Origin of the sequence: Paenibacillus oryzisoli, from assembly GCF_001653565.1 — a bacterium.
In the GTDB taxonomy this organism is placed as follows: domain Bacteria; phylum Bacillota; class Bacilli; order Paenibacillales; family NBRC-103111; genus Paenibacillus_E; species Paenibacillus_E oryzisoli.
Genome location: NZ_LYPB01000092.1, coordinates 288358 through 345016, shown reverse-complemented (window position 1 = coordinate 345016; position 56659 = coordinate 288358). Strand labels below are relative to the sequence as shown.

Below are 56659 nucleotides of genomic sequence, written 5' to 3'. Positions count from 1 at the left end.
TCGCGGCGCGACCTCTTGTCGAATATTTCTCACGATCTAGGAACTCCGCTGACATCCATCCAGGGATATGTAGAAGCGATTCTTGATGATGTCATTCAAGAACCAGAGGAGCAGAAGAAATATTTGAGAGTGGTCCATATGCGCATCGTGGGTATTCAACGCTTAATTACCGATTTGTATCAGCTAAGCCGGCTTGAAACGAAGCAGTTCCATTTCCAACTCGCGCCAACGTCGTGTGTGACGATGATTCATCAGCTTTTTGGGAAATACGAGCTAGATGCGCAAAATGCCGGGATTGACTATATGCTAAACATGGCACAAATAGATAGGCAAGATATGCTGACAGTTGATATGGATCGAATCGAACAGGTGTATGCCAATATCTTTTATAATGCTATTAAATTTTCAACAAGGGGTTGTTCTATCACGGTTCAAGCCCAGATCAGGGATCAGCCAAATGAACTCGTTATTCGGGTAACTGACACAGGCGTCGGTATCAGCGAAGAGGATCTGCCTCATATTTTCGAACGGTTCTATAAGGTGTCCAAATCGCGAAGCAACTCAGGCGGAAGTGGACTAGGGCTTGCAATAGCCAAGGAAATTGTGCAATATCATGGAGGGCAAATTTGGGCGGAAAGCCGCTTAGGTCAGGGCTGTAGCATTTCATTTTCACTCCCCATACATCGCATATAAGTAAGCCAAACCGTACATCTTACTAAGAGGTGTGCGTTTTTTTCATAGTTGCAACTGTCTATAACGAAGGTGTTTCCAATGCTATTGATTTCGACATGTGATATACTTCTGTAGATATTAGTCATCGAAGGAGTTTACACACATATGCAATCATTTATTCAATGGAATCCAACGCGATTATGGTTTGGCGAAGGTCAAATTAAGCAATTGCAACAAGAATTAAGTACTGCTGGGAAGCGTGTACTGCTAGTTTATGGTGGGGGTAGCATCCGAAAGAATGGTGTTTACGATGCTGTGATGGGACAGCTTCTAAATAGTCAAGCCGTTGTTGTCGAGATGTCCGGTGTTGAACCTAATCCTAGATTGACTACTGTGCATAAAGGGATTGAGATATGCCGTTCGAATCAAATTGATCTCATCCTGGCTGTTGGTGGGGGAAGTGTCATAGATTGTGCTAAAGCGATTTCTGTCGGTGTTTATTACGAAGGCGATGTTTGGGATATCATTACGAGAAAAGCGGAATCGAAGAAAGCTCTACAACTAGGAACGATACTAACACTTGCCGCGACGGGCTCGGAGATGAACAATATCTCGGTTATTACGAATTGGGATCGCAATGAGAAGCGAGGCTGGAGCAGCCCATTGGCCTATCCGGCTTTTTCTATTCTGGACCCAGCCTATACCACATCGGTTCCCTTGGATCAGACGGTCTATGGCATCGTGGATATGATGTCCCACGTACTTGAACAATATTTCCATCGAACCGAGCATGCCCCGATGATGGATCGTTTCATGGAAGGTGTTCTCCTGACCGTTATGGAAGCTGCTCCCAAGCTGCTCTCGAATATGCAAGATGTCGAGCATCGTGCGACGATCATGTATGCGGGAACGACAGCATTCAATGGCTTGCTTTCTTGTGGGACAGACGGGGGAGATTGGGCCACGCATCAGATTGAGCACGGTCTATCTGCTGTTTACGACATCCCTCACGGAGGCGGACTTGCCATAGTATTCCCGAACTGGATGAGCCATTGTGCGGAAGATGATCCATCACGGATGAAGAAGTTGGCCATGACCGTTTTCGGAATCGATGACACAGGAAAAACGGATCACGAAGTGGCGATTGAAGGCATTCAAGCTTTACGTCAATTCTGGGATTCACTTGGCGCGCCAAACAAGCTTGGCTATTATGGTATTGATGATCAGCGCATCGAGGAATTAGTGCACAAGTCTTTCATGAAATCAACCATTGGTCAATATAAAGTTATGACAAGAGACACCGTTCGAGATATCTTAATGAGGTCTTTGGCATGAAGTATTACGTATATGTATTAGCTGGAGCGTGCAGCTTCGGATTGTTATCAACTTTTGTGAAGAAGGCCTACGAGTCTGGTTTCCATGTAGGTGAGGTGGTGGGATCGCAAATCTTCTTTGGCCTTATTATGATGTGGATCATGGCTTTCGTTACAGCTAAATCTGCTAAACAAGGATCAACAGAAGCTCAATCATTCCGTGTATCCCCTCGTAATGCCCTCTTACTGATGTTAGTAGGAACTAGCTCAGGACTAACCGGTATATTTTATTATGCTGCCCTGCAATATGTTTCAGCATCATTTGCCATTCTATTATTATTTCAATTTACATGGATTGGTATCGTGATAGAAGCCATTATGGATCGTAAACGCCCTAGCCGAGATAAACTTATCGCACTTATTTTCTTATTTATCGGCATTATAATGGCAAGCGGTTATCTAAATGGCATGGGAGAAGCGCCATCGTGGCTTGGCATAGGGTTAGGATTGCTATCCGCATTGACATATGCGCTATTCATTGCCATGAGTGGTAAAGTCGCGAAGCAAATTGCCCCTATTACGCGAGGTGCTGTGATGCAAACAGGCTCCTTCATCATTGTCATGCTGATTTTCCCTCCTCATTTCTTGTGGAATGGGTCATTGCATGAATCCCTATTACCGTGGGCATTGCTGTTAGCCTTGTTCGGAGTCGTAATTCCCCCGTTGTTCTTTGCTATTGGTGTTCCGCGTATTGGCGGCGGAATGGCTACGATCATGAGCGCAGCAGAACTGCCAACTGCGGTTATTATGTCCTTCATCGTTCTCCACGAATCGGTGAGTGGCCTACAATGGTTAGGCGTACTCGTCACCATGTTAGGCATAGCCCTACCTGAGTTATTAAAACGAAGACAACGAGCTCGTCGTCTTCAAACCGAATGATAAAAGTGGATCCCTGAGTAAACTCGGGATCCACTTTTTTACGTTAAAAAAAGGCCAAGAGGCCTTTAACTTGAAAGCTATACAATGGCAAGCTGCTTCATTTCAAGCTTAACTGTTGTTAAGTGAGTAAGTTCAGGGAATGAGAAATGCTCAGCCAATCGGCGTAATCGCATGTAAATGGTTCGTAGTATAACGGAATCTAACTCGGTGATCATCGCTCGATTGGCAATATAGTCGGTCATCGTCATTTTGATGAGAAAGGGACTATTCCTTAAATCCGTAAGTTTCTTAGATTGAAGCGGGTCACCTAAGTTAGTCAGATATTTGGTTTGTTTCAAAGCGGATTGGTACCTTTCGACACAGGTTCTGGAAACCGATATGTACCTTTTGCCCCCCATGGCATCTGATACGGTAAGTATTTGTTTTTTCTCATCCAAAGAGTTGCTTTTCAAATAGACGATCTCGTGAGGAGCGATGCCCTCGATAAGCAGACGAATAATAATAGCATCTTGCGGATTGATACATTGTGTCTCGATGAATTGGATTTTCTCTAGAGTAAGAATACGAAATCAACATCCCTTCAAGTTTCAACTTAGTTTTCTGCAAAATTACATTTTGGTTTTCAGAAATAAGCAACTATACATGATATGAGATGTGCGGATTAAATATGCCTAGAACTTGGTTATGAGGTAACTATAGCTCAAAGTAGGGAATGGGACAATGAGGGAAAAGCCCTAAATAATGTTAGTCGAATTTCGACAAATAGGGCATTATTATTTCGGGCTTGATTTGGGGATCTATGATTTTTCGCAGAAATGAAAGCGGAATGGCAAGGGATGTTGATGTCACATTGCCGCAATAATAGTTTTAATTTCTTTCGTAAATTCTTTACAAGGTAGTGACAGATGGCGGCTTTTCAAGCGTAAGGTTCGGAAAGAAACTCCGAAATCCACGCCAGTAACTTCGAGTGCTACGATGCTTCCTGTCTCCAAATAAGGATCATTGCGCATGCCCGTTACCGTATAGAAACCAATCGCGATGCCTTCGGCAATAATCCGTTTTGCTGCTTCAGAATTCCCGAGCTTAAATAAGATTGTTGGTTCGCCGTGCTTTTTGAATATGTTATTCAGGTAATCAGAAGAAATCAATAGAGGTTCAAGAAGGAGTTCTTCAATGGAAATTTGAGTCCGCTGCGCTAGAGGGGATTTTTTACCCACGTAGGCCATAATTCGGCAATCCAGCAAATGTTCCGAGATCAGCTGTGTATGGGGACTTTGGAAATTTCTAGCGACCGCGATGAGTCCCAAATCCACTTGTCCACCGAGGACCTCTTGGACAATCTGTGGATAATTCATCTCCATCATAACGAGCTCTACATCAGCATGTTTAGCTTTGAAGTTAGCCAATGTTGGAGGTAGAATGCTTAAACAAAGGCTCGGTACGGAGGCAATGGCAAGTGATCCTGACAATTGATTGAATTGCAAACTTGCCGTTTCTCTAAGTTCCTCCACTTTGTTCATGATTTCAATAGCTTTGCTAATAATTAATTTGCCGTCTTCTGTAGGTACGGCTCCAATGCGTGAACGCTTGAAAAGCTTCACGCCAAGCTCTTCCTCTAAGCTGACAATCGCTTGAGAGATGTTCGGCTGGGATACGTGAAGCTTTTCGGCTGCTAGTGAAATGGATCCTGTTTGATTAATCTCAATAATATATATGAGTTGTTCAATTCGCATAGTTCACCTTTTCTGTATGCCAGTTATGAGGTAACTATATCGGAATCGATAGAGATGGACAATATGTGAGTAGTACTATTTTAGGAGACGCCATATTCGATTGGACTGAGACTCTGTTCCCGTTGTTGCCCGTTATAAACGAAACGTGACAGTAAAATGCTAATTTCATATAGGGCAAATAAAGGAATGGCTACCATGAGATGTGAGATTAAATCAGGTGGAGAAATTAAACTGGCTGTAATAATCAGAATCAGATAAGCATATCTGCGAACTTTGTTTAGTAATTGAGGATGTAACAGCTTTAACTTGGTTAGAAACATGACGATAATCGGGAGTTCGAAGGCTATAGATAACGGGAGAATAATGTTGAGCATAAAGCTAAAGTATTGAGCAACACCGTAGGTCTGAGTTAATCCAAGGCTTTCGGTAACACCTAATGTAAATTTGATGCACATCGGGAATACAACGAAGTAACCGAAAGATAAACCAAGTAAGAAGCAGAAGAATGTATACGGGATGTACCGCAGGGTGGCGACTTGCTCTTCTTTGGTTAGTCCTTTTTTGACGAAAGCCCAAATTTGGAAGAGGATGAACGGAAGTGTTAATGTGAGTGAAACTGCGAAAGCAATCAACATATAGATGCGAATGCTATCCATCGGTGAGAAAACATGCCATGTGATATCAGATGCAGACGAGCTTTGCTTTAGGTATCGTAAAATCTGCTGAGCGAAGACAAATCCAATTAGTAAGGTTAGAATGACGGCAATAAGGACGCGAATAATGCGTGTGCGCAGTTCGGTTAGATGTTCGACAAGTGACATCATTTCTTTGATTTGCATAAGAACCCTCCAGTCTAGTAGTGAAAAGGTGCTAAGAGCCTGCCAACATTCGTCGTAATTCTACCGTATGAAACCCGTCGGATAATTTTGTGTGAATATCAATAATGGCTTGAATATCTTCGAAAGAATATTTACGAACGCCCCCCTTGCTTCTGTCTGGGAAAATAAGTTTGCGGTCCTCGTAATATCGAATCTGCCTCTCGGTTAATCCTGTCAGTTCACTTACTACACCAATTTGAATTACTTTTTTCTTAGTCATCATCAGCTTGTCCCTCCAGTTTAATGTAAGGTTAACTAACTTGTAAGTGACATTAATTAATGAAACTCTATCATTATCTGGAAAATCCATCAAATATGTATTGGTTATCTTAGTATAATTATAATTTATGTCATGTTATCTTACGTAAACTAAAGACTATTCATTTTCTCCCTGTTAAGTTTAAGTAGCGGATAGCCAAACTTATTCACGAGGAGATGGAAGCATGGAGAAGACACCGATCCAAGAAGAACAAATTACACGTAGACAATTTCTAACAACAGTCGGCAAATTAGGAGGGTCAGCCGCGATATTCAGTGTGATGGGTACTTTAGGACTACTCTCCCCGGAAACGATGAAAGCCGCAGATTATACACCGCCATCAGGAAGGGATCTTACCTCGACGAATCGCAATGGTAAAAAAGTAATCATCCTTGGTGGTGGGATTGCTGGGATGACGGCGGCGTATGAGCTGGGAATGGCAGGCTATCAGTGCACAATACTAGAAGCCAGAGCACGTTCAGGCGGACGTGCATGGACAGTGCGTAGAGGGACGACCGTTACAGAAATTGGTGGCACGAAACAAGTGGCACGATTCGACAATGGCATGTATTTCAATGCAGGACCAATGCGAATTCCCCAATTTCATGTGACGCTGGATTATGCCCGGAAATTCGGAGTTGCTATAGAACCCTTTAACAATGTGAATGAGAGCGGGTACTACTATAATGAAAATGTAGGCGAGTTGTCAGGAGTGAAAATTCCTAAGCGGCAAGCAAAAGCCGATGTGCGCGGTTATGTCGCAGAAATGCTAGCTAAAGCTGTTAATCAGAAAGCGTTAGATCTCCCTTTGACAACAGAAGAAAAAACGAAGCTTGTTGCGTATTTGAAAAGCGAAGGGGATTTGAATGCGGATCTGTTCTATAAAGGTTCAAGCAGAGCTGGGTATGTGGAAGAGCCGGGCGGCAAATTTGATGCAGGTGTTCGCAAGGATCCATTTAGCTTGAAAGCGATTATTAATTCTGGTTTTGGTCAATTTCTCAGCAGTGAGTACGGCTATGATCAGCAGATGATGATGTTCCATCCTGTAGGTGGGATGGATATGATTGCGAAGGCATTCGAGAAACGAGTAGGCGACAAAATTCAATTCAATTCGGAAGTTCATGAAATTAAGCAATCTTCCGATGGCGTGAAAATTTTGTATAAGGATTTACTAAGCGGTGCCAATAAAGAAGTATCTGGAGATTTCTGCATCTGTACGATCCCACTTCCAGTCCTCAAGAACATTAAAGCCGACTTCTCTGCTGAGATGTCAACAGCTATTGCAAAGATTAGCTATGCGGCTGCCGGTAAAATTGGTCTCCAATTCAAGCGTCGTTTCTGGGAAGAAGACGAGATGATTTATGGTGGAAGCTCATTGACAAATATGGATATTGCGAACATCTATTACCCGCCGAATGATTATTTTTCGAAAAAAGGAATTCTATTAGGTTATTATTCGTTTGGGGGAAATGCGGATAAACTTGGTAATATGTCGCTTGCTGCTCGAGAAGAATATGCGCTGAGTCAAGGTGCGAAGATACATCCCCAGTATCACAAAGAGTTCGAAACCTCGTTCTCCGTGGATTGGAAAAAGGTTAAGTATAATCAAGGCGGCTGGGCTTCCTATACGGCAGACGATCGTAAAAACTACTATCCAACACTATGTAAACCTGATGGCCGTATTTATTTGGCTGGCGAGCACATCAGTTACATTACCGCTTGGCAGGCAGGGGCTATTGAGTCTGCTCGGAAAGTGGTTACCGAAATACATGAGCGTGTCATGAAAGAATAGAAGAGAAGGAGTGAATCATGATGACAATAACGAAAAAGTGGAAGACGATCGTAGCTGCTACCGTTGGTTCATGTCTGATTTGTGTAAGTGCTTATGCGGCGGGGACAGAAAAATCAAATAAATATAATGCTGAACCGATTAATGAGGTTGAATTTTATGGCAATCCGGCCTCTTCTATTGCTGCTGGCGTATCGGTCCCTGCGGGATCCGCATATTTGTTCACAAGCGGTACGGTACCACCTGTTATTAATAAAGAGGGCAAGACGGTCTATGAACGTTATGGGGATACGAAAACACAGGGGATTGGCATTCTAAAAGCCATTGAAACGCAATTAAAAGATAAAGGACTCACACTTGCAGATGTTGCCTATCTTCGTGTCTATGTGACGGCAGATGCAGCCAAAGAAGGCAAATTTGATTATCAAGGCTGGTTTGATGCTTATGCGCAATTTTTTGGAACAGAAGCTAATCCTGTGAAGCCTGCTCGTTCTACGGTTGGCATTGCAAGCCTTGTAAGCTCCGATTGGTTGATTGAAATTGAAGCCGTAGCTGTGTATCCAAAGCACCATAACCAAGACTAATGAAACGGAGATGATGTGCCTATGCTGCAAAATATTGGATTACCTGGACTCATGTTAATTTTAGTCGTTGTATTGGTCTTGTTTGGACCGTCTAAGTTGCCTGAACTTGGTCGAGCCGTAGGTCGTACCCTGCACGAATTTAAGAATTCGGCTAGAGAGCTCGTTGGTGAAGGGAAAGAAGCGCCAGAACATCTCGAAGCACCGGAAAAGCGCGTAGAGAAGGTTAACGTATAACATGTGAATGTGTACGAATAAGGTAGTAGAGGAGCCCTTCAGGGCTCCTTTTTGCCGTAGGAGTCAAGCAAAATATCGACATTCTGTCGTAAGTATGGGATTATGAGGAGAAGAGTTCGGTAACTATTACACAGGGAGTGAAAGGCATGTCGCGCAAGTGGGAAAGAATGGTAAGTAAAAATACGAAAAAGGCAAACTTGAGCCGTACCAAGCAAGGGAAAGCGCCAATTTCAACGGATCCAGATCGTCCGGTCGTCTTTAAAGGGAGAAGTATTATGTTGGCCGCGTTTTTCATTGTTGTCTCGCTCTTTTTGTTGTTTACCTTGACGAAAACCGAAGGGGACAAAATGTACTGGTATACAACGCTTAGCTATCTGGTGGTCGGAGTGCTCATTTATTTCGTGCGCAGACCGTATTTGCGAGTAACCAAGACGAATCTCTCGAAGCGAGGTCTGGCCCGAGAATTAGTGCTTGGTGCGGAAAATATTAAAGAGATTGTCCACGCACCTGGTCAAATTATCATTGAGCTTACGGGGAAGTCCCCCCGTTGGGTATATAACAAAACGTTGAACCGTTTTGATATCGCGGCGATGGCAGCTAAATTGAAGAAGTTTGCTGAAAACAATAAAATTTCATATGTAGATAAAACTGTATAGGTAAAAAGCCTCCAATTCCACTTTGTATGGGTTGGAGGCTTTTTTATGATGTGAAGATAGAATATCCGTTAGAACAATCCGGACTGTTGAATTACCGTATAGAATTGATTGAATTCCTCGATTGTCAGTTGTTGTTGTGCATCAGACAGGGCTATGGCTGGATTGGGATGGACTTCAACCATGATCCCATCTGCTCCTGCAGCCAATGCCGCTTTGGCACATGGTGCGAAGATGTCCTTGCGTCCTGTGGAATGAGTCACATCGACGAGGACCGGCAAGTGGCTTTCCTGCTTCAATATCGGAACTGCTGAGATGTCGAGTGTATTCCTTGTCGCCCGCTCATAGGTTCGAATGCCGCGTTCAATCAACATTACCTGCGTATTGCCACGCGAAAGGATATACTCGGCAGCGTGAAGGAACTCATCAATCGTGGCAGATAAACCGCGTTTCAACAGTATCGGAATACGCACTTCGCCAGCGGCCTTCAGTAATTCGAAGTTGTGCATGTTTCTTGCCCCAATTTGAATCACGTCGATATACTGACCCGCGATTTCGATATGAGCGGGATCGACGATTTCACTGATCGTCTGAAGTCCGAACTCGTCACCAACTTCTTTGAGAATTCGCAGTCCTTCTAGGCCTAAGCCTTGGAAATCATAAGGTGATGTTCGAGGCTTGAAGGCACCCCCGCGCATGACTGTTACGCCTCTACTTTGTAATGCAGCAGCCACGGTGCGCACTTGTTCAACACTTTCTACAGAGCAAGGTCCTGCAATCAGGATCGGTTTGCCCCCGCCAATCGTAGCAGGACCAAGATGAATGAGCGTATCATCCTGTTGTCGTTTACGACTAACAAGCAGTTGTTTGTTGTGAACGGTTTGTTGCAAGGTCAGCGATGCTTGGAATATTTGTTTGAACAGATGACGAATGGTATCGTCATCGAACGGGCCTGTATTCCTAGCAACCAAGGCGTCCAGCATTTGTTTTTCACGAAGTGGGTCGAATTTCGGTACGCCTTGCTTTTCCTTCTCTTGGCCGATCTCTTGGGTAATACGTGCTCGCTCGGAGAGCAGCTCCCGTAGATTCTCATTCACTTCATCAATTCGATTTCTAAGATCATCTAACTTCGAATTTTCCATCTATGGCTCACCCTTTTTTATTTCAAAGCATATCGACTTTCTAGCTTTGACATATATGCACTTAAACCAATTTATGTTGGAAGGCAGTCAATGTGCAGTATTTTAGAGTGGAAGGAATTCGGAAGATTAAACCTCACACCCAATGATAGGATCGAAGCGGCTTATATAGCGTTGATCTGACACCGAGGCGAGTAGTTTATTGCGTAAATAGATCAGTAGAGGGTTCTCGAGTTGTACCATCCGCCCCATTGATCGAGACATCCGCACAATTCGGTTTACCCGAGTCATTCGCTCTTTCTCATAGGCTGAAAGTCCAGTAGGAATATCGGTATTTCGGAGGCATCTTGCCAGTACGATGGCATCTTCAATCGCCTGCGCACCACCCTGCCCCAAATTGGGCAGCATCGGATGTGCAGCATCGCCAAGGAGTGTCATTCTGCCTGAACTCCAACGTGGCAATGGGGGGCGATCTACGATGTCATGTGCCAGAATCGTTGATGGGTCCGTTGCTTCAATAGCAGACACGACAGGATTATACCAACCCTGAAATTGACGCAACAACTCGGATTGTCTCTCTTCTGCCGAAGGTAGGCTTCCTTGCGGTGCATTAATGGCGGCAAACCAGAATACACGCCCGTTGCCGAGACTTGAGAGGCCGAATCGTCTTCCTGGTCCCAGTGCCTCGAAGCCTCCGCCTGTAGTTGCGTTGCGCAACTCCTCTTGTGTGCATACGCCCCTTAAAGCGATATATCCCGAATAACGGACGGGGCTATGCCCGAAAAGTCGTTCTCGTACAGCTGAGTGCAAACCATCGGCACCGATAATAAGATCAGCGTCCACTTGTGTACCATCTTTGAAAATCGCATTTACGACGCCATGATTCTGTTGCCCATCGATCCATTGTTGATTCGTATGAATAGGCGTTGTCGCTGCTACGGCTTGTGCGAGAATTGCTTGCAAGTCAGCTCTATGAATAACATAGCTTTGCGTTCCGTATAACTCCGCTTGTTTGGCAGCTGGGAGACTTGTAATCAATTTGCCATCCCAAGAGCGAATGTCAGCCTGAACAACAGGAGCTCCTGCTTTCCGGACTGCTCCGCCAACGCCAAGAACATCGAGTGCTTTCATGGCGTTAGCTGCGAGAACGATGCCAGCCCCAGCTTCCCGCAGTGACGATGCTTTGTCGTATACCGATACTATCCATCCTTGCTGGTGAAGTGCCAATGCTGTGCACAATCCACCGATCCCCGCTCCTACGACTATCGCTTTCCGTGTCGGTAATGCGTCCATGTGTATCCTCCAACTTCATTAGATCACCACTATCATGCATAGTTTCATCATAAACAATGTGAGGGCCGTTGACTATATTTGCATTCACATAGTCTAATTAACAGTTCCATATATTTGTAGTCATGTTTCTGCTAGATTCGGAATACTAGTTTAGGAGGGAGAAGAAGGGGGGAGTATGCATGCTCACGCTAAAATCTTGGACGGGCTTATTTCAACGAGGAGCGGCGAATACGGATATTTACCACACGGTTAAAGTGAGGGCGCCTCGCGATTATTTTAACCGAGCAGATGCTTTCTTGGAGGATATCGTCTATTCATCTCAAGAGGAGTTAAGCGGAATCAACAAAACTTTCCTAGTCAAACTATTATTTGATAATTTTATGGATCATGTGCGCAAGGGCAAAGATCTGTATGCATACATATTACAGCTTAGAAGCAAATTTGGAGCTATCGTTGCCAGTGCAAACACAAATGAGAGACCGAACGGGGGATCCCTGCCAGGCTTTCAATGGGGACTTTCCTTTCAGGAAGGGCATACGGATAGTCCGGCTTATTTAACGCTCAATGTCAGACTGCACCCTGCGGAGGCCAATCGGATGCGTGTATTTTTCGACGATATGAATTGGAAACATCATCAACCGCTTAATATGGAGATGAATGAGCTCTTGTCCCTGCTGTTTATTGAATTTATTACGGAACTTCGGAATGGATTAACGGAAGAGACGAAGGAAGAGATCGTAGCGGCTATTGTGCATAAATGGGGAGAGCAATAGTCCACTATCTCTAGCAACCAATTGACAGCAAGACATAATATTGATAGTTTTGAATTATTGATGGATTAGAATTTGATAGGAGATGTTGATAATGTTAAAAGGGATACCTTCAATCCTCTCGCCTGAACTTCTCAAAGTTTTGATGGAGATGGGGCATGGGGATGAAATTATTTTGGCAGATGGGAATTTTCCCGCAGCCAGTCATGCGAACAGATTATTACGCTGTGATGGTCATGGTGTACCAGAATTACTGAAAGCGATATTATCGTTGTACCCATTGGACACTTACAGTGATCAGCCTGTTGCCCTTATGGCCGTCGTTCCTGGTGATCCGGTTGCTACTCCGATCTGGGGCGAATATGAGGAGATCATTCGTGAACACGCGACACCAGCAATTGCGTATGTAGAACGGTTCGCTTTTTATGAGCGCGCGAAGAAAGCTTATGCGATTGTGGCAACGAGTGAAAAAGCGCTATATGCCAATATTATTTTGAAAAAAGGCGTAGTCATTGAATAAATGGAGTAAATGATATCCCTATAAAGGCTTAACAAAGAACCCAAAGTTTAAACACTTATCAAAGTGTTTAAACTTTGGGTTCTAGCGTAGATGGGTTTGCAGTTTTTGGTTTGTTCAACTGTCCAAGCTAGACTCCTCGATCCAATGGATTCGCTTCGTAATTAGGTCAGCAAGTTTCGTCTCTGCAGCTGATAATTCATTATGCAACTGCGAAACGACAGGACGAATTTTATTTATGGCTGATAGTGTTTGGCTCTGAGAATTAGTAATTCTTCCTTGAACAATCCAGTCTGAAATGAGGCCGTCAAACCAATAGTCCGCCATCTTTAAAGTGCCGCTGATATCAATCTCAATCTGAAAACTACCATTCAAGTCGTTGAGTTCATCCCTGAAATTCTGGATATGGTGATTCGCCTCATGAATAAACCGTTTGGCATCATCTACATGCGAATGCTTTGCATGGGTGCTAATCAAGCCTCCGCCGCCCCACAAGTCCCATTTCCCCCAATTTTCAGCTTTTTCCAAGCTATTGGATGTATCTGTCAGCGAATCGACTACAAGCTTGCCAGCCGTGAGCGCTTCTTGCAGCTCTTTGACCCTAAGCTTCTGTTCCTCAATGCTATCGTCTATTCGTTCAAGTTCTCTTGATAAGAGTGGAGCGTTTAGAAGTGCGGATTCTTTCACAGCCATTAGTTTCTTATAGTCTTCCGCAGCACGTTGATAGTTAGCGAGGTCATCACCTACTTGTATCAGATCATTTTGCGCATCCAGTAGCGTCTGTTTGGCAGTTTCTAATTGAAGTGTAGCAGTGAGGACTTGTTGTCGTTCCAATTCAAGTTGCTCCGTTTTGCTGCGAAGAATTGTATGAAATAGATTAATCAGTGATAAACGCGTCAATTGCTCTACATCGGCCTGCTCGGATTCCAGCTGCAACTCCAGCTGTCTTATGAGACGTTCCTGCTCATATACTCTAGACAGAAGATGTTCTCTTTTACGTTCTGCTTTGTGCAGACGAAACATTCGTTCTTTCGCTACCCTCAACTGAAGGTTTAGATTATCTGGCATCTTCATCCCTCGTTCCCAGCATTTGTTAGTGGTATGCTTTTTCATTACGTGTCGTATCGGTCGGGGGTTTCGGAAATTTCTTTATATACACGATGAAACTTCACTATGATATAATTCTTTCTTTGTACGATAGAGAGAGATAGATAGGAGAAATCATATGATCACCAAACAACTTTCACCACTTGTTCAAACACTGGATTTAAAACCGCACCCTGAGGGTGGTTGGTACAAAGAACTATGGAAAGCTTCGTTCGAGATTCCAAAAGAAGTACTTCATGCAGCATACACTGGCTCACGTTACGCAGCTTCATCCATCTATTTCCTGCTGCATCCAGATGAATTCTCAGAATGGCATACTGTGTTATCTGATGAGCTATGGTTATGGCACTCCGGCAGTCCGATCGAGCTTACATTAGGAGGAACAAGCGAGCAGCCTAAAGTGACACAGAAAATTATACTAGGTCCTGACGTGCTGAGCGGTCAGCATCCACAGGCTCTTGTCCCGTCTCATGTATGGCAGATGGCTCGACCGCTTGGCGATGAGCCTGTCCTGGTTTCCTGTGTAGTTGCACCAGGCTTCCATTATGATGATTTTAAATTAATTAAGAGATAAGATAAGAGATAAGAGATAAGAGATAAGAGGCAGATTTACTTTGCTAAGTATTAAGTAATTTGGTATGTTGAAGATAAGATCAATTTAAGCGTAAAGTATACGCCGCTAGCTCTTTATCCGAGCTGGCGGCGTTTTATTTTTTGGAGGTGGACAATGTGTTTGAGAAGGAATATAAAATCTTTTGGGAAGAGCAAGTTCGGAGTGCGAGCGGTCAGAGGCTCGAGATGCTGCAAAGAGACCTGACGGGAACGAAGAAACTTTTGGAAGGGGCAATATTGCCTGTTTTAGGGACATTTGAGGGTTTGGTGCTTGAATATGAAATGACGAGCTTGTCAGGCATGAAGATATATGGTGATGTGTTTCACGATAAGTTACGGACTGTTTTCGAGGAAGATAGTTTCGTTACGCATGCGGAGAAAATTACGAGAGACCGGTTCTCATTCGAGAGAGCACGAGCTAGGTCAGTTGGGATACTCGGTTACACCTACTTCCCTTATAGCCGAGATGAACTTGAGAAAAAGCCAAGTTTTTGCCAAAGAAACCTTTATGAATTAATCGGTCGTATGGGTAACCTCGAAGGTGTCGGTTTACTCCAGCTGCCAGTATATGAACGCGAAGTATTGAGGTGCTCTTTGCTAGCTAATAAGTCCTTTCGATTGACGGATGTGTGCCTGTGGCTGCAGTTAAAAAGAGAGACTTGCAGAAAAGTATTGCGAGAATTGGAAGCAAAAGGTTTGGTGTATTCAATTGGTAGCGGAAGTGTAAGGAGTCATAAATTTATGATCACTGAGAAAGCTATCTTACTTTTGCATCGTACCAATTGAGACAAGTCGATAATCGACTTCCACGAGCCGTCGGCAGCAGTTGCAGCTCTGTAAGTCGATAAAATCGACTTACACAAGCTGCCGGCCGCAGTTTGAGCTCTGTAAGTCGATAAAATCGACTTCCACGAGCTGCCTGCAGCAGTTGCAGCTCTGTAAGTCGATAAAATCGACTTACACGAGCCGTCGGCAGCAGTTGCAGCTCTGCAAGTCGATAAAATCGACTTACACGAGCCGCCGGCCACAGTTTGAGCTCTGCAAGTCGATAAAATCGACTTGCACGAGCCGTCGGCAGCAGTTGCAGCTCTGCAAGTCGATAAAATCGACTTCCACGAGCCGCCGGCAGCAGTTGCAGCTCCGCAAGTCGATAAAATCGACTTCCACGAGCCGCCGGCTGCAGTTTGAGCTCTGCAAGTCGATAAAATCGACTTCCACGAGCCACCAGCCGCAGTTTGAGCACTGCAAGTCGATAAAATCGACTTACACGCCAGAGTCACTAGAAGCTGCTTTAGCCTCTATATGTTTCCTCCCCATCGATCCACACATCCCACACAATAAACGTAATAAAACACATATTCACATCGATTGTTGTACAATAAAATGAAGTTATGGCAAGTAAATGAACGAGGTGGCAGCAGCATGGTTAATATTTTGGTTGTAGATGATGAGCCGATGATTTGCAAAGGTGTTGCGACGATTTTGAAACAGTCCAAGTTGGACATCAACGAGGTTTTCATCGCGTATAACGGGTTTGAGGCGCTGGATTTTATACATTTGGAGAAAATTGATCTGGTGTTTACTGATATTCAGATGGAGAAAATGAATGGCATTGAATTGATTGAGAACATTTTCTTGGAGGACCCTTCGATTCCGATTGTCATTTTGTCGGCGCATGGTGAATTTGAGTATGCCCAGAAAGCGATCCGTTTTGGAGCAAAAGAGTATTTGGTTAAACCGATTACGCCGCCGCATCTCATTTCGGTCGTGACCAAGTTGTTGAAGGAAAAAGAAGAGAAGGGTCAGCGCTTCGCAAATTGGGAAGGTTCGCGGTCCCTGCCTGGCCACATGACGCATGAGACGAATTATTATTTGAATGAATTGGTGACAGGAACGATCCATGAGTCCGAGGTCTCTACAATAAAAGAGACATTGAATAATAGCATGAATGGCACGTATTTCAGCATGCTGACGATTAAATTATCTTTAGAACGTGGCGGCATTCATGATCAGGCTATTTCGACGTTGAAAGATCGCAGTTTGTTGAAATACGCAGCCTTGAACATCATGGAGGAAACGGCAAGCCAGTGGAGTCATCTTATTTTTAATAATCATAATTCTACTTTCACTTTACTGCTGCAAATTACGGAAGAAGAAAGCCGTGGCTCGATGCGCGTGAATCAGCTGTTGATGGTAGCGCAAATGATTCATACCAATCTACTGAAATATTTAAATGTGAAGAGTCAAATCGGTATTAGTCGGATCCATGAGGGGATTATGCAGTGGCCGGTGATGTTCAAGGAAGCTCTTGAAAGCTTAACTTGCTGCGAAACGAACAAAGATCACTACATGTTCTATATCGAAGATAAAGATAGCATGAATGCCAATCCCGACGTGACCAATGCAGGTGGAGATGAGGCGAATAACCGTATCGTATATGAGGCGAAAGTGTATATCGAAGGGCATTTTTGCGATAAAGGGTTGAAGCTGCAAGACATAGCGGATGCGGTACATTTGAGCCCGAATTATTTGAGTTATTTGTTCAAAAAAGTGATGGGAACGAACATCTGGGACTACGTCACGAAGCTGCGGATGGAAGAAGGGAAGCGTCTGATCCTAACGACGGACAAGCGACGCTATGAGATTTCTGAAGAAATTGGTTATGAATCTCCGGAACATTTTAGCAAAATTTTCAAAAAACATTTCGGCATTAATATCTCAGAAGTGAAGCAAACAGGTGCGTAACATACGACACACTAAGCGTAATACGACACATCGCCCTAGCATGGAACTCCCCTTATAATCAAAAATGTAGCAACGATAAGTGAATTGCGATTCGAAAGGGGAAGCAAACATGAGAGCAAAGAAAGCGTCTACAATGAGTGCGATTGCGTTAACGGTATTGATAGCAGGGTGCAGTTCCGGTAATGGAACATCAAGCACAACAAGCCCTGCTCCAGCGGTAAAAGAATCGACACCAGCGGCTGCGACAGCAACACCTGCTCCTAAGAAAGTAACGATTACAGCTCAAAGTTTTAAAGCCGATCAAAAGGAAAAAAATGATCAACTGGATCAACGTATTGCTCGTTTCAAAACGAAATTCCCTACGGTAGATTTTAAAAAGGATGACTGGCAGTACAATCCACTTGAAATCGGGATCAAAATGGCTTCGAACAGTGCGCCAACGGAGTATACGACGTATGCAACAGAAGGGAAAGTGCTTGTAGATAAGAAGTGGGTAGCGGATATTACTGATTCCATGAGTTCATGGTCCCATGCCAAGGATATGAATGACCTGCTTTCCAAGCCTTTTGTTGTGAATGGGAAAACATACGGTGTGCCGATTGATGGTTACGTCATGACGATCACGTTGAATAAAAAGTTGTTCAAAGATAAAGGCGTAGACCTCCCGCCAATGGATTGGACATGGGACGATCTGCTTGCCGCAGCACGTAAAATCAATGATCCAGCCAAAGGGATCGCAGGCTTCATTCCTATGGGGAAAGGGCCGGAAGCGGGGTGGAACTGGACGAATTTCCTCTATGCTGCGGGTGGCGATGTACAGAAACTTGATAATGGTAAAGTGGTAGGCGTGTTCAATTCAGATGCTGGTTTGCAAGCGCTTGAATTCTACAAGAAACTGAAAGATGAGAATCTAATTCCACAGAACTGGGCGCTTGGCTATGGGGATGCTCTGAATGCTTTTGCTCAAGGGCGCGGTGCGATGGTTATGTGTGGAAGCGGTAATGCAGCGGATACAGCGATCAACGAAGGTGGCATTAGCAAGGATGATCTCGTCGTATATCCAATGCCTTCATTCACCAAAGGTGGTAAACATACGGGCGTATTGGGTGGGAACTATCGTGTCATCAATCCGAAAAGCGATAAAGACCAACAAGAAATGGCGTTTAAATGGATTACAGATGAGTACTTTACTGATGATTTCTTGAACTCCACGAAGAAAGAAATTGAAGATCGTAAAGGTAAGAACCGTGTGTACATTCCGCAACCTATCAACTACTGGAAAGATTCTTCTGATTTCGGCAAAAAGTATACAGATCTATTAACGAAGTACGATAACGTATTTAAATACGATCCGCAATTGCTAGCTCTATGGGATGGCAAGCCAGAAGCGCAATACGAAGCACAAAAATACTACACCGAAATGGCGAATGTCATTCAGAAAGTATTTACGACGAAAGATGTGGATTTGAAAAAAGCTCTCTCCGAAGCCGCGACCAAAGTACAAACGGAAACGTTTGACAAAGTGAAGGTCGAATAGGTAAGCCGAACTTACTTTTACCCGCGGCCGCTTCATCTAGAGTGGCTGTGGGTAGAGGTTTTCTCACTATAAGGAGTGTTTAGGATGGATGCAGAGCTAAGTTCACAACCAATCGTAATAAGCAAAGTAACGAAGAAGAAAATGAACTGGTATTTATGGGGAACGCTGTTTGTTTTACCGGAAATCATATTATTTATTATCTTTCTCTGGGTGCCCATTTTCAAAGGGATTTTCTATAGCTTCTACAACGTTGACTTCGTAGATGGCAATCATTTCACTGGCTTAGCAAATTATGTGAGTATTCTGAAGGATGATCTGCTTTGGATTTCAATTAAGAATACATTGATTTATATGCTTTTGGGAATCGTTCTTGGTTTCTGGATTCCGCCGCTTGTGGCGATCGCAGTCTCTGAGCTTCGTCGGTTTCAAGGAGCAGCCCGTATCATTAGCTATTTACCTAGTGCTGTGCCTGCCATTGTATTATATGGCATGTGGATGTGGTTCTTTGATGCGGTTGGTCCAATTAATAGCCTGTTACAAAAGTTTGGCATAGAGCAAGTATCGTTCTTCAGTCCGAAATTAGCGATGGCATCGATTGTTATCTTGGAGACGTGGCAAAGCTTTGGAGGGGCAACGTTGATCTATATTGCGGCTATCGTGGGGATTCCGAAGGATTTATACGAAGCGGCCGAAATTGATGGTGCCAGTGTGTGGCAGCGTGTGCGTTATATTATTTTGCCTAGCATCAAAACATTAATGGGATTATTGTTAGTGCTCCAATTGATCACAACGTCACAAGGCTTCCAAGCGCAATTATCAATGACGGACGGAGGTCCGAATAATGCAACATTGACGTACTTATTGTGGCTTAACCACACGGCGTTCCGTGATCTCGAGTTCGGCAAAGCCAGTGCAATGGGCAGTTTGATGTTCTTCGTACTCATTGGAATGACTATCCTTTACAATGTCATGCAGCGTAGGAGTGAGAAGGCATGAAGCAAGACGAACGAGGATTAATTTCCAGGCATGATTTCAAGAAAGGTTCTGTCAAAATCGGGTACACCCTCATGGTGTTACTGGTTGTGTCGATTGCGGTAACGACGATCTATCCGTTTCTGAATACTTTTTTCGGATCGTTGAAAACACGCGAGGAGTTTTTTACCTTTCCGCCTACTTTTTTTCCGAAGCATTGGATTTGGAAAAACTATGATGATGCATTCAATAGCTTCGATCTTCCGTTATTGACGTTTTTGAAAAATACCATTGTCATTTATATCGGTAATGTTGTGTGTTCTTTGTTGTTTATTGGGCTTGCTGCCTATGCCTTATCTCATTTGAAAGTCCCCTTCAAGCGATGGGTAACTTTTTTTTTCTTTTCTACACTGTTGATTCCACCCGCAACTTACATCGTACCTAACTTTTTGAATTTGAAAAGCTTGGGGATGATCAACACCTACTGGGCGTTCTGGCTGCCAGCTGCGGCGAATGCGTATTTCATGTTGCTGCTTAAGAATTTTTTCGATGGCATTCACAAGGAAGTCCTGGAAGCTGCGCGCATCGACGGGGCAAGTGAATTCAGATCTTTCATTCGGATTGCAGTTCCGCTGTCTACGCCGATTATTGGAACCTTACTGATGCTGTCGTTCTCGACCACTTGGAACGATTTCTACTGGCCGAACATCGTGATGACAGACAAGAGCATGTACCCGCTGGCTACAGGTATTTATCGATATGTGGTGTATTCCAACTCAGTTATCCCTTGGAGTGTACGTTTTGCGGTATTGACCATGGCGATGCTGCCTCCGGTACTTTTCTTCTTGATCTTCCAGAAGTTTATGATTCGTGGCTTATCAGTATCCAGTGTGAAAGGGTAGGGAGAAGCGTCCTTCAGAATGTGAATTCTGGAGGCGTTTTCTTTGCGTTTGAAGGAGTTTCTTTCGGGTATAGCGAACGTACTGATAGCTCAGCTAACCGCGGTGCTGCATATGGCCCCTGGATGGAAAGGTTTTTGAAAGGATGGTAAGAGGGATGCGCAAAATGCTGCAAAATATGAAGCTGATGAAAAAGTTGATCCTGCTGCTTATCGTCTTCGTCGTGATTCCGACACTGGTGTTGGATTTGGTTGTTGCCAAGAAACTTGAGTCCATTACGGAGGAGCAAGTAGGAACTGCACTGCTTCAATTAGTTCGGGGGAGTCATTTGACACTAGACCGGGAGAGCAGCGATTTTGAGGAAAAAACGGAGAAAATCATGATTTCGCAAGAAATCCAACAATTAGTAAGCGTCCCTTCATCATCGGAATATGAGCGATTTGAGATTTTCAAAGCGCTAGATAAATATTTAAACAACTATTCAACGAATGCTGTACGGTACTCACTCTTTTTCTCGGATAAGGATAAATTGTATTCTTTCGTCCCGAATTCAGACCTGTTGAATAACGGGGTATTCTATTCGACGGATATGACGGATCTTTCGTGGTATAAAGCGGTGGGCAATGCGAAAGGCAGAGGGATTATTCGGGTCATTGATAAATTCGGATACAATCCAAATAACACGCAAACAGTAGCTTACTTAAGGCAGTTAAACAGTATTTATAACGGTGAAACGGTTATTGGCTACTTGGTTGTATCAGGCATTGAGACGCCGTTGCAGATGGATTTCGTTCCTTTTGACAAGTATAAAGACGCGCAAATTCTGTTGTTAGATCCCGATAATACAGTTCTGGCGACGAATAGCGAAGCTTTCGGTATTGGCTCGAAGATTGGTGTGCCCGCAGGCAAGGAAGAAGGAGTCTATAAGCAAATTGAGAACGGCAATGAGATCATGTCAGTCATTCATACGAGTGAAATAACGGGGACAAAGCTGCTCATGCGTGTTCCAGTCCAGTCAATCATTATCGATCATATCAGTGTTCAACGATTAGTAGATTGGATTATGTTGATATATTTCTTCATTCTAATTTTGGCAAGTATGTATTTCATTCAATCGATTCTAAAGCCTATTTCTCGACTAGCTCGCATCACGAATTCGTATCACCCAGGTAAACCTTTGGCCATAACCATGCATGCAGAGAGTAAAAATGAGATTGTGCTGCTGAGCAATCATTTCATTCGTATGACTAACCGATTAAATCAGACCATATATGATCAATATGAGCTTGAACTCAAACATAAGGAAGTTGAATTGTCGATATTGCATACACAAATCAATCCACATCTTCTCTATAACACGCTGGAGTCCGTTTATTGGCACACGTTAATGGAAGGGGCAGCTGAATCGGCGGAAATGATTAAGGATTTGTCGCTGATAATGCGAATTGGACTTAGCAAGGGGAAACTGCTCATTCCAGTCATGGAAGAAATCAATCATGCAGAGGCTTACGTCAGGCTCCAACTGTTCCGCTATGAGTATGCATTTCAGGCATATTGGGAAATCGAGGAGGAGGCCAAACGCTATCTAATGCCGAAGGTGCTCCTGCAGCCCATTATTGAGAATGCGATCCTCCATGGCATCAAGAATATGAGTCATGAGGGGGAGCTCTGGATCAAAGTGAAGCATACCGAAGGTAAGCTGATTATTAGCGTAGAAGATAACGGCTATCGCCTACCGGATATCGGGATGCTGAATGCGATTTTGCAAGGCAAAGAGAGCAATAAGGGATTTGGTATTATTAATGTGCAAAAGCGAATCCAACTGCATTTCGGGGAAGGTTTCGGTTTGCAGTATGCGTTGCGGGAGGAACAGGGGGTAAGGGCTTGGATTGAGATTCCTGCGGTGTTGGATGAGACGGATTTGAAGTAGGCGTTTATGCCAATTAAGTATTCGTGCGGGGAAAATGGAAAGTATGGCGTTATATGATAAAAACGCAACCGTCTCCTGGGGACAGTTGCGTTTTTTTGCATCAACGTTCTTGACGCCGTAGCTCTACCGCGGCTTATCTTCTCATTACAAACCTGTCGCTAGTTAGTGTTAGCGTTATTTGTGTCATAGATGCGTTGATATGGTTTAGTCAATCCACATCTGTGGAAATGATCTATAAGTTTAATTTTGCGGAAAGGAAGACAAATCACCTTGTGAATCTGAACCTTCCATGACTTCAATATAATGATCAATGGAATCTAGAATCTGACTAAGCGGTGATTGAGTAAATACAATGTGATCCGCATGAATAGCGTTATAGGTACTGTTATCTTTATTGATTTTAAATCCTCTATAATTCTCGTAAATAGTTTTCATGTTCTTCGCTCCTTCGCTAGGATGTATATAATAAAATACCATCTTATGGATAAGTTTGGTAGAGGTGTAAAATAAGAGATTCTGTCAGTTTATGAATTTTTCAATGAATTTCATATTAATAAACTGTTTTTGAGAAGATAATAAGCTAGCAAAGATGGTTTTGCTATTCTGTTCTTTTTTATGTTACAGTTATATGGAGGTGATTTCAAGTGTTAAAATTAAGTATTTTGGATCAATCACAAATTGGAGAAGGTCGTAATGCCGCGCAGACGTTGGCTGAGACGACTGAACTTGCTCAAGAAGCAGATCGCATTGGCTACAGTCGCTTCTGGGTGTCGGAGCATCATGCTTCACAAGCCTTGGCGCATTCAAGTCCAGAGGTGCTGATTGCCCATTTGGCAGCCAAAACAGAGCGCATCCGTCTTGGCTCTGGTGGTATCATGATGCCGCATTACAGTGCGTATAAAGTTGCTGAGAACTTCCGATTACTCGAAGCGCTTCATCCTGGGCGCATTGATGTTGGGTTAGGTCGTGCACCAGGGGGCATGCCGATATCCACGCGAGCACTGCAAGAGGGTAAATATACAAGCGTAGACTCATATCCTGAGCAAATCGCTGATTTGACGGGTTATTTATATGATTCACTTCCAGCGGGGCATAGGTTCGCGTCGCTTCATGCCTCGCCAATCATTCCGACGGCACCGGAAATTTGGTTGCTCGGCTCTTCCTATGACAGCGCAAGAATTGCTGCTGATCAGGGGGCTGCTTTCGGCTTCGCACAATTTTTTGGGAATGCGGATTGTGAGCAGGCGCTGCGTATTTATCGTGAGCATTTCACACCGTCGATCTTGAATGAGAAACCGCACTCCTTAGCAGCGGTGTTGGTCATTTGTGCAGATACGGAAGAAGAAGCGAATCAACTTGCACTTAGCACAGATTTGTTTTTCTTGTCTTTAGGTCGCGGGATGCTGCTTCCATCATTCCCTTCAGTGAATACGGCACTCAATTATCCCTATACTGAGAATGACTATGCCATGATTCGTAATGGTCGCCACAGACGAATCGTTGGCACGCCGAAGCAAGTGAAGGAACAAATCTTGAAGTTAAATGAAGCGTACCAAGCAGATGAAATCATGGTTGTTTCGCCGATTCATAACATCGAAGCGCGATTGCATTCATATCGCTTGCTGGCGAAGGCGTTCGATCTATAAGAGGAGGGAGCGCCTGCAGCCAATCGGTGAGCTTACGTTGTAAACAGGCCATCCCTGCTGGGACGCCCGCAGTTGTCAAATAGTCCATCGCTGCAAGGTCGCGCCCCGCAATTGCCAAACTCCTCGCCACGATGGGCGACAATAACTGGAAAAAGTACAGCTATTTTTACCCAAATTGCTCGGAAATATGAATTAACTGGATTTTATGTTGCTAATTTCTTTGATTTGCTACCATTTCAACCAATCGATGAAGATTAGATGTAGGTTTTCCAGTTATTTTCATAAACCAGCGATTTTGCATGAAATTAGCTACATATTTTCCAGTTAGTTTGCAGAGTGAGTGGCAGGAGGAAGGTCTCACGCACAACTAACCAGCGACATTCCGAAAACCGCATTTGCGTTTTTGACTAACTGCCATTACACTTAAACAAAAAACGGTGGAGTGGTGGCATGAGCAAGAATCGCGTATGGAACAAGGGAAAACGGAATGGTGGAGGCGGGCCAGCGCCTGGTACGGGGTACAAAGAGAAGCTTGCAGCAGAGCAACCTTTCCAAGCAGAAGTGATTGATCTATCCAATCCGATTAATCAAGTGAAACGCATGAGCCGTGAGAACTGGGTAGAGCGCCCAACTCGACCTGCTCGCGCGCAACAGCCGAATAAGTAGTCATAACGAGCCTAAGAACCTCCTGCTGGGAGATTATGAAGGCTTTTTTTAATGTCATAATTCTCTTTAGCTAGTCAATAAAGCGACTTTTTCCGCCTTAAACGCCATATAAATGAAAAATGTGCCGAAGGTGAAGTTGTGATGTACCAAGCGGATAAGGTTCGACAAAGGAGGCCATGCATCATGCGATCCGTCTTGAAGCTAGAAATCGAGGAAGCGAAGGTGATGATTGCTGCTGGTATTGAAGCTGCTGAGGAAGCTCGAGCGGCAGAAACGATTTGTATCGTCGACGATGGCGGTTATTTAGTTGCTTTAGAGCGAATGAACGGGGCGCGCAACACGAGCCCTGAGCTAGCCATGGCGAAAGCTTTTACGGCAAGTGGGCATAGGCGTTCGACGCACCTGTTTAATCAGCCTGGAGGGCCAGCGACAATCCATGGAGAGGCCTTTGGCATTCATGCGATGATGCCGGGGAAATTTGCGATTTTCGTAGGTGGTTTTCCCATCGTGGTTAACGGTCAAGTCATTGGCGGGGTTGGTGTAAGCGGAGGAGCTGGTGAAGAGGATATCGCTGTTGGCGTCGCGACCTTGAAGGCGCTGCAGCGGCATTTAGGCGAAGGATTCGAAGTACTTACCGATGCGGATATCAAAAAGTAAGAAGGGCAGCATCCGCTCGCTAGGATACGTCTCAACTGCCTTATAAAGATAACCCCGACGCCTCTCATTAGAGAGAAATCGGGGTTATTTCTTAGTAGCTATTTCTATAAAAGGTTTCTAACATAAGTGAAGGCTTCTTCAATCGTGTGATCTTCAAGACGTTCTAATGAAATGTCCACACCAGGCTTATACGAGTGTAACTTTTTTAAGAAAGCTGCTGTCTCGAATATTCCATTACCGGATGGGATTTCATTCTTCTGACCATTGTTCACTTCGTAATCTTTCAAATGAGTCAACACAATTCGGTTGCCAAATGTTGCGAAGGCATGATCCAAGAAAGCTTCTTGATCCCGTGGTTCAACAACAGTCGGCGGAATTAAATTGACCGGATCGAAAACGACACCTATCGTGCTTGATGGTACTTCTTCCAGAATGCGAGCCATTTTCTCAGTGCTAGACAACGTGTGTGTGAAAACCGGCTCTAATCCGATATGAACACCCCAACGCTCCGCTTCTTCGGCTAATTCCTCAACGGTTTGCTTCAGGATGGACCATCCTTTGGCCTCATACCCGTTAGCATCATCCGCAAGATATGTCGTTAAATCGCCTGTTTCAGTTGCTACAATGGATGTTCCGAAATCACGAGCGTACCGCAAGTGTTCCTTAAATCTATCGATTTCATAACGGCGCTGATGCGGGTCGGGATGTATGGGATTGATATAACAACCAAGCACGCCAATCCGCACATCTGCGCGATGAAATTGCTCGCCAATATGGTTGGCGAGAGCTGGACTTAATTTCCCGAGACTTAAATCATAATCGCTAATCGCTTTACTGAGCGCTAATTGAACAAAGTCGATGCCTCGTCCGCTTAACTTCGCGGTCAATTCCTTCAAGGGCAGATGGCCGACGGTATGAGCGAGTGTCCCGATGCCCATCTATCGAGCCATCCAGCCGCCGTCCACGCAAAGCACGTGTCCGTTCATATAATCGGATGCGCTTGAAGACAAGAACACAACGGGACCTTTCAAATCTTCTGGTGAACCCCAACGACCCGCCGGAATACGCTCAGTAATTGAAGCTGTACGCTTCTCATCTTTGAGAATAGGCGCTGTGTTATTCGTCGTCATGTAACCTGGGGCAATGGCATTGATTTGAATGCCTTTCCCAGCCCACTCGTTCGCCAATGCTTTCGTCACCCCAGCAATCGCATGTTTACTTGCTGTATACCCTGGTACATTGATGCCACCTTGATAGGTCAACATGGAAGCAATATTCACAATTTTGCCGCTGCCGCGCTCGATCATATGGCGTCCGATCAGTTGGCACAGGAAGAATGCGGAGTTCAAGTTCAGGTCAATCACATCATGCCAATCTTGACGCGCATGGTCAACGGCTGGTGTACGGCGGATTATGCCCGCATTATTCACTAGGATATCGATGCTGCCGTAAATCCCAATCGCTCTAGCAACAACATCTTCAAGGATATCTTCATTGCTTAAATCAGCTGCGATAAGCTCAGCTTTGCCGCCTAAAGCGCGAATCGCTTCAACCGTTTGGACGCTCTCAGAAGAGGAAACCGCGATTACGTTCGCGCCAGCTTCTGCAAGTCCGATCGCCATGGCTTGGCCAAGGCCCCCTGATGCACCTGTAACGAATGCTGTTTTACCCGATAGATTAAAAAGTGTCATGACATACTCCTTTTCCCAAAAAAGAAATGTGTAGGTTTCATCTTGCAATTTGCACTTAAAGTGTTTCAATCCCAATGCCCGTGTCGCGGAACTGCTGTGCCGTTTCCTCACTCAACCCGCTATCGGTTAGAATCATGGATACCTCCGAAAGGGATGCGAATGTTCGTAATGCACACTGTCCGAATTTGAAATGATCGATAACCCCATATACGGTTGCACTGGAGCTGATCAAGGCACGTTTATACTCAACAAGATCATTCGTATAGATCGTAAAGCCATGGAGCAGATGCACACCAGTGGCAGAAATAAACGATTTCTGAATGTTAAGACCACGCACATAGTCCACAGCTTCAGGTCCGGCAAGCATGTTGCGCAGACGATATCCGCCGGGCACGACAAGCCGAATCTCATCTTTATGGACAAGTTCGGAGATGATATATAAATCGTTAGTGACAACAGTAAGCGGCTGATTATCCAGCCGCCTAGCAATTTCAAGTGTTGTTGAGCCGCCATCCAATGCGATGATATCGCGAGGTTGGATGTATCGGAGTGCGAGAGAGGCAATCTCCGATTTTTTGTCAGCATGCTTGATATTCGGTTCTTTCGCAGAGAGAATGCCTAACTGATCACTTTGAGCTAGCATAGCACCGCCATGAATGCGGATAAGCAGCCCCTTTTCTTCCAGCTTGGCCAAATCCTCGCGAATGGTTTTTCCTGTTACTTCAAGACGTTCACTCAACTCATTCACAGTAACTTCTTTCTGAGCGAGCAGAACTTCCATGATCGTTTCATATCTGCGTAAAGGATTCACCTTAGTTTCATCCGTTCTTCTAATGAGATTACCGATTATTTCAAATCTTGCATAGCAACTGCATCCATATCGTTGAACATTTGATTCTCGCCAGCCATACCCCAGATAAATGTGTAGTTGTTCGTACCTACACCGCTGTGAATGGACCAACTTGGTGAGATAACCGCTTGCTCATTGCGCATAACAACGTGACGTGTTTGTTGCGGCTCGCCCATCATGTGGAAGACAACCGCATCTTCTGGCATATCAAAGTAGAAGTAAACCTCAGAACGACGGTTGTGTGTATGCGATGGCATTGTATTCCACATGTTACCTGGTTTTAATAGTGTCATACCCATAACGAGTTGACAGCTTTGAACGCCGTCCAAGTGGATGTATTTATAAATTGTACGCTCATTAGACGTATTGATGCTGCCCAGGTGAGCAGGTGTCGCTTCGCTGATTGCAACTTTAACAGTTGGGTACGTCGTGTGAGCTGGTGTGGAGTTGAAGTAGAATTTGGCTGGATTGGCTGCATCATCGCTTGCGAAAGAAATTTCTTTGGAACCTAGACCGATGTAAATACAATCTTTGGAATCCATTGTATATGCTGTACCATCGACAGTAATTGTCCCTCTAGCACCAACATTGATAATACCAATCTCGCGGCGCTCTAAGAAATAGTCAGCAGCCATTTCTTTGGTGTCAGCTTCTAATTGAAGCGTTTGTGTTGTTGGCAGAACGCCGCCAATGATGAAACGATCAACGTGGGAGTATACTAATGTCACTTGGTTTTCAGTAAATAGAGATTGAATTTGAAATTCTGCTTGCAGGCGTTCAGTATCAAATTGCTTAACTTCATTCGGGTGGGATGCATAGCGAATATCCATGGGTTAATCTCTCCTTAGAGTTGGTTTATTTATGTTGATATACGTTCATATAGGTTTAATTTACTCCATAAGGGAAATGAAAGCAAGATGAACTTACGAAGAGTTTCAAAAAAAGCCAATGTGGTGAATAAAGACTAAACGAATTGCACAAAACAATCAAACGAGTGGACATTTGGGAAAGAAGGTGTGTTCCAATGGATAAAAGTCACTATTTCGATCGTGTATGCAATGATACAATTCCAACTCAGCCTGATGAGGAAGATACGACTCCAACGGATATGATTAGTGAAGCTGTGGCAGAAATCGTGGATAATTTGCGACATTCATTCTCGAACGATGACGACAACGAAGGAATAGAGTGAGAATTCAATTCCATCTGATTGAAGATAAATCCCTTCCTCGCGAAGGGATTTTATTTTCGTGTACAGGGGAGTACAATGACAGTAAGAACGGATACAAAGGAGTTACCGATGCCACAATCGACACGATTATTTCCCGCTTTGTTGCCGGAGCATCCCTGTCATCCACAGGTGGTCGCTTATTATTTTAAACAATGGCAAGGTTTTCATATGCCCTTTCATCGTCATGATGCGACAGAAATTATGTATACGATTCAAGGGTTCTGTGAAGTAGAGATACAGCTTTCCTCAACACGAACTGAGCGGGTTAGGTTAAAAAAAGGGGAGTTCATACTCCTCAATGCAAATGTTTCGCATCGTCTTATTGTTGAAGATGAGGAGCCGTGTCGCATGCTCAATGTGGAATTTCGCTTAACGCCGCATCAAGGCGTGATGCCCTCCTTGCAACTACTTGCCGCGGACGAGAAGCAGCTGAACTCTTTATTGGAGGTTCAGAGCCCTTATTTGGTGCTGCGGGATCCTGATGAAGTTTATCATGTGATGAAAAGTTTGGTGCTCGAGCTAGATAAACAGGCTGACAAGAGCGAGAGCATGATTCAACTCTTAATTGCGCAACTGTTGATCCGAATCGCGCGATTAAGTCGTGAATCTGCCAATAGCAGTGTGGTACAAAGCGAATGGTATGTGAAGAAAAGCATGGATTATATGCACCAGAATTATGATCGTGAGATTCAAGTGAAAGAAATAGCGGGGGCTGTGAACTTACATCCAGGCTACTTACAACGGGTATTCAAAACGGTAACAGGACAAACCCTAATGACATACTTAACGGAAATCAGAATGGAAAAAGCACAAATGTTGTTGCTCGAAACAGACATTCCGATCGCAGATATTTCGGATTATATTGGCGTGGGCAGCCGGCAGTATTTTCATATGCTGTTCAAAGCGCATACGAACTTAACGCCTACGGAGTATCGTAAGTCAATAAACACACACAAACATATGTATCCCGAAGGAAGTTAGAATTTTTGACATTTGGAGAACAATCAAGTTAGGAATTTGATAACGGTTTCTCTCTATTGCTTGATACAATGTGAGCGTAGACGAAGTGATAGAGAGGGCGATAAATATGGCATTTAAGGTAGCGTTTATTGGCGCAGGGAGTATTGGATTTACACGTGGACTACTTCGAGATTTATTAGCTGTACCCGAATTTCATAATATTCAAGTGGCTTTTACAGACATTAATTCGCACAATTTAGAGATGGTAACAGAGCTGTGTCAACGTGATATCCATGAGAATGGCTTATCGATTGAGATCCAAGCCACAACGGATCGCAGGGAAGCACTAGAAGGGGCCAAATATGTGCTTTGTACAATACGAGTAGGTGGTCTAGAGGCTTTTGCAACAGATGTGGATATTCCCTTGAAATATGGTGTCGATCAATGCGTAGGGGACACATTATGTGCAGGTGGCATCATGTACGGTCAACGCGGCATTTCTGAAATGCTTCGCATTTGCCAAGATATTCGCGAAGTCGCTGCGCCAGATGTTACGTTGTTAAATTACGCCAACCCAATGGCCATGCTAACATGGGCCTGTAACAAATATGGCGGTGTTCGTACAATTGGTCTTTGCCACGGCGTCCAGCATGGCCATCATCAAATTGCAAACGTGTATGGCTTGGATAAGAAAGACGTGGACATTATCTGTGCAGGCATTAACCATCAAACCTGGTATATCCAAGCTTCCCATGAAGGGAAGGATTTGACGGCAGGCCTGTTAGAAGCATTTGAAAATCATGCCGAGTATGCACGAACAGAGAAGGTTCGCATTGATATGCTGCGCCGCTTTGGCTACTACAGTACGGAGTCCAATGGCCATCTGAGCGAATATGTTCCTTGGTATCGGAAAAGGGCAAGCGAAATTGGAGATTGGATTGATATGGGGTCTTGGATTAACGGTGAAACAGGTGGATACTTGCGAGTGTGCACAGAGGGTCGACGTTGGTTCGAAACGGATTTCCCGAATTGGATGAAGGATCCGGCATTCGTTTATGCGAGCGAGAAGCGAAGTGAAGAACACGGTTCCTACATTATCGAGGGCCTAGAAACAGGACGCGTCTACCGTGGTCATTTTAACTTGGTCAATAGGGGCGTGATTTCGAATTTACCCGATGATGCGATTATTGAAGCACCAGGCTATGTCGATCGCAACGGCATTTCCATGCCGCATGTTGGTGAACTGCCACTAGGACCAGCGGCGGTGTGTAATGTCTCCATTTCTGTTCAGCGCTTAGCCGTAGAGGCAGCAGTTCATGGAGATGATAAGCTGTTGCGTCAAGCTTTTATGATGGATCCGCTCGTAGGAGCTGTCTGCAATCCAAAGGAAATTTGGCAAATGGTTGACGAGATGTTAGTAGCACAAGAGGCATGGTTGCCGCAATATAGTGCCGCGATAGCTGAAGCCAAACAACGTCTTGCAGCGGGCAACCTCATTCCGACGCGTGAGTATGAAGGAGCTGCTCGTGTGAAGGTGAAAACGGTCGCTGATATGCAACAAGATCGTGAAGCAGCGAATAAGAACGCAGGTGAAGCAGACAAAGGAAAGGATCGTGCGTCGACAACAGCCTAATGTTCGTTTGTTTTCAAGTATGTTCATTTGGGTGCTTTTCGAGTATAATTGCTAGGTAAGTGAAGGGCTGCTTGCGGTCCTTCTTTTTTTATTTTGGATGGAAGCGTTGTATAACGAAAGGGGAAAGTCAGATGTCTAATATTGGCGTATGGGAAGCTGCAGAACCAGGCGTGACTCGCTGCATTTTGAAAGCAGAGGTAGGTTTAATGATGATGGAGGTTCACTTTGAACCTGGGGCCATTGGATATCAGCATAGCCATGTTCATGAACAAATGTCATATTGCTTAAAAGGTAAAATTGAATTCACAATCGATGGCGTTGTTACGGTTATTGAGCAAGGTCAAACGATTTATATACCAAGTGGGGCGAAGCATGGGGTTACCGCATTGGAGGACTCCGCACTTCTAGATGTATTTACACCGATTCGAGAAGATTTGGTAAAAAGATAACCATTTGCAGAGAGGGCTGAACGATATGCAAAATAGCGGTAAATTTGCTTGGACATGGACGATTCGCGAAGAAGATCTTGAGGAATATGTGAAGATGCACTTAGCTCCTTGGCCAGAAATTATGGAAGAACATAGTAAAGCGGGATTCCGAGATTACTCCATCTTTCAGAATGGCGCGCAATTTTTCTATGTATTCCTGTGTGATGATGTAGAAGCTGCGTTCGCTTATCTTGCAGAGAGTGATGCATGTAATCGCTGGAATGCCATAACGTCCAAAATGGTTGTAGGTTCCTTCGATTTCCGTGAAGCCGTACCGATTACGCCGATGCGTGAAGTTTTCTATCTCAAATAAAATGATAATTTGAGCAAGGATGTCTAGAGATGACTCTAGCATCCTTGTTTCATTTTCCGACTATTTACCAGAGCTGGAATACGGTGGTTTTGGGGGAATAGAAAGTTACTTGAAGTGCTACTAGGATTGGGATAGTATGAATAGCAGAGCAATTTTCGTTGAAAGGGACGTGAGAAATGAATAACCTCAACTTAACGTTATTATTGAAAGCATCACGATTTCGGGTTATTCCAGTCATGGTTATTCCCGTTGTTTTGGGCGGATTAGGATCTATCGTGTGGAATGATACATTTCATCCTTTTCTTTTTATTCTAACCTTCATTGGATCTATCGCTGCGCACTTATTCTCGAATATGATCAATGACTTATGGGATTTTCGCAATGGTATTGATACGGCAGCTATAGAAACAGCCTCAACGATTTCGACGAATTCAGGTTTCCTGGCCAATGGCACGATACCTGAGCGAACGTTTAGTTTTTTAACATGGTCATTTTTTGCTATAGCACTTATTTGTGGTCTGATCTTAAGTATTAGCAGCGGTTGGCTCGTTCTTGTATTCGGTGGTTTAGGTGCTTTGATTGCCTATTTCTACGTGGCTCCGCCTATCAAATTTGGTTATCGCGGCAAGGGATATAGCGAGATTGCGATCTTGCTTTCATTTGGTGTTCTACCAACACTAGGCAGTTATTACGTGCAGACCATGCAAGTAGATTATCGGCCCATTATGCTTTCTTTGCCAATCGGCTTATTGACTACCTTAATTTTATTTAATCATCATTTCCTTCACTGGAAAGCAGATCAAAGTGCGGGCAAGCGAACGTTAGTCGTTGTCTGGGGCGAGAAGCGAGCACTCGTATTCTCCAAATTTTTATTTGCATTGTCATATCTGAGTTTGATTTTGTGCGTAGGGATGGATGTGTTCCCTTACTATACCCTTCTAGCACTAGTGACAGCCGTGCCATTTTACAGGGTATATCGTAGTTTGAAGTCAGAGAATCCTTCTCCTGCCTATCTGCCTTTAATGGGTGCATCGCTCCAAGCAACAACTAGGGGCGGCTTAATCATGATGTTGGCATTGGTCGTACAAGCTATTATTCAATAAACTAATCACAACAAAGTGAGGTCATACGAGATGAGCAAACAATGGACAATTGGTGATTTTCACACGATCTTATCGGAAGGTGAAGTTTGGAAAATAGGTGGATTCCCGATGCCGGATGGCTCCTTCTGGGAATTCAGAGAACCGAATGCGACGATTATTGTTCGTAACGGCATTCTGTATGCACGTGCGACGCTTAGCCGCAAAAATGACTATGTTCAGTTTCTAGATAACGCGAAGCATATGTATTATTCTGCTCAAGAGGTGGAAGTGCCCGAAGAAGGAGAAATTTCCTTCGAGCTACAGATCCGTGCACGCACGCAGAACACAGAGCCCAATGATTTGTATGATGGCTTCGTTTCCTTGAATTTGCTTGATTTTACAACAGGTGCAGCGCTGGATTTCTTTGCGGGCAATGATAAATATGCGAGTGTATATGCGGTGCTTCCGTTCCCTGGTGTACAAGTGCCAGAGACGGACAAAACGCGATTCTTCTGTATTTTCAAAGAGGAAACAGATTTCCAACCACGTGAGTTCAATACGTACAAAATTACGTATCAGCGCGGGAATGACGAAGTCATTTTCTATGTGAATGGTGTGGAAGTGCGGCGTGAAAAGAATGTACCGATCAAATTCAATCGTTTTACAGTTGCCTTAGGCATGATGACCGAGAAGGATTTAACACCGCAAGGCAGTGTTTCCTTACATGGGCAGACAATTATCGGTGAGTGGTCGCCTGTAACGGTTACAGTAACGGAATAAGAGGATGAATACTGAAGAGTCCGAACTTCATTAATGAAGTCGGGCTCTTTTTTGCACGCTCCTGCCTATGGGTGAATACACTGGAGTACTCGGCGATTAGGCTTCTTAGGAGGTACAGGTATGCGGAAATACACAGTCAAACAGGATCCTCGCGATTTTCGTGATTTCACATACAGGAGTGTCAATTATATTCGGGAATCGCAATTGCCAAAGAGAATCGATTTGCGAAGCAAACTCTCTCCGATCGTCAATCAAGGATCTCTGGGTTCATGTACTTCCAATGCTATTGTAAGTGGACTGCGAGAGTTCTGGCTGCGCGCGGAGGAAGAGAACCCAACACGTTTATCACGTCTATTCCATTACTGGCATGAACGTGAGCTTGAGAACACGATTGACCAGGACGCAGGGGCTACAATCCGTGATGGGCTCAAAGTACTTCATAAAACAGGTGTATGCCCAGAGGAAGTATGGCCTTATGAGATTGCAAATTTTCGTAATACACCGAATTATGAAGCGGAGACACTTGCTAGATATTATCGTATTGACGGTTATCATCGCATCCATGATTTAGCCGGAATAAAGGCTTCGCTCGCGGATGGATCGCCTGTGGTATTTGGTATATGGCTCTACGCCTCATTCGAGAATAAGACAGCATCAACAACGGGTAAGATTCCTTACCCCAATCGGAAGAAAGAAAGACTTCTTGGCGGTCATGCGCTGCTTGCTGTTGGGTATAGGGATGGTAAGGACAAAGGAAAAGGTGTCATTATAGCTCGTAACTCATGGGGAACGGCGTGGGGAGATGCAGGTTATTGCTACATTCCTTATTCTTTTTTCAGAAATAAATCACTGACTTTTGATTACTGGACTGGCAAATAAATATGTTTGATTAGAGGAGGCCTTTTGCAATGATGACTGTGGAAGATGCGAACAAGATAATAGCTTTCTTGTCTGCTGCCTATTTCGCGACCTCAGATCCGGAAGCACAGAAGGAATTTAATCGACTAGCGAATGAAGTGAGAAAAGCATCAGGACAACCGCCGCAATGAGTATAAACGGTGCAAAATTAATGAAGCGAGGGACGGCACTCATGCCAAAAGACCGACTGAGATTGCTTATTCTCATATTATTCGTATTGCTTATCCTATTTCTTAGTTTATTCATATGACAAAGAGTAAACAGCCGCTGCGTAGGCTTCGCAGCGGCTGTTTGGCGTTCAAAAACCTTTGTATTGTGGCTCTTCATTCTCTAGTTGCTGAACCCGACCCGCAACTTGATCAACGATTTGCTGCGTGGATTGGGCGGCGGCCTCATACAATTGCTTAGCCTCTTGATTTTGTGTGCTTAGGGCGAAAGTTTCAAGACTGGCTTGGGCACTTTTTAAAGATGCTAAGGTTGTTTTTACGTCTGATGCTACTGTCATATCGTAAACACTCCTCTTTCTTAATCATGGATTTAGGGCAGATGTCTTGCACCTGCTTTGGTTTGCGATTGTTAATATACCCGTGATTGAAGAGACTCATGTTAACAAATAAATCCAATTTAGCGCAATAATAGTTAGGGTCCAAATGGCACATAATGTAGATATTGAAAGTTGAAGAAGGGGGAGGAATGGTGTGCCGGACTGGATACTTATTGCGATACGAGCCTTAAGTACCTTAATGTTTCTGTTCGTATTAACACGGATTCTAGGTAAAAAACAAATTTCTCAGCTCACTTTCTTTGAATATGTCATTGGCATAACGCTTGGAGATCTAGCTGGGAACATCTCAACCGATGTCGAAGCTAATTATGTACATGGTGTAATTGCAATATTGGTATGGGTGCTTGTTCCTTTCGTGTTGGAAATCTTCACCTTAAAGAGCAAGACGCTACGCTTATGGTTTGAAGGCAATGGACGAGTTCTCATTAAGGATGGGAAGATCCTAGAAGGTAATTTAAAAAAAGAACGCTACACAGGTGATGAATTACTCGAACAGTTGCGTACGAAAGGGGTATTTCGGGTGGCGGATGTGGAATTCGCGATGCTGGAGTCCAGTGGTGATTTGAGTATTCTGCTGAAGACAGAGAATCAACCGTTAACCCCTAAGCATATAGGCCTAAAGAAGGTAATTGAGAAACCCACGCAAGCGGTTATTATGGACGGAGTAATTCAAAATGAGCCCTTAGCTGCGGCAGGAAAAGGCCGAGGTTGGCTGCAAATGGAGCTTGAAAAATTGGGAGTAGCGAAAGAAAATGTTTTTCTTGGACAAGTAGATACAGATGGTCAATTAACTGTTGATCTTTTTGATGACAAATTAGTTATACCTGCATCTACTGAACGACCTGCCGTACTAGCATGTTTGAAGAAATGTGAGGCAGATCTCGAGTTATACTCCTTAACGACGCAAAATGCTAAGGCTAAGCAGTTGTATGAAACATGTTCCATTCAGTTAACACAAGTTATTCAGCAAGTACATACGATTCTCAGAGCTTAGGTTTTGAGGGAATAGGAGATAGTCATGCCTAACAACAAGAAGAAAAACTTAACGATGACCCAACAGGAGTACCAGAAACTAGCTAAGGAACAGGAACCTAAACGACCTGTACTCAAAAATTGCGTCAGAGCCTTTCTGGTAGGTGGGACCATCTGCTTAATCGGTGAATGCTTTATGCATATGTTCATAAATTGGTTCGGATTTACAGAGAAGACTGCCGGCAATCCGACTGTGGCTGTCATGATCATTATCTCGGTTATTTTAACAAGCTTTGGCATCTACGACAAAATTGCACAGTGGGCAGGCGGCGGAACTTCCGTCCCTGTAACAGGTTTTGCGAATTCACTATGTTCTGCGGCGATTGAACACCGTGCGGAAGGTCTTGTGTTAGGGGTTGGCGGTAACATGTTTAAATTAGCGGGTTCTGTTATCGTATTCGGAACTGTGGCGGCCTTTTTTGTAGGGATCGCACATCTGATCTTCACGGGGGGCTGACGAGATGCTGAAGGGGCACCAAAGCTGGTTATTTGAGAATCGGCCTGTCATTCTTTCGACAGGCACTGTTGTGGGACCTGATGAAGCGAAGGGACCGCTTAATGAAGATTTCGATATTGTCCACGGTGATTTAACACTTGGTCAAAAAACGTGGGAGAAGGCTGAAAAAGCGCTTCTAGAAGAAGCGGCTCAGCTTGCACTGAAGAAGGCCGGTCTTACCGACGGCCAAATCCAATTCTATGTTGGCGGGGATCTGATGAATCAGATCATCTCCAACACGTTCGCTGCGCGGACATTGAATATCCCTTACCTAGGGATATTCGGTGCATGCTCCACGTCGATGGAAGGGCTGGCGCTAGCCGCTCAACTCATCGACTCTGGCGCAGCCAATCATGTCATGGCTGGCACGTGCAGCCATAACTGCACGGCGGAGAAGCAGTTCCGTTATCCCACGGAATATGGGTCGCAGAAGCCGCCGACGGCGCAGTATACAGTCACCGGAGCTGGTGTCGCCGTACTCGGGAAGAGCGGAGACGGTCCGGTCGTCACCGCGGCCACGATCGGACGTATCGTGGATATGGGGATCACGGACCCCTTTAATATGGGCGCTGCGATGGCGCCTGCCGCTGTCGACACGATCCAAACACATTGCCGTGAATTGAATCGCGAACCCTCCTATTACGATCTCATCGTGACAGGCGATCTTGCTGCAGTTGGAACGAGCATTGCGCGCGAACTCTTCCATAAGCATCAATTCCCAATCGAACAGACCACCTATAGTGATTGTGGATTAATGATCTTTGATCGAGAAACGCAAACGGTACAAGCAGGAGGAAGTGGTTGCGGATGCTCTGCTACAGTTACCTATGGACATTTATTAAAACGCATGGCAAAGGGAGAACTGAAACGAATTCTCGTTGTTGCTACTGGGGCCTTGCTTTCACCGATTTCTTTTCAACAAGGTGAGAGTATTCCTTGTATCGCACATGCTGTTTCCATAGAGTCTGGAGGATTATACCTATGAGCTTTTTTTGGGCATTTGTTGTTGGAGGAGCCATCTGTGTACTGGGGCAATTAATGATGGACGTTGGTAAATTAACACCCGCCCATACGATGAGTACGTTGGTTGTGCTAGGGGCCATCGCCGATGGCTGCAATTTATATGAACCACTGATAGCCTTTGCTGGTGCTGGTGCGACGGTACCGATCACGAGCTTCGGAAATGCGCTTGTTCATGGGGCGCTGGAAGAGTTGCATAAAGATGGCTATATAGGCATTATTACAGGCATTTTCAAAGTGACCAGTGCGGGTATATCCGCCGCGATCATTTTCTCCTTTTTAGCTGCCTTGTTTGTGAAACCTAAGGGTTGAAATGAAGGGTACGGAAGGCTAAATATTTGGTGAACACAGGCGCCGCGAGGCGTCTTTTTCTTTTGCATAGAGGAGTAGTTGTCTAAGGCACATTTACGTGGTTAATTTTAACAAATAACTTTAGAGGATTTACAAGTATACGGAAGAAAAACTTTCCTGTAAACTAGATTTACGTACATTTTGTTTGTTTTCTGAGCGAAACAGAAGATGAATCAGGTTCGTACAAATAAGCATAGTTTACGATACAAGTTATCAGCGGAAATTCTGTATTGCTTACGAAACAAGTTTTGCAAGCAAAACTCTAAGGAGGATCAACACATGGAAACTGCCACTCAGCGTCATGTAGAAGTACTAGCTAGGCTGAAATCAAATTTGGAATCATGTATTCTTGGCAAAAGTGCCGAAATTGAATTGTTGCTTACTGCGATGTTGGCAGGTGGTCATGTTTTGCTTGAGGATGTCCCAGGGACAGGTAAAACCGTACTCATTAAAGCGCTGGCGAAATCGATCAACGGGCAATTTCGCCGTATCCAGTGTAACCCGGACTTATTGCCAACGGATATAACTGGCGTATCTATATATCACCCCAAAGAAGAGAAATTTCTTTTCCGATCGGGACCGATCATGACCAATATTTTACTCGTAGATGAGATTAACCGTGCCACAACCAAGACACAATCTGCTCTTCTTGAAGCGATGGAAGAACGACATATTACGGTTGATGGTGATTTGCATGAACTTCCATCCCCGTTCCTCATGCTGGCAACGCAGAATCCGATTGATTTTGAGGGAACGTATACATTGCCAGAGGCACAATTAGATCGTTTTATGATTAAGTTGAGCTTAGGTTACCCAAGTGAAGCCGCCGAGAAAATGATGATAGCTTCCCAAAGTAAAGTACATCCGATGGAAGCGCTTCATGCTATTATGGATACGAAGCAAGTTCTTGACATTCAAGAGCAGGTTCGCCAAATACATCTGGATGAAGCAGTAGCGGATTATTTAGTTACCATTTCGAGAAAAACACGGGAACATCACGCGGTTTTCCTCGGTGCGAGTCCACGGGCTACACTATCGTTGGTATTAGCGTCCAAAGCGTATGCCTTTCTACATGGTCGTGATTATGTCATCCCAGATGATATTAAATATTTAGCTCCCTTTGTACTGGGTCATCGTATGATCCTTCAAATGGAAGCGCGTATGGATGGTGTCAGTATTGCCTCTGTGCTCGCGACGATTTTTGAAGGAGTACGGGTTCCGGTAAGATTGGAGAAGTGAGCCTATGAAACGACCGGTATTCAAACGATTCGGGGAATTTCCTCGGCTTCCGGCACCATTTTGGCTACTTATGACCTGCTTGGTGGCTAGCTTGTTATTCATGTTATTTCAAGGTGGCAAGCTAGCTTCCATGTTGTTCATTACAATGACTTTTTTGGCGATCTATTTGCTTTCTGGGAATTGGAGCGGCATTAGACGTGTGCAAGGGACTCGGAAGTTTACCAATACCAGCGTTGAAGCTAAGTTGGAGGCAGGGCAATCTTTGCAGATTGGTCTCGGTGTTCAATTACCAGGCTATTGGCCAGTTCCCTATGTCATGATTAAAGACCAGCTAATCCGTCAGAACGGGGACGAATCTATTTTCGAAGGCTCGATCGTGCCAGACTGGAAACGTCGGGGTGAATTCACGTATAGCACGCCGCCACTGCGGAGAGGGTACTATCGTTTCGGAGAAACGGAATGCTTGACCGAAGACATATTTGGCTTCTTTCAGCACAAGGGTCGATTAGATCTGCAACAACCGATAACTGTGTATCCACAAACGGTTGCAATTCGTGAATGGGCGCAATTTCATCAAATGCTCAAAGGCATGCAGCATCACTCAACGGCGACGAGCGCACATCGGGAAACGACGCAAATTAATGGCGTTCGTGAATATATTTATGGCGATCGACTTTCGCGTATTCACTGGAATGCGACTGCGAAGACAGGAACTTGGAAATCGAAAGAGTTCGAGCGAGAATCGCTGCCGAAAACCATCATTTTGTTGGATCGAACTGCTCGAGCATACCGCGATGCTGCAGAATTTGAATTAGCTGTTTCAGTTGCGGCTTCCTTATTCCGATACGGAACTGGACGTGAAATGGCACTTGGTTTATTGTCGATCGGCAAGGAATTTACTTATTTTGAACCGAAGCACAGTCAGCATCATTACAAGGAAATTGTTAAACATCTCGTTGGTGTTGATGCGGATGGGCATCAGACCCTTGGCCAGATAATGAAGGAACGCTCAAAGGATTGGCCCGCAGGAAGTTTAATTGTACTCATTTCACCGCAAAAAGGGAGTGCAATGCTGCAGATGTTCCAGCAAATGGCGCTTCTTCAAATGAAGCCATGTCATATTTGGGTTCATACGCAAGAAGATCAAGCTTTCCGTCCCCAAGGTGTGGATCGTATTTCCGCTCATGAGGATTATATCAAGGCGATTCGCTCGCAAGGCTATATGGGGTATGAAGTCTGTCAATTAACGGACTTGCCCAACCTTTTGGGAGGGGCGAAACGGTATGCCTAATACATGGTGGAGCAGAATTCTACTCAAGGATTGGGCGATGCGTGTTTCTGCGATATTCGTGGGGATATTCCTTTACCAATTTCTGATTTGGATAATGAAAGAAGATGGCTTGTGGCTTCCAGAAACGGTTTCTTTCGTTACTTGGACCATCGTCCTTACAACAGCGACTTACTGTATTCCCAAAATAAAAGACGGATGGCGAGCGTTTCTCCAATTCGTTCTTATTATTTGGTTCCATGGCTTGAGTATGGGTTATCACTGGGTAGCTGTACAGATTACAACATGGAAAGAAGCACTTCGTTTCATCGGACAGAATGCGGGGCAGCTTGAACCTTATATTTGGTTTAGCTTGGGAGCATGGATCATTTATTTATTCGCCATGTGGTCCATTCAATCGAGATTTCGCATTGTGGTCCTTATCTTTGTTAGCATTTTGTTTTTTGCAGTTCGTGATTCCTTCAGTATGATTTTTCTATGGCCACAAGTAGCGATGATAATGCTTTGTGGATTCTTGCTCTTAATTGTGAGGCATTTCTCCCAACTTAAGAAGAAAGCGCCAGACGTTTGGGAAACGATTTCCGATTATCCGTCATCATTCACCGTTCCTATTCTTATTCTAATCGGTGTGATTACTTTAGCAGGCATATTCGCTCCGACCGTCAATCCTATACTGACAGATCCTTATACAGCTTGGAAAGTGAGTCGTGGAGAATCCGTGCCTTTGCTCGGCAAAGGTGTTAGCATTGCCACATCAACCGCAGATGCCTCATCCGGCTATAGTCGAGATGACAGCCGCCTCGGTGGCGGGTTCCGGTTTGATTACACCCCGGTGATGACTGTTGAATCCACCAAACGGACCTACTTTCGAGGGGAAACCCGATCCATGTATAACGGTAAAGGGTGGGAGCTTGGCCCAACGGAGAAGAGGCTGCCTGCATACCGCGTGAATTTAAATCCCTTGCCGTTAGATCCACGATTTGATGTGTCGCAATTGAAGACGCAAGAAGTTACACAAAGTGTCGTGATGGATCGAGATGAGACATTCCCGGTTTTATTCGGGGGTTATGCGATTCAGAAGATCGTAGAAATTAATCAAGGTGAGAATCCATTCCAACGTATCATATGGACACCGCGACAGTCGGAACTTCGATTTACGGGACGAACGAATTATCCCAAGGACTATTCGATCGTTGTCCAAGAGCCGATTCTAGAGGAAGATTTATTACGCCAAACGCAGCAAGATTTCACAAATAAGCCGGAATGGGCTGAATATTTACAAGTACCCGTGGATTTACCAGAGCGAGTGAAGCAATTAGCACTGGATATTACGAAATCTGCGACCAATCCGTATGATAAAGCTAAGCTGATCGAGAAGTATTTATCCGAACATTATCCTTATACGAATACGCCGGATGAAACGAAAGGGAAGAGCAAAGATTTCGTGGATCGTTTCTTATTCGAAGTGAAGCAAGGATATTGTGACTATTACTCGACAGCAATGGCCGTACTCACTAGGTCGCTTGGCTTACCTACGCGATGGGTGAAAGGCTATTCTTCAGGCGCTTCTTCTATCGCTGATGACATCCGCGATCAGGGGATATTAAGTCAATTAGGAGCAACGATTGATCTTGATGGTGCTGGTACTTACACGGTCCGCAACTCAGATGCACATTCTTGGGTAGAAGTTTATTTTGAAGGTTTTGGCTGGATTTCTTTTGAGCCAACCTCAGGGTTTGCATTGCCGAATGTCTTCCCTGAAGCAGCACCTGTTGTCGAAGATGTACCGACAGATACAGAAACGACCACTGTGCCTGAAGAAACGACGGAAGCCGCAAGTTTTACTTGGCTCTGGCTTACACTAAGTGGCGTTGTTGTTGCAGCACTTCTTAGTGTCGCTGTATTCTTCATCCTTAGAAGCGAAGCATGGCATAATTGGCGTGCACGCAGGAAGCAGCTGCAAGTTGTGAATTTTAATCAGAAAATTATCGTTGAATTTGAAAAAATGCTCCGTGCTTGTCGTCGTAGAGGGTACACCCGATATGAGTTTGAAACAGTACGTGAAGCAACAACAAGATGGTCAACACAGAGTAAATGGATGAAGAAAGAATTGGATGCATTAATTGAACTGTTTGAACGTGCCAAATACAGTCAACTTGCCCTGTCTGAAGTCGAATATCAACAGGCGAACCAGTTGATTGTTCGTGTCAGAGAACAAATTAAATGATGAACCGAAGCCACTCTCTTATTAATGAGGGTGGCTTCCATATGAGAGGAGATTTATTACATGGCCTTTATTGATTGTCATTTTCATTCAGAATCCCTTGGTGTTGCAGCATCCATGCATGTTATCTTACCTCAAGTTGCCAAAAGTCAAATCGGACTCGCTTCACATGCTTATGGTATGAAACATCCTACTTTACTTTTACTGCATGGTTTATCGGATGACCATACCATTTGGATGCGTAGAACATCCATTGAACGCTATGCTTCCCAGCATGGTATTGCGGTGGTTATGCCAGCTGTGAACCGCAGCTTTTATGCCGATATGGCGGCAGGCCCGAAATATTGGGAGTTCATTAGCGAAGAATTACCTGTGTTAGCAAGATACTTTTTTCCCTTAGCCGATGAGCGTGAGCTGAATTACGTAGCAGGTCTCTCCATGGGTGGATATGGTGCGATGAAGTTGGCGCTTTCACATCCTAATCGGTATGCAGCGGGAGCGAGCTTATCCGGTGCTGTAGATATCGTTGAACGTGCAGCAGCATTTCCGAACGATTTTAAATTGATTTATGGCGATGTGACGACGATCCGCAATAGCCCTAACGATTTGTTCTATCTCGCCAATCAACTTGTTGCTAGTGAACAAGAACGACCTAAGCTCTATCAGTGCTGTGGCACTGAGGATTTTCTGTATGAAGATAACCTTCGATTCCGGGACCATTGCCTTGCTCAAGGGTTGGAGACTACCTATGAAGAAGAGTCGGCCACACATGAATGGGGATATTGGGATCACAAAATTCAGCGTGTATTAAACTGGTTGCCATTGCCTACAAGAGAATAGAGAGAAAATATGTTCTTTTCTTTTTGCAACAAACGAGGCTCTGTGATATAGTTTCACGTATATGTCAAGGAAGCAGTTGGAGGGAAGTTGTTTGCTGAAAAAGCTTGTACCCAGACAGTCTGTTCATACAATTTATGATATTGATGCCAATCACCTGTGGGGATTCGGTATTCGCGGAATTATAACGGATCTTGATAATACACTTGTCGGTGCACGTGATCCACATGCGACACCTGAGTTAATAGTATGGCTGAATCATCTGCAACAGATCGGATTCAAAGTTGTTATTGTGTCGAACAACCACCATAACAGGGTTTCGACCTTTGCAAAGCCACTGGGCATTCCGTTTATTCACCGTGCCAAAAAACCGACGAATGCTTCCTTCCATAAAGCGATGAAGTTGCTTGGAACGAATGCGCGACAGACGACCGTTATCGGTGATCAAATGCTGACCGATGTACTTGGCGGCAATCGAATGGGGCTATATACGATCCTCGTTCAACCCATCTCAAGAAAAGATGAAGGCTTCTTCACGAAAGTGAACCGCCAAATTGAGAAATGGGCTCTAGCAAGGATGAAGAAATAGGGAGGTTTCATGCGTACAGAAACAATAGGAAATTGTGCGGGTTGCGGCATTGGGCTGCAAACAGAAGATAAAACAAAACTGGGCTATATTCCAGAGGCTGCCTTGCAGAAGGAGCCTTTGATTTGCCAGCGTTGTTACCGAATTAAGCATTATAATGAGTCTTCAAGTATTACCTTGGAGCAAGACGACTTCCTGAAATTATTAGGACATGTTGGACAAACGAAGGCGTTAGTCGTGAAAATCGTGGATATTTTTGATTTTGAAGGCAGTATGATTAGCTCGCTTGCCCGATTTATCGGAAACAATCCTGTCTTACTCGTTGTGAACAAGATCGATTTGTTGCCGAAGGTGACGAATGCGAACAAAATCATTAACTGGGTACAGCGTCGCGTGAAGGAAGAGAATCTCAAAGTTGTGGATATCGTGCTGTGCAGCGCGAAGAAAAACATCGGTTTTGATCGTGTTATTTCGGCTGTACAAGAATATCGTGGCAACATGGACGTATATGTGGTTGGTGCAACGAACGTAGGGAAATCGACCCTTATCAATCGTCTGATCAGTGATTATAGTGATCTGGAAGCCGAATTGACAACATCGCAATATCCGGGAACTACACTCGATTTAGTTAAAATCCCACTGGATGACGGGAAGTTCATTATCGATACACCTGGGATTGTGTACAAGCATCGTCTGACGGAAATCGTGAAGAAGCGTGATTTATCACCGCTAATGCCGGATAAACCGCTTAAACCGATGGTATTTCAATTGAATGAGGCACAAACGTTATTTTTCGGTGCGCTAGTTCGTTTTGATTTTATTCAAGGTGAGCACCAATCCTTCACGATATACACGTCGAATGCGATTCAGATTCATCGTACGAAACTCGAGAAAGCGGATCAGTTATATGAAGATCATAAGGGTGTCATGTTGACGCCTCCGGCGCAAGCGGATCTTGAAGAACTGCCGAAGTTGGTCAAACATCCGTTGCACATTCCGAAGGGGAAACAGATGGATGTGCTGATTTCAGGGTTAGGCTGGATTAAAGTGAATAGTCTAGCTGGCGCGAGTCTTGCTGTTCATGCACCGAAAGGTATTAAAGTCATTACACGGGAGTCGTTGATTTAGGAGGCAAACGGGGAGATCATGGAGAAACTAGTGACGCCGATTGATAGTCATACAGTTTTATATGGGGTTTTCGGGGATCCGATTAGGCATTCTCGTTCACCGATTATGTTGAATCGTGCTTTTCAGGAAGCGGGCATCAACGGGGTGTACGCAGCATTTCACGTGAAGCCAGAAGCGCTTGGTGAAGCAGTTCGGGGAATCAGAGCACTAGGTTATCGCGGAGTGAATGTGACCATTCCACATAAAGTTGATGTCATGAACTACCTTGATGAGATTGATGAAGGAGCTATGATCGTTGGCGCTGTCAATACCATTGTGAACGAGAATGGTAAGCTCAAAGGCTTTAATACGGATGGGATCGGATATGTTCGTTCTTTGAAAGAAGAGACAGGCATCGAGCTCAAAGGTAAGCGAGTTCTAGTTCTTGGGGCAGGTGGCGCGGCGAGAGGTGTAGCTTATGCACTTGCGAAAGAAGGTGCGAGCTGCATTTATATCGCCAATCGTACCAAAGAGCGTGCAGTCGAATTGGCAGCAACAATTAGCGCTTTCACCGAAACCGTTGGTTTAGGGATGGACGAGTTGGAGAACGTTGCGGACAATGTTGAATTCGTGTTGAATACGACGTCGGCAGGCATGCATCCAAACGTAGATGAACTCCCTTTACCACTACATCTGCTTCGACCGCATCATCTTGTTAGTGATCTTATATATAACCCGCGGATCACGAGATTTCTTCGTGAAGCGGAAGCAATTGGCGCGCGTATTCATGGCGGGCTTGGCATGTTTATTTATCAAGGCGCGTATGCCTTCGAGTATTGGACGGGAACCCCTGCGCCGGTTGCGGCGATGAGACAGGTGGTAGAACAGTCATTAACTGAATAAGAATGAATAGAGGGACATCCATGTTAACAGGCAAACAGAAAAGACATTTGCGCTCTTTGGCGCACCATGTAGATCCAATTTTTCAAGTAGGAAAAGGTGGCGTGAATGAGCATTTGATTCGTCACATCAATGAAGCCATTGAAGTACGTGAATTGATCAAAATTACGGTACTCAACAACAGTGGAGAAGATCGTCAAGAGGTCGGAGCTGAATTATCCGAGAAGTCTGGCGCAGAGCTTGTTCAGGTAATTGGGAAAATCGTAGTGCTGTACAAAGAATCGCGTGACAATAAGAAGATTGAACTGCCGCGCTAATGAGGTGGACGTATGCTTGTCGGAATTATGGGAGGCACGTTCGATCCCATTCATACCGGTCATTTGATTGCAGCTGAACGTGCGAGGGTGGAAGGGGGCTTGGACGAGGTATGGCTTATGCCAGCCAATGTCCCGCCGCATAAACCTAATGCCCCGAAGGGAACGAGCCAGCAGCGTTGGGAGATGGTTTGCCTTGCTGCAGAAGGCAATCCTTTTTTTCGTCCTGTCGATATCGAAATTAACAAAGGCGGCGTATCCTATAGTATCGATACGATCGAGCTGTTAAAGTCGCAATATCCGGACATCGCGTTCTCTTATATTATTGGCGCGGATATGGTTCAGTATTTGCCGCAGTGGCATCGTATTGATGACATCGTGCGGCATATTCATTTTATTGGATTAGCTAGACCTGGTTATGAACTGGACCTGGGGCAACTTCCCGAACATATACGAAACCGAGTGAAGCTTGTTCCGATGCCCCTCGTTGAAATTTCATCGACAGCTATTCGGGCGCTAAGACAGAAGAGGGACCCTGTCAGATATCTGGTACCAGACAAGGTTGGGCATTTCATGGAGGTGAATAGCTTATATGAATCGTGAGGACCTGATGGCAGCTGTGAAGGAGCAAATGCCTGAGCGGCGTTGGCAGCATACCCTTGGTGTGATGGCAACGAGCGTTATGTTGGCAGAGCGATTTGGCGGGGATGCGGTCAAAGCGGATATGGCAGCGATTTTGCACGACTACTGCAAGTATTGGCCAATCCATGAGCAAGCTAAGATTATACGTGAGAACGATTTGCCACAAGATTTGTTAGCTTTTGATAAAGAGCTATGGCATTCGCACGCAGGTGCTTTCATTGCAAAGTCGCAATTCGGAATCGATGATGAAGAAATATTAGATGCGATTCGGTATCATACGTCAGGTCGGGAAGGGATGACCTTACTCGACAAAATTGTTTGTTTAGCGGATTATATGGAGCCAGGACGTGATTTCCCAGGAGTCGAACATATTCGAGAACTAGCGAAGACGAGTCTTGAACGGGCATTAGTTGCCGGTTTTGACTCCACGATCAACTTCTTGATTTCCAAAGGAAAGCGCATTTATCCACTAACAATTGGGACTCGGAATGATTTATTAGAACAGATACAACAGACAACTTAATGACATGGAGGATGATTGCATGAGTAAAAACCCAGAAGAAATACTAGCATTCGTTGCCCAGGCAGCGGAAGACAAGAAAGCAGCAGATATTGTTACCCTGAATTTGAAAGGCGTATCTTTAATCGCTGATTATTTCGTGATTTGTCACGGAAATTCGGAAACACAAGTTCAAGCGATTGCGGGCGAGGCTCGTAAAAAAGCACATGAACATGGCGTTCATATTAGAGGCTATGAAGGTATCGATACGGCAAGATGGGTGCTGCTTGATTTAGGAGATGTAGTTCTCCACGTTTTCCATCGTGATGACCGTGAATACTATAACATCGAAAGACTTTGGTCTGATGCTAAAGTTGTGGAGCGCGTATGAGAATGGAAGCAGGATCCCTTGTTACCCTTGAGGTAGCAAGGGAAGTTCCACCAAACGGCTTTTTCCTAAGCGATGGTACGCAAGATTTTCTACTGCCATATGCGGAAATCGTAGGGAATCGCATTAGTCCTGGAGACCAAGTGGAAGTGTTCTTATTCCATGATACATTGGATCGCATGATGGCGACGATGAGGAAACCTCTGTTGACCATGGGTCACGTGGGGCTTCTAGAAGTCGTTGATATTCATCCGCGGTTCGGTTATTTCCTAGAGATGGGGCTAGGGCGCCATTTATTATTACCGTACCGACATGTACCTGAATTAGACGAGCTACGACCTCAAGTCGGGGACAAAGTATTCGCAACGCTCGCGCATGATCGCCAGGGCCGATTAATCGCGAAGCTAGCGCTTGAAGAAGACTTGGCTCCTCTATGTGTTCGAGCTCCATCCAGTTGGACCAACAAATGGGTGAAAGCACGCGTGTATCGTCCACTGCAGATGGGGACTTTCGTCATTTGTGATGCTGGCGTACTTGGGTATGGCATCATCGGGCTCATTATCCCACAAGAGCGGACACGCTTACTTCGCGTAGGTGAGCAGGTGGATGTGAGGATTGCATTCGTTCGTGAAGAAGATGGACGAGTTAACCTATCCATGAGACTTCCCAAGGAAAAAGGTCGCGACGAAGATGCAGATCGCATTCTAGAAGTGCTGCGTGAACGACCAGGAAATGCGATGCCATTTTCGGATAAAACACAAGCTGATATTATTAAAGATAAATTCGGGCTAAGTAAGGCCGCCTTTAAACGTGCACTAGGCAAACTTATGAAAGATGGGCTTGTCTATCAAGAAGCGGACTGGACCTATCTGAAGCAAGAGGAGACGCAAGGCTGAGATGAGTTACGAAAAATTCGCCTACACGTACGATCGCTTGATGAACAGCATGCCGTATGAAGACTGGCTTCGATTCGTGAAGGAAAGTTTCGAACGGTTTGGCGTTAAGCCAGCAACGCTTGTTGATTTAGGCTGTGGGACTGGCAATTTGTCAATTCCATTGGCTGCTGAAGGCATTCAGGTGACTGGTATTGATCTGTCAGAAGACATGTTGGCTGTCGCTGAGCAGAAGTACAGCGAACAACCTAGCCAGCTTCGCGGCGGCGGAATTCGTTGGATTCAGCAGGATATACGCGAGTGGGAGCTCGGCGAGGAAGTTGATGTTGCGATCTCTTTCTGTGACAGCCTTAATTATTTGCTGGAGGAAGAGGACATCGTGGACGCTTTCCGTCAAACATGGGCGGGACTTAAGCCCGGTGGATTATTCCTATTTGATGTACATCCGCCTCAGCAATTGTTCGCCTATGCAGAGTCGCAGCCTTTTTTTCTCAATGAAGACGATGTCGCTTACATTTGGACAAGTGAGTTAGATGAGGAACGCGTTCAGATTGAACATGACTTAACCATCTTTGTCAAAGACAGTGGAACAAGCGAAACTTTCCGTCGCATTGATGAGCAGCATGAACAAAGAGCATATGGCTTGCAGTGGCTGGAACAGATGCTGATCGATGTAGGATTCCGTGAAGTACATCAAGCAGCAGACTTTACGTGGGAGCAACCAACTGCGAAGACCGAACGAGCTTTCTTTATTGCAAAAAAATAATACCGACGGGTACGTCATCGGCTTGACAGTGCGGCATTATTTTACATATAATCAAAGCTAATCAGTTATAAGGAAAGCTTGGATGAGGAATAGTACCTTGTACAGCATCTTTCAGAGAGTCGGAGCTAGGGTGTGAGCCGACAGATGTACGTCTTGAGAACTCGCCTCGGAGCTAGAAGGTGAACCGCCTGATCCCGGATCAGATGCGCTAGCTGGATCGTCTCACCCGCGTTAAGGGGCAGAGTGAACACAGGTGAAGAACGCCTTGTGTTAACTAGGGTGGTACCACGGGAATTATACCTCTCGTCCCTAGCGATATCCGCTAGCGATGTGAGGTTTTTTTGTGCGTATAGGCATACATGAGCAGAGAGTAATTTAAGGAGGCATATAAGCTATGACACAGGAATTGAAAGAAACGAAAGAACAACAGGGCTATAATCCGCAAGCGATTGAACCGAAATGGCAAGCGTACTGGGATGAGAAGAAAACATTTAAGGTGTTGGAAAATTCGGATAAGCCGAAATTCTATGCGCTGGATATGTTTCCATACCCGTCAGGTGCAGGCTTGCATGTAGGACATCCAGAAGGTTACACAGCGACAGATATCGTTTCCCGTTTCAAACGGATGAGAGGCTTTAACGTCCTGCACCCAATGGGGTGGGATGCGTTCGGTCTTCCTGCAGAGCAATACGCCCTTGACACAGGGAATGACCCTCGTGAATTTACGAAGAAAAACATCGATACGTTCCGTCGTCAAATCAAATCACTTGGTTTCTCTTACGACTGGGATCGTGAAATCAGTACAACGGATCCCGAGTACTACAAATGGACACAATGGATTTTCATCCAATTGTACAATAAAGGGCTTGCTTACGTTGATGAAGTGCCTGTTAACTGGTGTCCAGCTCTTGGAACGGTACTTGCGAATGAGGAAGTCATTGACGGATTAAGCGAACGTGGCAACCATCCGGTTATTCGAAAACCGATGCGTCAGTGGATTTTGAAAATTACGGAATATGCAGAGCGTTTGCTTGAGGATCTGGAGGAGCTTGATTGGTCCGAAAGTATTAAGGATATGCAGCGCAACTGGATTGGGAAATCCACAGGAGCTGAAGTTCAATTTGCGATCGAAGGTCATTCGGACAAAAGCTTAACCGTGTTCACCACACGCCCAGATACGCTTTTCGGAGCGACGTACTGCGTGTTGGCACCTGAGCATGAGCTTGTAGCTCAGATTACAACAGAAGCGCAAGCCTCTGCGATTAAAGAATATCAAGAGAAAGCTTCACGCAAAAGCGACTTGGAGCGTACAGATTTGGCGAAAGACAAATCAGGTGTGTTCACAGGGGCTTATGCAATCAATCCCGTTAATGACACGAAAGTGCCAATTTGGATCGCGGATTATGTTCTTGGCGGTTACGGCACAGGAGCCATTATGGCGGTTCCAGGTCACGATCAGCGCGACTGGGAGTTTGCGAAGCAATTTGAATTGCCAATTATCGAAGTTGTTCAAGGCGGAGATGTGGAGAAGGAAGCTTATGCAGGTGATGGTAAGCACGTGAATTCCGGTCCAATTGATGGATTGAACATTGAGCAAGGCATCAGCCATATGATCGCTTGGTTGGAAGAGCATGGCAAGGGCCGCGGCAAAGTAACGTATCGTTTGAGAGACTGGCTGTTCAGCCGTCAACGTTACTGGGGCGAGCCGATTCCAATTCTACACCTTGAAGATGGCACAATGAAGCCAGTTCCAGTGGATCAACTACCGCTATTGCTTCCGCAAGTTGATGAAATCAAACCGTCAGGTACAGGTGAATCACCGCTTGCTAACGTTTCTGAATGGGTAAATACGATTGATCCAGAGACAGGTATGAAAGCTCGTCGTGAGACGAATACGATGCCTCAATGGGCAGGAAGCTGCTGGTATTACCTGCGTTTCATCGATCCGAAGAATGATCAAGCATTCTGCTCGGATGAGTTACAAAAACAATGGTTGCCGGTTGATCTATACATTGGTGGAGCGGAGCACGCAGTTCTTCACTTGCTTTACGCACGTTTCTGGCATAAAGTGCTGTATGATCTAGGTTTTGTGCATACCAAAGAGCCGTTCCATAAACTTGTTAACCAAGGGATGATTCTTGGCGAAAACATGGAGAAGATGAGTAAATCACGCGGCAATGTTGTGAATCCAGATGATATCGTGAATGATCAAGGTGCGGATACGCTTCGTATTTATGAAATGTTCATGGGGCCACTAGAAGCTACTAAACCGTGGAACACAACAGGTGTAGACGGCATTAACCGTTTCTTGAATCGTGTATGGCGTCTGTTCGTTGATGACAACGGTCAGCTTCATTCCAAAATTAGCGGGGATGAGACGCTAGGCAGTGATGCATTTAAGCGTACATGGCACCGTTCAATCAAGAAAATTACGGAAGATTTCGAGGCGCTTCGTTTCAATACAGCGATTAGCCAAATGATGATTTTTGTCAATGAAGCTTACAAAACAGAACGTTTGCCGCTAGAGGCGATGAAAAACTTTGTACAGGTGCTTTCACCACTTGCTCCTCATTTAGCTGAAGAGCTTTGGGAGAAATTGGGTGGGGTGGAATCCATCACGTACGAACCATGGCCAGCTTATGATGAAGCATGGACGGTAGATAATGAAGTTGAAATCGTTGTGCAAATCAATGGCAAAATCGTTGACCGCGTTATGATCTCCAAAGATACAGATGAAGCTGCAATGGAGAAAATGGCTTGGGAGCTCGACAAAGTCAAAGAAGCGACCGCCGGAAAGGCCGTTCGCAAGTTGATTGTTGTTAAAGGTAAATTAGTCAATATCGTCGTAGGTTAAGAACGGAAAGATTCATGCATTGGGAAGGCTACTGCTTTTGTTTTATGGTAAGGAGCTGCTCAGCCTTCTCAATGTCTTCTTCATATTTAGCATGTGTAGCAGTAATTACTTGAGAGAACACCCCGCAAAGTTCCTTTTCCAAGATACGCAAGCCTTCTGCCGTAATGCCTCCAGGAACGGATACCCGCTTTTGTAAACTGATCGGATTGAAGCCTCCGGTAGTAAGTAACTTTCCTGTACCTAATGTCATTTCACTTGCCAGTAAAGTAGCCTCTTCAGCAGAAATACCTGTTTCCTCCACAGCCGCGTCAATGAATGCTTGAATAAAGCTAGCTAGAAAAGCAGGACCACAACTAGATAAATCGGATGAAATTCTCGTATAACTCTCGGATACTCGAATTGGTGTAGAGATATGCGTGAAAATATTTTCAAGCCATTCTTTATCTTCAGGCTGCATGCGATTCCCATGAATACATAACGTAGCACCACTTAAAACGTAATTCGTAATGCTCGGTATGATTTTACTTATTTTGGCTGGTAACAGACCTTCCAAATGCTTAATCAGTATCGGACTCGTGATGGATATTATAAATTGAGAGGAAAGCACGTCCTCTTTGATTTCATCAATAACCTTTTTGAACTCGGATGGTTTCACACAAAGAAAAATCAAATCACTTCCACGTACGACTTCACGATTCGATTCGGCCACCTGAAGACCAGGATAGTTCTCCGCAAGTAGTTCAACTTTACGCAATGTTCGATTGCTAGCAATAATTTGCTCGGGATTGAATGCCCCGGAATGAATGAATGCTTCAATCAGTATACTTCCCATACTCCCAGTACCGATGAATCCAGCTTTCATCAAGTAATCCCTCCCGATAAAATCAGTCTTTATACGAAAATCAACCTATAATCGCGGTTACTCAGCCATGAAAGCCAAGCCTAGAGGTGTACGCACTCTCATACATTGTGTGACTAGTCGTGTAGTCATTGGGATGCTTTTTCATGTATATGGTTGCCTAAACACAATTATGCTAAGAAAGAAGGTAGTATGTGGATTTATTTGGAAATAGAGTAAAGAGAATTGGGCTGATTCTTGGCGGTGTCGCGCTATTTGTTTGGGTTGTGTGGCCATTTCTTCGCGGAGGGCAGCCCACGATTCGAACAGCATTCTCGCCAATGAATACGCAGATGGAAGAATTGCTTTTGCAAGGAGAGAATGAGAAAAAAGCCGCTGAAGGGAAAGCAGTACCTGTCGGCACTGATAAACCAAAAGTCACACCAAAAGCGAGTGCAACTGCCATACCTAAGTCTGAAGTTGTATCCACTTCCATAGGTTCACGATCTGAAGAATCAAACTCCGTAGGAACAGATGCGCAGGACACACCTTCGCCCTCAGAACCTCAACCCATCTTGTCTGCCAGTCCTGTACCTTCGCCAACACCTGTCCCTACATGGAATGAATCTCAGAAGGGGCTTCTAGATTTAAATACCGCTACTTTGGAGCAGTTAGATAAACTTCCTGGGATCGGTGAAAGTAAAGCGAGAGCCATTCTCGAGTACCGTATGAAGAAAGGGCGTTTCAAGCGAGTCGAGGAACTTATGGACGTGAAAGGAATCGGAGAGAAAATGTTTGCGAAGATAAAGGGCCAAGTATTTGTGGTGCCACGCTAGCTCGTCTTTTCATTTCTAGCAAAATATGAGAAAATACTAGAAATAGTTTGGACATCGAAAATGAGTAAAGAAATGTCATCAGGAGGGAGTCAATCATCATGAGCATCCGGAAAGATTGGGATACCTATTTCCTCGATATTGCCTACATGGCCTCCACGCGCTCGCGGTGTAACCGCAGACATGTTGGGGCGGTACTTGTTCAAGGGAAAAAGTTGCTCGGAACGGCCTATAATGGCGCACCGATGGGCGTAGCAGATTGCACGGAAGCGGGATGCATGCTCGTGGAAGAAATCGAACTGAAGGTCGTTGCTGATGTAGAAGAAGTCGTAAGGAAGCACCGTTGTATTCGCACCATACATGCTGAACAGAACTTGTTACTGTTCACCGATCGGGAAGATCGCGAAGGTTCTACCGTCTATGTGACGGACCAACCTTGCTGGACTTGTGCGAATATGTTGGCTAATAGCGGGGTAACCGAGATCGTGTTTCATCGGGGGTATCCGAAGGATCATGAGAAGGTGAGTGAGTTAATGGGAGCCAGAGGCATTTCATTCCGTCAGTTGACCGCATATGAGCCCCCAGCTGGTACGGTATCTGAAGTTGTGAACTAATCGGTGGCACCAGAATTGACGAAGCCCATTAAGACACGTTCTCGTTAATAGGAGTGTTTGGTTCGTATTTGACAGCAAGGGAGTTGGCTAATATATATTAACAACTCCCAATGCTGTTTGTATGACAATGTCTATATTTGAGCGAAATAATTGATTAAAATTTACATAAGTACTGTTTGCTTTTTAAGTTGACGCTGTATACGAATTGCGAATAGAGCAGCAATGAAACAAGCAAGACCAGCAATGAAGAAGGCTTGTGAGTAGCTGCCAAGCCAGTCACGCATAAGACCTGCTCCGTATGCCGCAAAAGATGCCCCGATTTGATGAGCCACCACAATCCAGCCGAATATCATGCCCGATTTTTCTTTACCGAAAGTTTCCCCTGCAAGTTTAGCAGTTGGCGGTACAGTTGCGATCCAATCGAGTCCGTAAAATACCGAGAATATGACGAGCATGTAAGGTGTAGTCGCCAATGCATAAGGTAGGAATATGAGCGATAATCCGCGTAGACCGTAGTACCAGAAAAGCAGCCAACGGCTGTCAAATCGGTCAGTTAACCAACCAGAAATCGTTGTCCCGAATAAATCAAACGCCCCCATCATGGCAAGAAGTCCGGCAGCGGCAACTTCCATCATTCCGAAATCTCCGCAAGCGGCAATGAGGTGAGTGCCGATCAATCCATTCGTCGAGAATCCACAAATGAAGAAGGTGCCTGCGAGCAGCCAAAACGTTTTATTTTTAGATGCGGTAACAAGGCTCTGGATAGGGGTCAGAAATACATTGCCCCTGAAAGGTTCTGGTTTTACAACTTCCGTTGTACCGTATGGCGCTGCACCAACATCGGAAGGATTGTTCTTCATCCATAGTGCTACAAGAATAAACA

The 56659-nt window shown here is 44.7% G+C and carries 64 protein-coding genes, 1 pseudogene and 1 other annotated feature (2 of these 66 running past the window's edge); of the genes and pseudogenes, 49 read left to right on the top strand and 16 right to left on the bottom strand.

Going from position 1 to position 56659, the window contains the following annotated elements; genetic code table 11:
• From A8708_RS32995 to A8708_RS32985, 4 genes and pseudogenes are all read left to right on the top strand, one after another.
• Window positions 1-189, top strand: a pseudogene (locus A8708_RS32995) (AAA family ATPase); its annotated part reaches 4515 nt to the left of the window's first position; the annotation flags it as partial.
• A 54-nt stretch (window positions 190-243) separates the two neighbouring features.
• A complete protein-coding gene (locus A8708_RS37155; protein WP_420848653.1) occupies window positions 244-693 on the top strand; it encodes a sensor histidine kinase in 450 nt (149 codons plus the stop codon).
• Between the two features lie 144 nt (window positions 694-837).
• Entirely contained in the window at window positions 838-2007 is a 1170-nt protein-coding gene (locus A8708_RS32990; protein WP_068671003.1) for an iron-containing alcohol dehydrogenase, read from the top strand.
• Window positions 2004-2924: an EamA family transporter gene (locus A8708_RS32985; RefSeq protein WP_068671001.1), complete on the top strand. Its 921-nt coding sequence runs from the start codon at window positions 2004-2006 to the stop codon at window positions 2922-2924. Before A8708_RS32990 ends, A8708_RS32985 begins: the two co-directional genes overlap by 4 nt.
• A gap of 77 nt (window positions 2925-3001) precedes the next feature.
• Here the strand turns inward: A8708_RS32985 and A8708_RS32980 are convergent, their stop codons facing one another.
• The 4 genes from A8708_RS32980 to A8708_RS32965 all read right to left on the bottom strand — a co-directional run bounded on the left by A8708_RS32980 (window position 3002) and on the right by A8708_RS32965 (window position 5758).
• Window positions 3002-3376 (bottom strand): hypothetical protein, encoded by a 375-nt coding sequence (locus tag A8708_RS32980; protein ID WP_068671000.1) that lies wholly within the window; start codon window positions 3374-3376, stop codon window positions 3002-3004.
• 393 nt (window positions 3377-3769) lie between these two features.
• The gene (locus A8708_RS32975) at window positions 3770-4657 is read right to left on the bottom strand and encodes a LysR family transcriptional regulator (RefSeq protein ID WP_068670998.1); all 888 of its coding nucleotides are present in this window, start codon (window positions 4655-4657) and stop codon (window positions 3770-3772) included.
• 80 nt (window positions 4658-4737) lie between these two features.
• A complete protein-coding gene (tatC, locus tag A8708_RS32970) occupies window positions 4738-5496 on the bottom strand; it encodes a twin-arginine translocase subunit TatC (RefSeq protein WP_068670996.1) in 759 nt (252 codons plus the stop codon).
• A gap of 31 nt (window positions 5497-5527) precedes the next feature.
• Window positions 5528-5758 (bottom strand): MerR family transcriptional regulator, encoded by a 231-nt coding sequence (locus tag A8708_RS32965; protein ID WP_082927955.1) that lies wholly within the window; start codon window positions 5756-5758, stop codon window positions 5528-5530.
• Between the two features lie 220 nt (window positions 5759-5978).
• Between A8708_RS32965 and A8708_RS32960 the strand changes: the two genes are divergently transcribed.
• The 4 genes from A8708_RS32960 to A8708_RS32945 all read left to right on the top strand — a co-directional run bounded on the left by A8708_RS32960 (window position 5979) and on the right by A8708_RS32945 (window position 9057).
• Window positions 5979-7586: a flavin monoamine oxidase family protein gene (locus A8708_RS32960; protein ID WP_068670994.1), complete on the top strand. Its 1608-nt coding sequence runs from the start codon at window positions 5979-5981 to the stop codon at window positions 7584-7586.
• A 20-nt stretch (window positions 7587-7606) separates the two neighbouring features.
• Window positions 7607-8167, top strand: a complete 561-nt coding sequence (locus A8708_RS32955; protein WP_068670992.1) for a RidA family protein — start codon at window positions 7607-7609, stop codon at window positions 8165-8167.
• A gap of 21 nt (window positions 8168-8188) precedes the next feature.
• Window positions 8189-8401 carry a twin-arginine translocase TatA/TatE family subunit gene (gene tatA, locus A8708_RS32950; RefSeq protein ID WP_068670990.1) on the top strand — a complete coding sequence of 71 codons (213 nt, stop codon included), beginning with the start codon at window positions 8189-8191 and terminating at the stop codon, window positions 8399-8401.
• Window positions 8402-8547: 146 nt separating this feature from the next.
• Window positions 8548-9057 carry a hypothetical protein gene (locus tag A8708_RS32945; protein WP_068670988.1) on the top strand — a complete coding sequence of 170 codons (510 nt, stop codon included), beginning with the start codon at window positions 8548-8550 and terminating at the stop codon, window positions 9055-9057.
• A 68-nt stretch (window positions 9058-9125) separates the two neighbouring features.
• Here the strand turns inward: A8708_RS32945 and A8708_RS32940 are convergent, their stop codons facing one another.
• Window positions 9126-10196 carry a bifunctional 3-deoxy-7-phosphoheptulonate synthase/chorismate mutase gene (locus tag A8708_RS32940; RefSeq protein ID WP_068670986.1) on the bottom strand — a complete coding sequence of 357 codons (1071 nt, stop codon included), beginning with the start codon at window positions 10194-10196 and terminating at the stop codon, window positions 9126-9128.
• Between the two features lie 126 nt (window positions 10197-10322).
• Window positions 10323-11486, bottom strand: a complete 1164-nt coding sequence (locus A8708_RS32935) for an FAD-dependent monooxygenase (RefSeq protein WP_068670984.1) — start codon at window positions 11484-11486, stop codon at window positions 10323-10325.
• Between the two features lie 179 nt (window positions 11487-11665).
• On the opposite strand from A8708_RS32935, the gene A8708_RS32930 reads away from it, so the two are divergent.
• Window positions 11666-12259, top strand: coding sequence for a hypothetical protein (locus A8708_RS32930; protein ID WP_068670982.1), 594 nt, complete (start codon window positions 11666-11668; stop codon window positions 12257-12259).
• 91 nt (window positions 12260-12350) lie between these two features.
• Entirely contained in the window at window positions 12351-12776 is a 426-nt protein-coding gene (fucU, locus tag A8708_RS32925) for an L-fucose mutarotase (RefSeq protein WP_068670980.1), read from the top strand.
• Window positions 12777-12890: 114 nt separating this feature from the next.
• Here fucU and A8708_RS32920 read toward each other — a convergent pair whose 3' ends face one another.
• Window positions 12891-13841, bottom strand: coding sequence for a coiled-coil domain-containing protein (locus A8708_RS32920; RefSeq protein ID WP_068670978.1), 951 nt, complete (start codon window positions 13839-13841; stop codon window positions 12891-12893).
• Between the two features lie 160 nt (window positions 13842-14001).
• On the opposite strand from A8708_RS32920, the gene A8708_RS32915 reads away from it, so the two are divergent.
• Both A8708_RS32915 and A8708_RS32910 read left to right on the top strand, forming a co-directional pair.
• Complete coding sequence (locus A8708_RS32915) at window positions 14002-14454, top strand: cupin domain-containing protein (RefSeq protein ID WP_068671080.1); 453 nt, start codon at window positions 14002-14004, stop codon at window positions 14452-14454.
• 155 nt (window positions 14455-14609) lie between these two features.
• A complete protein-coding gene (locus tag A8708_RS32910; protein ID WP_068670976.1) occupies window positions 14610-15278 on the top strand; it encodes a hypothetical protein in 669 nt (222 codons plus the stop codon).
• On the opposite strand, the gene A8708_RS32905 is transcribed toward A8708_RS32910, so the two are convergent.
• A complete protein-coding gene (locus A8708_RS32905) occupies window positions 15250-15735 on the bottom strand; it encodes a hypothetical protein (RefSeq protein ID WP_068670974.1) in 486 nt (161 codons plus the stop codon). The genes A8708_RS32910 and A8708_RS32905 overlap by 29 nt on opposite strands.
• 179 nt (window positions 15736-15914) lie before the next feature.
• On the opposite strand from A8708_RS32905, the gene A8708_RS32900 reads away from it, so the two are divergent.
• From A8708_RS32900 to A8708_RS32880, 5 genes are all read left to right on the top strand, one after another.
• Window positions 15915-17237, top strand: a complete 1323-nt coding sequence (locus A8708_RS32900) for a response regulator transcription factor (protein WP_068670972.1) — start codon at window positions 15915-15917, stop codon at window positions 17235-17237.
• Between the two features lie 109 nt (window positions 17238-17346).
• On the top strand, window positions 17347-18774 hold the full coding sequence (locus A8708_RS32895; protein WP_068670970.1) for an ABC transporter substrate-binding protein: 1428 nt from the start codon (window positions 17347-17349) through the stop codon (window positions 18772-18774).
• An 84-nt stretch (window positions 18775-18858) separates the two neighbouring features.
• Window positions 18859-19770: a carbohydrate ABC transporter permease gene (locus A8708_RS32890; protein ID WP_239696922.1), complete on the top strand. Its 912-nt coding sequence runs from the start codon at window positions 18859-18861 to the stop codon at window positions 19768-19770.
• Window positions 19767-20648 (top strand): carbohydrate ABC transporter permease, encoded by an 882-nt coding sequence (locus A8708_RS32885; protein WP_068670968.1) that lies wholly within the window; start codon window positions 19767-19769, stop codon window positions 20646-20648. The genes A8708_RS32890 and A8708_RS32885 overlap by 4 nt, the downstream gene beginning before the upstream one ends.
• Before the next feature lie 175 nt (window positions 20649-20823).
• Window positions 20824-22575 carry a cache domain-containing sensor histidine kinase gene (locus A8708_RS32880; protein ID WP_204787688.1) on the top strand — a complete coding sequence of 584 codons (1752 nt, stop codon included), beginning with the start codon at window positions 20824-20826 and terminating at the stop codon, window positions 22573-22575.
• A gap of 240 nt (window positions 22576-22815) precedes the next feature.
• Here A8708_RS32880 and A8708_RS32875 read toward each other — a convergent pair whose 3' ends face one another.
• The gene (locus A8708_RS32875) at window positions 22816-23010 is read right to left on the bottom strand and encodes a hypothetical protein (RefSeq protein ID WP_068670964.1); all 195 of its coding nucleotides are present in this window, start codon (window positions 23008-23010) and stop codon (window positions 22816-22818) included.
• A 209-nt stretch (window positions 23011-23219) separates the two neighbouring features.
• On the opposite strand from A8708_RS32875, the gene A8708_RS32870 reads away from it, so the two are divergent.
• From A8708_RS32870 to A8708_RS32860, 3 genes are all read left to right on the top strand, one after another.
• Window positions 23220-24221 carry an LLM class flavin-dependent oxidoreductase gene (locus A8708_RS32870; RefSeq protein ID WP_068670962.1) on the top strand — a complete coding sequence of 334 codons (1002 nt, stop codon included), beginning with the start codon at window positions 23220-23222 and terminating at the stop codon, window positions 24219-24221.
• 450 nt (window positions 24222-24671) lie between these two features.
• Window positions 24672-24887 carry a hypothetical protein gene (locus tag A8708_RS32865; RefSeq protein WP_068670960.1) on the top strand — a complete coding sequence of 72 codons (216 nt, stop codon included), beginning with the start codon at window positions 24672-24674 and terminating at the stop codon, window positions 24885-24887.
• Window positions 24888-25070: 183 nt separating this feature from the next.
• On the top strand, window positions 25071-25544 hold the full coding sequence (locus A8708_RS32860; RefSeq protein ID WP_068670958.1) for a GlcG/HbpS family heme-binding protein: 474 nt from the start codon (window positions 25071-25073) through the stop codon (window positions 25542-25544).
• A gap of 104 nt (window positions 25545-25648) precedes the next feature.
• Here the strand turns inward: A8708_RS32860 and A8708_RS32855 are convergent, their stop codons facing one another.
• The 4 genes from A8708_RS32855 to kduI are packed head-to-tail and all read right to left on the bottom strand — an operon-like array spanning window position 25649 to window position 28915.
• A complete protein-coding gene (locus A8708_RS32855) occupies window positions 25649-26482 on the bottom strand; it encodes a sugar phosphate isomerase/epimerase family protein (protein ID WP_068670956.1) in 834 nt (277 codons plus the stop codon).
• Window positions 26483-27235 (bottom strand): 2-dehydro-3-deoxy-D-gluconate 5-dehydrogenase KduD, encoded by a 753-nt coding sequence (gene kduD / locus A8708_RS32850; protein WP_068670954.1) that lies wholly within the window; start codon window positions 27233-27235, stop codon window positions 26483-26485.
• Between the two features lie 55 nt (window positions 27236-27290).
• On the bottom strand, window positions 27291-28046 hold the full coding sequence (locus tag A8708_RS32845) for a DeoR/GlpR family DNA-binding transcription regulator (RefSeq protein WP_068670952.1): 756 nt from the start codon (window positions 28044-28046) through the stop codon (window positions 27291-27293).
• A 35-nt stretch (window positions 28047-28081) separates the two neighbouring features.
• On the bottom strand, window positions 28082-28915 hold the full coding sequence (kduI, locus tag A8708_RS32840; protein WP_068670950.1) for a 5-dehydro-4-deoxy-D-glucuronate isomerase: 834 nt from the start codon (window positions 28913-28915) through the stop codon (window positions 28082-28084).
• Window positions 28916-29109: 194 nt separating this feature from the next.
• On the opposite strand from kduI, the gene A8708_RS35720 reads away from it, so the two are divergent.
• From A8708_RS35720 to A8708_RS32800, 9 genes are all read left to right on the top strand, one after another.
• Window positions 29110-29277, top strand: a complete 168-nt coding sequence (locus A8708_RS35720) for a hypothetical protein (RefSeq protein ID WP_157265157.1) — start codon at window positions 29110-29112, stop codon at window positions 29275-29277.
• Window positions 29278-29352: 75 nt separating this feature from the next.
• A complete protein-coding gene (locus A8708_RS32835) occupies window positions 29353-30297 on the top strand; it encodes an AraC family transcriptional regulator (RefSeq protein WP_338044255.1) in 945 nt (314 codons plus the stop codon).
• A gap of 106 nt (window positions 30298-30403) precedes the next feature.
• Window positions 30404-31909: an alpha-glucosidase/alpha-galactosidase gene (melA, locus tag A8708_RS32830; RefSeq protein ID WP_068670948.1), complete on the top strand. Its 1506-nt coding sequence runs from the start codon at window positions 30404-30406 to the stop codon at window positions 31907-31909.
• Between the two features lie 131 nt (window positions 31910-32040).
• Window positions 32041-32358 (top strand): cupin domain-containing protein, encoded by a 318-nt coding sequence (locus A8708_RS32825; RefSeq protein ID WP_057314467.1) that lies wholly within the window; start codon window positions 32041-32043, stop codon window positions 32356-32358.
• 25 nt (window positions 32359-32383) lie between these two features.
• On the top strand, window positions 32384-32710 hold the full coding sequence (locus tag A8708_RS32820; RefSeq protein ID WP_068670946.1) for an L-rhamnose mutarotase: 327 nt from the start codon (window positions 32384-32386) through the stop codon (window positions 32708-32710).
• A 176-nt stretch (window positions 32711-32886) separates the two neighbouring features.
• Window positions 32887-33813, top strand: coding sequence for a prenyltransferase (locus A8708_RS32815; protein WP_068670944.1), 927 nt, complete (start codon window positions 32887-32889; stop codon window positions 33811-33813).
• A 30-nt stretch (window positions 33814-33843) separates the two neighbouring features.
• Complete coding sequence (locus A8708_RS32810; protein WP_068670942.1) at window positions 33844-34572, top strand: DUF6081 family protein; 729 nt, start codon at window positions 33844-33846, stop codon at window positions 34570-34572.
• A gap of 120 nt (window positions 34573-34692) precedes the next feature.
• Window positions 34693-35451 (top strand): C1 family peptidase, encoded by a 759-nt coding sequence (locus A8708_RS32805; RefSeq protein ID WP_068670940.1) that lies wholly within the window; start codon window positions 34693-34695, stop codon window positions 35449-35451.
• Between the two features lie 29 nt (window positions 35452-35480).
• On the top strand, window positions 35481-35621 hold the full coding sequence (locus tag A8708_RS32800; RefSeq protein ID WP_068670938.1) for an N-acetylmuramoyl-L-alanine amidase: 141 nt from the start codon (window positions 35481-35483) through the stop codon (window positions 35619-35621).
• A 167-nt stretch (window positions 35622-35788) separates the two neighbouring features.
• On the opposite strand, the gene A8708_RS32795 is transcribed toward A8708_RS32800, so the two are convergent.
• The gene (locus A8708_RS32795; RefSeq protein WP_068670936.1) at window positions 35789-35995 is read right to left on the bottom strand and encodes a DUF1657 domain-containing protein; all 207 of its coding nucleotides are present in this window, start codon (window positions 35993-35995) and stop codon (window positions 35789-35791) included.
• Between the two features lie 193 nt (window positions 35996-36188).
• Between A8708_RS32795 and A8708_RS32790 the strand changes: the two genes are divergently transcribed.
• From A8708_RS32790 to leuS, 18 genes are all read left to right on the top strand, one after another.
• A complete protein-coding gene (locus A8708_RS32790; protein ID WP_338044254.1) occupies window positions 36189-37049 on the top strand; it encodes a DUF421 domain-containing protein in 861 nt (286 codons plus the stop codon).
• Between the two features lie 24 nt (window positions 37050-37073).
• Window positions 37074-37544 (top strand): stage V sporulation protein AC, encoded by a 471-nt coding sequence (spoVAC, locus tag A8708_RS32785; protein WP_068670934.1) that lies wholly within the window; start codon window positions 37074-37076, stop codon window positions 37542-37544.
• Window positions 37545-37548: 4 nt separating this feature from the next.
• Entirely contained in the window at window positions 37549-38568 is a 1020-nt protein-coding gene (gene spoVAD, locus A8708_RS32780) for a stage V sporulation protein AD (protein ID WP_068670932.1), read from the top strand.
• Window positions 38565-38915 carry a stage V sporulation protein AE gene (gene spoVAE, locus A8708_RS32775; protein WP_068670930.1) on the top strand — a complete coding sequence of 117 codons (351 nt, stop codon included), beginning with the start codon at window positions 38565-38567 and terminating at the stop codon, window positions 38913-38915. Before spoVAD ends, spoVAE begins: the two co-directional genes overlap by 4 nt.
• A gap of 318 nt (window positions 38916-39233) precedes the next feature.
• The gene (locus A8708_RS32770; RefSeq protein ID WP_068670928.1) at window positions 39234-40193 is read left to right on the top strand and encodes an AAA family ATPase; all 960 of its coding nucleotides are present in this window, start codon (window positions 39234-39236) and stop codon (window positions 40191-40193) included.
• Window positions 40194-40197: 4 nt separating this feature from the next.
• The gene (locus tag A8708_RS32765) at window positions 40198-41484 is read left to right on the top strand and encodes a DUF58 domain-containing protein (RefSeq protein WP_068670926.1); all 1287 of its coding nucleotides are present in this window, start codon (window positions 40198-40200) and stop codon (window positions 41482-41484) included.
• A complete protein-coding gene (locus tag A8708_RS32760; protein WP_068670925.1) occupies window positions 41477-43708 on the top strand; it encodes a DUF4129 domain-containing transglutaminase family protein in 2232 nt (743 codons plus the stop codon). The genes A8708_RS32765 and A8708_RS32760 overlap by 8 nt, the downstream gene beginning before the upstream one ends.
• A gap of 60 nt (window positions 43709-43768) precedes the next feature.
• Window positions 43769-44545 (top strand): alpha/beta hydrolase, encoded by a 777-nt coding sequence (locus tag A8708_RS32755; protein WP_068670923.1) that lies wholly within the window; start codon window positions 43769-43771, stop codon window positions 44543-44545.
• A gap of 91 nt (window positions 44546-44636) precedes the next feature.
• Entirely contained in the window at window positions 44637-45131 is a 495-nt protein-coding gene (locus tag A8708_RS32750; protein WP_204787687.1) for a YqeG family HAD IIIA-type phosphatase, read from the top strand.
• Window positions 45132-45140: 9 nt separating this feature from the next.
• The gene (gene yqeH / locus A8708_RS32745) at window positions 45141-46256 is read left to right on the top strand and encodes a ribosome biogenesis GTPase YqeH (RefSeq protein WP_068670922.1); all 1116 of its coding nucleotides are present in this window, start codon (window positions 45141-45143) and stop codon (window positions 46254-46256) included.
• Window positions 46257-46274: 18 nt separating this feature from the next.
• Window positions 46275-47138: a shikimate dehydrogenase gene (aroE, locus tag A8708_RS32740; protein ID WP_068670919.1), complete on the top strand. Its 864-nt coding sequence runs from the start codon at window positions 46275-46277 to the stop codon at window positions 47136-47138.
• Between the two features lie 20 nt (window positions 47139-47158).
• The gene (yhbY, locus tag A8708_RS32735) at window positions 47159-47452 is read left to right on the top strand and encodes a ribosome assembly RNA-binding protein YhbY (protein WP_068670917.1); all 294 of its coding nucleotides are present in this window, start codon (window positions 47159-47161) and stop codon (window positions 47450-47452) included.
• 12 nt (window positions 47453-47464) lie between these two features.
• A complete protein-coding gene (nadD, locus tag A8708_RS32730; RefSeq protein WP_068670915.1) occupies window positions 47465-48052 on the top strand; it encodes a nicotinate-nucleotide adenylyltransferase in 588 nt (195 codons plus the stop codon).
• Window positions 48042-48614 carry a bis(5'-nucleosyl)-tetraphosphatase (symmetrical) YqeK gene (gene yqeK / locus A8708_RS32725; RefSeq protein WP_068670913.1) on the top strand — a complete coding sequence of 191 codons (573 nt, stop codon included), beginning with the start codon at window positions 48042-48044 and terminating at the stop codon, window positions 48612-48614. The genes nadD and yqeK overlap by 11 nt, the downstream gene beginning before the upstream one ends.
• 19 nt (window positions 48615-48633) lie before the next feature.
• A complete protein-coding gene (gene rsfS / locus A8708_RS32720) occupies window positions 48634-48981 on the top strand; it encodes a ribosome silencing factor (RefSeq protein ID WP_068670911.1) in 348 nt (115 codons plus the stop codon).
• Complete coding sequence (locus A8708_RS32715; RefSeq protein ID WP_068670909.1) at window positions 48978-49874, top strand: CvfB family protein; 897 nt, start codon at window positions 48978-48980, stop codon at window positions 49872-49874. The genes rsfS and A8708_RS32715 overlap by 4 nt, the downstream gene beginning before the upstream one ends.
• A gap of 1 nt (window position 49875) precedes the next feature.
• Window positions 49876-50637, top strand: a complete 762-nt coding sequence (locus tag A8708_RS32710) for a class I SAM-dependent DNA methyltransferase (RefSeq protein WP_068670907.1) — start codon at window positions 49876-49878, stop codon at window positions 50635-50637.
• 70 nt (window positions 50638-50707) lie between these two features.
• Window positions 50708-50951: a binding site (T-box leader), on the top strand.
• 80 nt (window positions 50952-51031) lie between these two features.
• On the top strand, window positions 51032-53491 hold the full coding sequence (gene leuS, locus A8708_RS32705; protein ID WP_068670905.1) for a leucine--tRNA ligase: 2460 nt from the start codon (window positions 51032-51034) through the stop codon (window positions 53489-53491).
• Between the two features lie 28 nt (window positions 53492-53519).
• Here leuS and comER read toward each other — a convergent pair whose 3' ends face one another.
• The gene (gene comER / locus A8708_RS32700; RefSeq protein ID WP_068670903.1) at window positions 53520-54353 is read right to left on the bottom strand and encodes a late competence protein ComER; all 834 of its coding nucleotides are present in this window, start codon (window positions 54351-54353) and stop codon (window positions 53520-53522) included.
• A 191-nt stretch (window positions 54354-54544) separates the two neighbouring features.
• On the opposite strand from comER, the gene A8708_RS35120 reads away from it, so the two are divergent.
• Both A8708_RS35120 and A8708_RS32690 read left to right on the top strand, forming a co-directional pair.
• Window positions 54545-55165, top strand: coding sequence for a ComEA family DNA-binding protein (locus A8708_RS35120; protein WP_239696921.1), 621 nt, complete (start codon window positions 54545-54547; stop codon window positions 55163-55165).
• 98 nt (window positions 55166-55263) lie between these two features.
• Window positions 55264-55776 carry a deoxycytidylate deaminase gene (locus A8708_RS32690; protein ID WP_068670901.1) on the top strand — a complete coding sequence of 171 codons (513 nt, stop codon included), beginning with the start codon at window positions 55264-55266 and terminating at the stop codon, window positions 55774-55776.
• Between the two features lie 161 nt (window positions 55777-55937).
• Here the strand turns inward: A8708_RS32690 and A8708_RS32685 are convergent, their stop codons facing one another.
• Window positions 55938-56659: the 3' portion of an MFS transporter gene (locus tag A8708_RS32685; RefSeq protein ID WP_082927952.1), read on the bottom strand. The gene runs 541 nt beyond the window's last position; 722 of the gene's 1263 nt are visible here — the last part of the coding sequence; its start codon lies beyond the right edge, outside the window — the gene reads right to left on this strand; the stop codon is at window positions 55938-55940.

Bases quoted from the DNA above. Each gene is read 5' to 3' on its own strand.
- A8708_RS32805 (WP_068670940.1), top strand. From the start codon at position 34,693: ATGCGGAAATACACAGTCAAACAGGATCCTCGCGATTTTCGTGATTTC.
- A8708_RS32755 (WP_068670923.1), top strand. From the start codon at position 43,769: ATGGCCTTTATTGATTGTCATTTTCATTCAGAATCCCTTGGTGTTGCA.
- A8708_RS32690 (WP_068670901.1), top strand. From the start codon at position 55,264: ATGAGCATCCGGAAAGATTGGGATACCTATTTCCTCGATATTGCCTAC.
- spoVAD (WP_068670932.1), top strand. From the start codon at position 37,549: ATGCTGAAGGGGCACCAAAGCTGGTTATTTGAGAATCGGCCTGTCATT.
- A8708_RS32760 (WP_068670925.1), top strand. From the start codon at position 41,477: ATGCCTAATACATGGTGGAGCAGAATTCTACTCAAGGATTGGGCGATG.
- spoVAE (WP_068670930.1), top strand. From the start codon at position 38,565: ATGAGCTTTTTTTGGGCATTTGTTGTTGGAGGAGCCATCTGTGTACTG.
- comER (WP_068670903.1), bottom strand. From the start codon at position 54,353: ATGAAAGCTGGATTCATCGGTACTGGGAGTATGGGAAGTATACTGATT.
- aroE (WP_068670919.1), top strand. From the start codon at position 46,275: ATGGAGAAACTAGTGACGCCGATTGATAGTCATACAGTTTTATATGGG.
- A8708_RS32930 (WP_068670982.1), top strand. From the start codon at position 11,666: ATGCTCACGCTAAAATCTTGGACGGGCTTATTTCAACGAGGAGCGGCG.
- A8708_RS32890 (WP_239696922.1), top strand. From the start codon at position 18,859: ATGGATGCAGAGCTAAGTTCACAACCAATCGTAATAAGCAAAGTAACG.
- rsfS (WP_068670911.1), top strand. From the start codon at position 48,634: ATGAGTAAAAACCCAGAAGAAATACTAGCATTCGTTGCCCAGGCAGCG.
- A8708_RS32825 (WP_057314467.1), top strand. From the start codon at position 32,041: ATGTCTAATATTGGCGTATGGGAAGCTGCAGAACCAGGCGTGACTCGC.
- A8708_RS32895 (WP_068670970.1), top strand. From the start codon at position 17,347: ATGAGAGCAAAGAAAGCGTCTACAATGAGTGCGATTGCGTTAACGGTA.
- A8708_RS32975 (WP_068670998.1), bottom strand. From the start codon at position 4,657: ATGCGAATTGAACAACTCATATATATTATTGAGATTAATCAAACAGGA.
- nadD (WP_068670915.1), top strand. From the start codon at position 47,465: ATGCTTGTCGGAATTATGGGAGGCACGTTCGATCCCATTCATACCGGT.
- A8708_RS32715 (WP_068670909.1), top strand. From the start codon at position 48,978: ATGAGAATGGAAGCAGGATCCCTTGTTACCCTTGAGGTAGCAAGGGAA.
- A8708_RS32990 (WP_068671003.1), top strand. From the start codon at position 838: ATGCAATCATTTATTCAATGGAATCCAACGCGATTATGGTTTGGCGAA.
- A8708_RS32940 (WP_068670986.1), bottom strand. From the start codon at position 10,196: ATGGAAAATTCGAAGTTAGATGATCTTAGAAATCGAATTGATGAAGTG.
- yqeH (WP_068670922.1), top strand. From the start codon at position 45,141: ATGCGTACAGAAACAATAGGAAATTGTGCGGGTTGCGGCATTGGGCTG.
- spoVAC (WP_068670934.1), top strand. From the start codon at position 37,074: ATGCCTAACAACAAGAAGAAAAACTTAACGATGACCCAACAGGAGTAC.
- A8708_RS32770 (WP_068670928.1), top strand. From the start codon at position 39,234: ATGGAAACTGCCACTCAGCGTCATGTAGAAGTACTAGCTAGGCTGAAA.
- melA (WP_068670948.1), top strand. From the start codon at position 30,404: ATGGCATTTAAGGTAGCGTTTATTGGCGCAGGGAGTATTGGATTTACA.
- A8708_RS32960 (WP_068670994.1), top strand. From the start codon at position 5,979: ATGGAGAAGACACCGATCCAAGAAGAACAAATTACACGTAGACAATTT.
- A8708_RS32710 (WP_068670907.1), top strand. From the start codon at position 49,876: ATGAGTTACGAAAAATTCGCCTACACGTACGATCGCTTGATGAACAGC.
- A8708_RS32955 (WP_068670992.1), top strand. From the start codon at position 7,607: ATGACAATAACGAAAAAGTGGAAGACGATCGTAGCTGCTACCGTTGGT.
- A8708_RS32865 (WP_068670960.1), top strand. From the start codon at position 24,672: ATGAGCAAGAATCGCGTATGGAACAAGGGAAAACGGAATGGTGGAGGC.
- A8708_RS32945 (WP_068670988.1), top strand. From the start codon at position 8,548: ATGTCGCGCAAGTGGGAAAGAATGGTAAGTAAAAATACGAAAAAGGCA.
- kduD (WP_068670954.1), bottom strand. From the start codon at position 27,235: ATGACACTTTTTAATCTATCGGGTAAAACAGCATTCGTTACAGGTGCA.
- A8708_RS35720 (WP_157265157.1), top strand. From the start codon at position 29,110: ATGGATAAAAGTCACTATTTCGATCGTGTATGCAATGATACAATTCCA.
- A8708_RS32800 (WP_068670938.1), top strand. From the start codon at position 35,481: ATGATGACTGTGGAAGATGCGAACAAGATAATAGCTTTCTTGTCTGCT.
- A8708_RS32900 (WP_068670972.1), top strand. From the start codon at position 15,915: ATGGTTAATATTTTGGTTGTAGATGATGAGCCGATGATTTGCAAAGGT.
- A8708_RS32920 (WP_068670978.1), bottom strand. From the start codon at position 13,841: ATGCCAGATAATCTAAACCTTCAGTTGAGGGTAGCGAAAGAACGAATG.
- A8708_RS32765 (WP_068670926.1), top strand. From the start codon at position 40,198: ATGAAACGACCGGTATTCAAACGATTCGGGGAATTTCCTCGGCTTCCG.
- tatC (WP_068670996.1), bottom strand. From the start codon at position 5,496: ATGCAAATCAAAGAAATGATGTCACTTGTCGAACATCTAACCGAACTG.
- A8708_RS37155 (WP_420848653.1), top strand. From the start codon at position 244: ATGATTCATCAGCTTTTTGGGAAATACGAGCTAGATGCGCAAAATGCC.
- A8708_RS32885 (WP_068670968.1), top strand. From the start codon at position 19,767: ATGAAGCAAGACGAACGAGGATTAATTTCCAGGCATGATTTCAAGAAA.
- fucU (WP_068670980.1), top strand. From the start codon at position 12,351: ATGTTAAAAGGGATACCTTCAATCCTCTCGCCTGAACTTCTCAAAGTT.
- A8708_RS32965 (WP_082927955.1), bottom strand. From the start codon at position 5,758: ATGATGACTAAGAAAAAAGTAATTCAAATTGGTGTAGTAAGTGAACTG.
- A8708_RS32815 (WP_068670944.1), top strand. From the start codon at position 32,887: ATGAATAACCTCAACTTAACGTTATTATTGAAAGCATCACGATTTCGG.
- A8708_RS32855 (WP_068670956.1), bottom strand. From the start codon at position 26,482: ATGGGCATCGGGACACTCGCTCATACCGTCGGCCATCTGCCCTTGAAG.
- yhbY (WP_068670917.1), top strand. From the start codon at position 47,159: ATGTTAACAGGCAAACAGAAAAGACATTTGCGCTCTTTGGCGCACCAT.
- A8708_RS32795 (WP_068670936.1), bottom strand. From the start codon at position 35,995: ATGACAGTAGCATCAGACGTAAAAACAACCTTAGCATCTTTAAAAAGT.
- A8708_RS32820 (WP_068670946.1), top strand. From the start codon at position 32,384: ATGCAAAATAGCGGTAAATTTGCTTGGACATGGACGATTCGCGAAGAA.
- A8708_RS32860 (WP_068670958.1), top strand. From the start codon at position 25,071: ATGCGATCCGTCTTGAAGCTAGAAATCGAGGAAGCGAAGGTGATGATT.
- A8708_RS32935 (WP_068670984.1), bottom strand. From the start codon at position 11,486: ATGGACGCATTACCGACACGGAAAGCGATAGTCGTAGGAGCGGGGATC.
- tatA (WP_068670990.1), top strand. From the start codon at position 8,189: ATGCTGCAAAATATTGGATTACCTGGACTCATGTTAATTTTAGTCGTT.
- yqeK (WP_068670913.1), top strand. From the start codon at position 48,042: ATGAATCGTGAGGACCTGATGGCAGCTGTGAAGGAGCAAATGCCTGAG.
- A8708_RS32880 (WP_204787688.1), top strand. From the start codon at position 20,824: ATGAAGCTGATGAAAAAGTTGATCCTGCTGCTTATCGTCTTCGTCGTG.
- A8708_RS32875 (WP_068670964.1), bottom strand. From the start codon at position 23,010: ATGAAAACTATTTACGAGAATTATAGAGGATTTAAAATCAATAAAGAT.
- A8708_RS32985 (WP_068671001.1), top strand. From the start codon at position 2,004: ATGAAGTATTACGTATATGTATTAGCTGGAGCGTGCAGCTTCGGATTG.
- leuS (WP_068670905.1), top strand. From the start codon at position 51,032: ATGACACAGGAATTGAAAGAAACGAAAGAACAACAGGGCTATAATCCG.
- A8708_RS32835 (WP_338044255.1), top strand. From the start codon at position 29,353: ATGACAGTAAGAACGGATACAAAGGAGTTACCGATGCCACAATCGACA.
- A8708_RS32810 (WP_068670942.1), top strand. From the start codon at position 33,844: ATGAGCAAACAATGGACAATTGGTGATTTTCACACGATCTTATCGGAA.
- kduI (WP_068670950.1), bottom strand. From the start codon at position 28,915: ATGGATATTCGCTATGCATCCCACCCGAATGAAGTTAAGCAATTTGAT.